At 56.5% G+C, this 49,547-nt stretch carries 38 protein-coding genes and 1 pseudogene; 28 read left to right on the forward strand and 11 right to left on the reverse strand.

Annotation, left to right across the window (positions count from 1 at the left end; genetic code table 11):
* The 7 genes and pseudogenes from AKL29_RS45720 to AKL29_RS41255 form a co-directional block, all read left to right on the forward strand.
* Positions 1–136, forward strand: a pseudogene (locus tag AKL29_RS45720) (P-type conjugative transfer protein TrbJ); the annotation flags it as partial.
* Positions 136–504 (forward strand): putative entry exclusion protein TrbK-alt, encoded by a 369-nt coding sequence (gene trbK-alt / locus AKL29_RS41250; RefSeq protein WP_082190744.1) that lies wholly within the window; start codon positions 136–138, stop codon positions 502–504. The pseudogene AKL29_RS45720 and the gene trbK-alt, both read left to right, overlap by 1 nt.
* Positions 501–1,730 (forward strand): P-type conjugative transfer protein TrbL, encoded by a 1,230-nt coding sequence (gene trbL, locus AKL29_RS28970; RefSeq protein WP_050386509.1) that lies wholly within the window; start codon positions 501–503, stop codon positions 1,728–1,730. The genes trbK-alt and trbL overlap by 4 nt, the downstream gene beginning before the upstream one ends.
* Before the next feature lie 100 nt (positions 1,731–1,830).
* Positions 1,831–2,514, forward strand: coding sequence for a conjugal transfer protein TrbF (gene trbF / locus AKL29_RS28975; RefSeq protein ID WP_050386510.1), 684 nt, complete (start codon positions 1,831–1,833; stop codon positions 2,512–2,514).
* Positions 2,511–3,542: a P-type conjugative transfer protein TrbG gene (gene trbG / locus AKL29_RS28980; protein WP_050386511.1), complete on the forward strand. Its 1,032-nt coding sequence runs from the start codon at positions 2,511–2,513 to the stop codon at positions 3,540–3,542. The genes trbF and trbG overlap by 4 nt, the downstream gene beginning before the upstream one ends.
* Positions 3,539–4,744, forward strand: coding sequence for a TraB/TrbI/VirB10 family type IV secretion system protein (locus AKL29_RS28985; RefSeq protein ID WP_050386512.1), 1,206 nt, complete (start codon positions 3,539–3,541; stop codon positions 4,742–4,744). The genes trbG and AKL29_RS28985 overlap by 4 nt, the downstream gene beginning before the upstream one ends.
* 7 nt (positions 4,745–4,751) lie before the next feature.
* Entirely contained in the window at positions 4,752–4,994 is a 243-nt protein-coding gene (locus AKL29_RS41255; protein ID WP_082190745.1) for a DUF2274 domain-containing protein, read from the forward strand.
* Here the strand turns inward: AKL29_RS41255 and AKL29_RS28990 are convergent.
* The 5 genes from AKL29_RS28990 to AKL29_RS39920 all read right to left on the reverse strand — a co-directional run bounded on the left by AKL29_RS28990 (position 4,961) and on the right by AKL29_RS39920 (position 10,999).
* Positions 4,961–5,917 carry a LysR family transcriptional regulator gene (locus AKL29_RS28990; protein ID WP_050386513.1) on the reverse strand — a complete coding sequence of 319 codons (957 nt, stop codon included), beginning with the start codon at positions 5,915–5,917 and terminating at the stop codon, positions 4,961–4,963. The genes AKL29_RS41255 and AKL29_RS28990 overlap by 34 nt on opposite strands.
* An 88-nt stretch (positions 5,918–6,005) precedes the next feature.
* Complete coding sequence (locus tag AKL29_RS28995; RefSeq protein ID WP_050386514.1) at positions 6,006–6,638, reverse strand: acyl-homoserine-lactone synthase; 633 nt, start codon at positions 6,636–6,638, stop codon at positions 6,006–6,008.
* An 84-nt stretch (positions 6,639–6,722) separates the two neighbouring features.
* Positions 6,723–7,451, reverse strand: a complete 729-nt coding sequence (locus tag AKL29_RS41260) for a LuxR family transcriptional regulator (protein ID WP_082190746.1) — start codon at positions 7,449–7,451, stop codon at positions 6,723–6,725.
* Between the two features lie 858 nt (positions 7,452–8,309).
* Positions 8,310–9,764, reverse strand: a complete 1,455-nt coding sequence (locus AKL29_RS29000) for an amidase family protein (protein ID WP_244482483.1) — start codon at positions 9,762–9,764, stop codon at positions 8,310–8,312.
* Positions 9,765–10,051: 287 nt separating this feature from the next.
* Positions 10,052–10,999, reverse strand: coding sequence for a helix-turn-helix domain-containing protein (locus tag AKL29_RS39920; protein ID WP_063779965.1), 948 nt, complete (start codon positions 10,997–10,999; stop codon positions 10,052–10,054).
* A 235-nt stretch (positions 11,000–11,234) separates the two neighbouring features.
* Between AKL29_RS39920 and AKL29_RS29010 the strand changes: the two genes are divergently transcribed.
* The 6 genes from AKL29_RS29010 to AKL29_RS29035 all read left to right on the forward strand — a co-directional run bounded on the left by AKL29_RS29010 (position 11,235) and on the right by AKL29_RS29035 (position 17,102).
* On the forward strand, positions 11,235–12,284 hold the full coding sequence (locus tag AKL29_RS29010) for a SphA family protein (RefSeq protein ID WP_082190747.1): 1,050 nt from the start codon (positions 11,235–11,237) through the stop codon (positions 12,282–12,284).
* A 246-nt stretch (positions 12,285–12,530) separates the two neighbouring features.
* Positions 12,531–13,388 (forward strand): branched-chain amino acid ABC transporter permease, encoded by an 858-nt coding sequence (locus AKL29_RS29015; RefSeq protein WP_050386518.1) that lies wholly within the window; start codon positions 12,531–12,533, stop codon positions 13,386–13,388.
* 5 nt (positions 13,389–13,393) lie between these two features.
* Positions 13,394–14,611, forward strand: a complete 1,218-nt coding sequence (locus tag AKL29_RS29020) for a substrate-binding protein (RefSeq protein ID WP_430648899.1) — start codon at positions 13,394–13,396, stop codon at positions 14,609–14,611.
* A gap of 95 nt (positions 14,612–14,706) precedes the next feature.
* Positions 14,707–15,687: a branched-chain amino acid ABC transporter permease gene (locus AKL29_RS29025; protein ID WP_082190748.1), complete on the forward strand. Its 981-nt coding sequence runs from the start codon at positions 14,707–14,709 to the stop codon at positions 15,685–15,687.
* Positions 15,674–16,408: an ABC transporter ATP-binding protein gene (locus AKL29_RS29030; RefSeq protein WP_050386533.1), complete on the forward strand. Its 735-nt coding sequence runs from the start codon at positions 15,674–15,676 to the stop codon at positions 16,406–16,408. The genes AKL29_RS29025 and AKL29_RS29030 overlap by 14 nt, the downstream gene beginning before the upstream one ends.
* Positions 16,409–16,451: 43 nt before the next feature.
* The gene (locus tag AKL29_RS29035) at positions 16,452–17,102 is read left to right on the forward strand and encodes an ABC transporter ATP-binding protein (protein WP_152977815.1); all 651 of its coding nucleotides are present in this window, start codon (positions 16,452–16,454) and stop codon (positions 17,100–17,102) included.
* Positions 17,103–17,620: 518 nt separating this feature from the next.
* Here the strand turns inward: AKL29_RS29035 and AKL29_RS29040 are convergent.
* From AKL29_RS29040 to AKL29_RS42340, 3 genes are all read right to left on the reverse strand, one after another.
* Positions 17,621–18,685, reverse strand: coding sequence for a phosphotransferase (locus tag AKL29_RS29040; protein WP_050386522.1), 1,065 nt, complete (start codon positions 18,683–18,685; stop codon positions 17,621–17,623).
* Positions 18,682–19,857: an acyl-CoA dehydrogenase family protein gene (locus AKL29_RS29045; RefSeq protein ID WP_050386534.1), complete on the reverse strand. Its 1,176-nt coding sequence runs from the start codon at positions 19,855–19,857 to the stop codon at positions 18,682–18,684. Before AKL29_RS29045 ends, AKL29_RS29040 begins: the two co-directional genes overlap by 4 nt.
* A gap of 251 nt (positions 19,858–20,108) precedes the next feature.
* Positions 20,109–20,246 (reverse strand): GMC oxidoreductase, encoded by a 138-nt coding sequence (locus tag AKL29_RS42340; protein WP_430648898.1) that lies wholly within the window; start codon positions 20,244–20,246, stop codon positions 20,109–20,111.
* A 172-nt stretch (positions 20,247–20,418) separates the two neighbouring features.
* On the opposite strand from AKL29_RS42340, the gene AKL29_RS29050 reads away from it, so the two are divergent.
* The 8 genes from AKL29_RS29050 (at position 20,419) to AKL29_RS29085 (ending at position 30,414) form a co-directional block, all read left to right on the forward strand.
* Positions 20,419–21,402, forward strand: a complete 984-nt coding sequence (locus AKL29_RS29050) for a fumarylacetoacetate hydrolase family protein (RefSeq protein WP_050386523.1) — start codon at positions 20,419–20,421, stop codon at positions 21,400–21,402.
* A gap of 95 nt (positions 21,403–21,497) precedes the next feature.
* The gene (locus tag AKL29_RS29055; RefSeq protein WP_050386535.1) at positions 21,498–22,292 is read left to right on the forward strand and encodes an enoyl-CoA hydratase/isomerase family protein; all 795 of its coding nucleotides are present in this window, start codon (positions 21,498–21,500) and stop codon (positions 22,290–22,292) included.
* Positions 22,293–22,294: 2 nt separating this feature from the next.
* Positions 22,295–23,560, forward strand: a complete 1,266-nt coding sequence (locus tag AKL29_RS29060) for a CaiB/BaiF CoA transferase family protein (protein ID WP_050386536.1) — start codon at positions 22,295–22,297, stop codon at positions 23,558–23,560.
* An 84-nt stretch (positions 23,561–23,644) separates the two neighbouring features.
* Positions 23,645–24,874, forward strand: coding sequence for an ABC transporter substrate-binding protein (locus AKL29_RS29065; protein ID WP_082190750.1), 1,230 nt, complete (start codon positions 23,645–23,647; stop codon positions 24,872–24,874).
* Between the two features lie 101 nt (positions 24,875–24,975).
* Complete coding sequence (locus AKL29_RS29070) at positions 24,976–25,611, forward strand: winged helix-turn-helix transcriptional regulator (protein WP_244482484.1); 636 nt, start codon at positions 24,976–24,978, stop codon at positions 25,609–25,611.
* 645 nt (positions 25,612–26,256) lie between these two features.
* Positions 26,257–27,816, forward strand: coding sequence for an amidase family protein (locus AKL29_RS29075; protein ID WP_244482485.1), 1,560 nt, complete (start codon positions 26,257–26,259; stop codon positions 27,814–27,816).
* A gap of 195 nt (positions 27,817–28,011) precedes the next feature.
* Complete coding sequence (locus AKL29_RS29080) at positions 28,012–29,175, forward strand: iron-containing alcohol dehydrogenase (protein ID WP_347336997.1); 1,164 nt, start codon at positions 28,012–28,014, stop codon at positions 29,173–29,175.
* Positions 29,176–29,211: 36 nt separating this feature from the next.
* The gene (locus AKL29_RS29085) at positions 29,212–30,414 is read left to right on the forward strand and encodes an ABC transporter substrate-binding protein (protein WP_050386524.1); all 1,203 of its coding nucleotides are present in this window, start codon (positions 29,212–29,214) and stop codon (positions 30,412–30,414) included.
* A 149-nt stretch (positions 30,415–30,563) separates the two neighbouring features.
* Here the strand turns inward: AKL29_RS29085 and AKL29_RS29090 are convergent, their stop codons facing one another.
* The 3 genes from AKL29_RS29090 to AKL29_RS29100 form a co-directional block, all read right to left on the reverse strand.
* Positions 30,564–32,018, reverse strand: a complete 1,455-nt coding sequence (locus AKL29_RS29090; RefSeq protein ID WP_050386525.1) for an amidase family protein — start codon at positions 32,016–32,018, stop codon at positions 30,564–30,566.
* 525 nt (positions 32,019–32,543) lie between these two features.
* Positions 32,544–33,341: an SDR family oxidoreductase gene (locus AKL29_RS29095; RefSeq protein WP_050386526.1), complete on the reverse strand. Its 798-nt coding sequence runs from the start codon at positions 33,339–33,341 to the stop codon at positions 32,544–32,546.
* A gap of 312 nt (positions 33,342–33,653) precedes the next feature.
* Entirely contained in the window at positions 33,654–35,114 is a 1,461-nt protein-coding gene (locus AKL29_RS29100; RefSeq protein WP_082190751.1) for an MATE family efflux transporter, read from the reverse strand.
* A 253-nt stretch (positions 35,115–35,367) separates the two neighbouring features.
* Between AKL29_RS29100 and AKL29_RS29105 the strand changes: the two genes are divergently transcribed.
* From AKL29_RS29105 to AKL29_RS29135, 7 genes are all read left to right on the forward strand, one after another.
* Positions 35,368–35,943, forward strand: a complete 576-nt coding sequence (locus AKL29_RS29105; RefSeq protein WP_050386527.1) for a TetR/AcrR family transcriptional regulator — start codon at positions 35,368–35,370, stop codon at positions 35,941–35,943.
* Between the two features lie 667 nt (positions 35,944–36,610).
* Positions 36,611–39,925, forward strand: coding sequence for a carboxyl transferase domain-containing protein (locus AKL29_RS29110; protein ID WP_050386528.1), 3,315 nt, complete (start codon positions 36,611–36,613; stop codon positions 39,923–39,925).
* A gap of 264 nt (positions 39,926–40,189) precedes the next feature.
* Positions 40,190–41,413, forward strand: coding sequence for an ABC transporter substrate-binding protein (locus AKL29_RS29115; protein WP_244482486.1), 1,224 nt, complete (start codon positions 40,190–40,192; stop codon positions 41,411–41,413).
* 237 nt (positions 41,414–41,650) lie between these two features.
* Entirely contained in the window at positions 41,651–43,507 is a 1,857-nt protein-coding gene (locus AKL29_RS29120) for an acyl-CoA synthetase (protein WP_050386529.1), read from the forward strand.
* 900 nt (positions 43,508–44,407) lie between these two features.
* On the forward strand, positions 44,408–46,492 hold the full coding sequence (locus AKL29_RS29125) for a 3-hydroxyacyl-CoA dehydrogenase NAD-binding domain-containing protein (RefSeq protein WP_050386530.1): 2,085 nt from the start codon (positions 44,408–44,410) through the stop codon (positions 46,490–46,492).
* A 211-nt stretch (positions 46,493–46,703) separates the two neighbouring features.
* Entirely contained in the window at positions 46,704–47,945 is a 1,242-nt protein-coding gene (locus tag AKL29_RS29130; protein WP_050386542.1) for an acyl-CoA dehydrogenase family protein, read from the forward strand.
* An 81-nt stretch (positions 47,946–48,026) separates the two neighbouring features.
* On the forward strand, positions 48,027–48,995 hold the full coding sequence (locus tag AKL29_RS29135; protein ID WP_050386531.1) for an NAD(P)H-binding protein: 969 nt from the start codon (positions 48,027–48,029) through the stop codon (positions 48,993–48,995).
* The last annotated feature ends 552 nt before the right edge of the window (positions 48,996–49,547 follow it).

Raw genomic sequence — 49,547 nt, forward strand, 5'->3', positions numbered from 1 at the left:
GGCGGCGCAGGGCAGGGCGCAGAGCCTCGAAGCGGCTCAGCGCGCCTCGGCTCAGGATCAGGGGCGAGAGCAGCTCAGGCGCTTCCTGACGCCAGGACAGGGCTATCAATCCTCCAATGTGCAGATGTTCCACTGATGACCGACGTAAAGAGATTCAAGGCGCTGTCGCTGCTTACGACAATCGGCCTAGTGGCCGTCGCCGCCTGTACGATTCAGCTGCGTGGCGGAGACGATTCTCCGCCGGCACCGAAGGCCGAGCAGACGCCCGATGCAACCAACTCCGACCTCGCACAGTGTCGTGATGTCACTCCCGAAGAAACAGCGGGTTACCGCCATTGCCAGCAAGTTTGGGCCGAAAGCCGGCGTCGCTTCTTCGGCAGGAAGGAGGGCGCCGCCTCTTCCGGTCATGATGACTCAGCCAGGTCGATACCTGTCCCAAAGGATCAAAGCCGGATCCCGCAAGGATATCCGCGACCGGCGATACCTAATGCGAGCAAGCCATGACTGGTACAGGGATCATCGACCAATTCCTGGAAACGTTCACGCGTTATATCGACACCGGATTCGGGCTGCTCGGTAGCGACGTCGGGTATCTCGCTGCGACCCTTGCCGCGATCGACATCACCCTTGCTGCGTTGTTTTGGAGTTGGGGGCCGGACGAAGACATCATCGCGCGCCTCGTCAAGAAGACGCTCTTTGTAGGCGTTTTTGCCTATCTCATCGGTAATTGGAACAGTCTGGCACGCATCGTCTTCGAGAGCTTTGCCGGCTTGGGACTGAAAGCATCAGGCGCAAGCCTCTCCGCGGCAGATTTCCTGCGACCGGGAAAGATCGCACAAGTAGGGCTGGACGCCGGCCGACCGCTGCTCGATTCGATCTCCAACCTGATGGGCTACATCAGTTTCTTCGAGAATTTCGTCCAGATCGTCATTCTCCTATTCGCCTGGGTCGTGGTGTTGCTCGCCTTTTTCATTCTGGCGATCCAGCTCTTTGTCACCCTGATCGAGTTCAAGCTCACGACATTGGCCGGCTTCGTGCTCATTCCCTTTGGCTTGTTTGGCAAGACGGCCTTCGCGGCAGAGCGCGTCCTGGGCAACGTCATATCCTCCGGCATCAAAGTCCTGGTCCTGGCCGTCATTGTCGGCATCGGCTCGACCCTGTTCTCGCAGTTTACCTCTGACCTTGCCGGCGGCCAGCCGACAATTGAAGACGCGATGACGCTGGTACTCGCGGCGCTCTCCTTGCTGGGCCTCGGCATCTTTGGTCCCGGAATCGCAAATGGCCTGGTGTCCGGCGGGCCGCAGCTCGGCGCTGGCGCCGCGATTGGCACAGGCCTTGCCGCTGGCGGGGTTGTTGCTGCCGGCGCAGGTATTGCCGCGGGTGGTGCTGGACTCGCTGGCGGAGCGTTGGCGGGCGCCGCGCGTGGGGGCGGCGCCGTCTTGAGCGGCGCATCCGCCGCCTATCGAAGCGGCGGCCTGGCCGGTGTGGCAGAGGCCGGCAGCTCGGCTGCCATGAGCCCGTTGCGCCGCGCTGCGGCCGTCCTCAGCGGTGGTGGGCAAGGGGCCGAGCAGGCCGCGAGCACTTCGACCGAAGGGCAGCCCGATTGGGCGCGGCGCATGAAACGTGCCGAGACCATTCGGCACGGTGCGTCGGCAGCCGGACAGGCGGTGCGCGCAGGCGATCACGGCGGCAGCGGCTCGTCCGTCGATTTGTCCGAAGGAGAGCGCTGATACGCCGCCAATGCGCGTTCGTCGCTCGCCGTGGGCGGCGCCTCAAATTCAGACGCCGCCCGACTTTACACCGATCACTTGATCTCAGGGGCAATCATAGATGTTCAAACGACCTTCCGTTCACTACGGGCGCATGCCCGAGCCCATCACGCCTTACCAAAAGGCAGCGCAGGTTTGGGACGAACGCATTGGATCTGCCCGCGTGCAGGCCAGGAACTGGCGCTTGATGGCGTTCGGCTGCTTGATGTTATCAGTTGGTCTCGCAGGTAGCCTTGTTTGGCAATCGAGCCAGGGCTCGATCACGCCCTGGGTGGTCGAAGTCGATCATCTCGGCCAGGCCCAAAGGGTTGCGCCGGCCAACATCGACTATCAACCCACTGATGCGCAGATCGCCTACCATCTGGCGCGCTTTATCGAGGATGTCAGAGGTCTGCCGGCCGACGGCATCGTTCTGCGCCAAAACTGGCTCCGCGCCTATGATTTTACAACCGATCGCGGCGCCGCTGCGCTCAACGACTACGCGCGCAACAATGATCCCTTTGCCAAACTTGGTAAGGCGCAAATCTCCGTCGACGTCTCAAGCGTCATTCGCGCGTCGTCGGAAAGCTTTCGCGTCGCTTGGACCCAGCGCGTCTACGACAATGGCTCGCTGAGCTCGACTGAGCGCTGGACTGCAATTCTCTCGATCGTGATCGAGACACCCCGCGATGCCGAACGCCTGCGCAAGAATCCCCTTGGCGTCTACGTCCGCGCCATCAACTGGTCAAAGGAGTTGAGTCAGTGACCAAGACGATGTCTGACGTTCATTCGAAACGCTCCCTCCAGCAAAGCGGGTCCAATTTGGCATGGTCCGGGCCCGTGGCCGCGAAGCTGGCATTTCTGTCAGCGCTTCTGCTTTCGTCCACGCTCGGCGGATGTGCGACCTACATTCCGCCGGAGATCAGCTATGACGCTCGAGTCCCTCCGCTGCCGGCGGTTCCGACGGCTCTGGACGACAGGTCGCGGCCGCTTCACGTTCCGCCGCCCTGGAAGCCAGCTCTCGGCGGCAAGTCGGGAGGAAAGGAAGAGCCTGAACCCGTGAGCCGGATCGAGACGGCAAACAGCGCAGCCCGGGTTGAACCGCGCAAGCGGGGGTATTTCAACGCATCTCAGATCTACGCCTACAGCCCGGGTGCCCTCTATCAGATTTATGCCGCACCTGGGCAGATCACGGATATCGCACTCGAGGAAGGAGAGCAGTTGACGGGATCGGGGCCGATCGCGGCCGGAGATACCGTACGATGGGTCGTGGGCGATACCGAGAGCGGGAGCGGGGACACCCGGCGCGTCCATATCCTGGTCAAGCCGACCCGCGCTTCGATCGAGACCAATCTTGTCGTCAATACTGACCGGCGCACGTACCTGATTGAGCTCCGCTCCCGCGAACGGCCATACATGCCATCCGTTGCTTGGTACTATCCTGAAGCGGTACGCGAACGGTCACGTTCAGCTGCTCTGAAACCCGTTCTTCCGGATCCGGCTCAGCGTATCTCCCGGTACGCCATCGAAGGAGACAGTCCTCCCTGGCGGCCGCTCGCCGCATATGACGATGGCCGCAAGGTCTATGTCGAATTCCCGCAAGGCATCGTGCAGGGCGAGATGCCTCCGCTCTTCGTCATCGGTCCGGACGGCAAGACTGAACTCGTCAACTATCGCACTTACGGCAACGTATTGATCGTCGATCGGCTGTTTGCTGCCGCCGAACTGCGGCTTGGCGGCGAGCACCAGCAGAAGGTCCGTATTGTCAGGACCGACGGGAGGCCGTCGACATGAACACCCGGAATGGAAACGATCAGGAACAGGCGGCTTCGCCTGAGACACAAGAGGATCAGTCCGGGAGCTTCCGCTTGAGAGCGGAGCACCCGCGCGTGACACGCTTGTCACGGAAAGTACTGGCAGGAGGGAGCGCGGTCGCTCTGCTTGTCATCAGCGGAGCCGTGTTGTGGTCGCTGCAGAAGACTCGCCCTCGAGACCAGGCGGCCGATGAGCTTTACAGTACCGACCATCACAATGTCGCCGACGGTATTACGGCGCTGCCGAAGGACTATGCTGGCGTTCCACGCCAGCCAATCCCCCAACTGGGTCCGCCGCTTCCTGGGGACCTCGGCCGGCCGATCCTTGCAGCCCAAGGCCAGTCGCCGACGATCGGCGCTGATCCGGAACAGCAACGCCGGGATCAAGAGACCGAAGCAGCCCGCATCAGCCATCTGTTTGCTTCGACCACTGGGAGAGAAGCGCGTGAGCCCACGGCTGCTGGGGGCGATCGCATCGCACAACAAAGCCCGACCGGTACCAATGACGACGGATTTGCACAGAACGGTCAGGACCGCAAGCTTGCCTTCGTGAATGCCTCTGTGGACCGTCGCACGGTCAGCCCTGATCGCGTCACTAGGCCTGCTTCACCATATGTCGTGCAGGCTGGGACGGTTATTCCGGGAGCCCTGATCACCGGAATCAGATCGGACCTGCCAGGCCAAATTACGGCGCAGGTGACCGAGAACATTTTTGACACGCCGACTGGCCGGTTTCTGCTTGTGCCCCAGGGGGCGCGTCTGATCGGTATCTACGATAGCCAGGTCACTTTCGGCCAGTCCCGCGTCCTGCTCGTCTGGACCCGGCTGATCATGCCGAACGGACGTTCTATCGTTCTCGAGCGGCAGCCTGGCGCTGACACTGCCGGGTATGCGGGCCTCGAAGATCAGGTCGACAATCACTGGGGTGAGTTATTCAAGGCCGCTGTGCTGTCGACGTTTCTAGCTATCGGGACAGAGCTGGGTGCTGGCTCGGACACTAGCAGCAACGACAGCGCAATTATCCAGGCATTGCGTCATGGCGCCTCGGACTCACTAAACCAGACCGGACAACAGGTAGTTCGTCGCAGTCTCAACATCCAGCCGACGCTGACAATCCGCCCGGGGTTCCCCGTTCGCGTCATCGTCAATCGTGATCTCGTTCTTGAGCCGTACAGAGGATGACTGCCAGATGGCAAAGCTGAAAATCGCAGCGCTTCAGGACGACAAACCCGTAAAGGTGAACACCGAGCTGCCCGCGGCGGTTCATAGAGATCTCGTCGCTTACGCTGAGGCGTTGGCACAACAGACAGGTCAAACCGTAGATCCTGGAAAGCTGATCGCGCCTATGCTCGCGCGATTCATGGCTACCGATAGAGGATTCACAAAATTCCGACGCAGTCATTTGCCGAAAGTCAATGAAGCCGATGGATAGCGCTCACCCAAGACCTTGAGAAAGCTCCCCAGTGCCGGATTTACGTTGTCTCGGCGCCACTGTGCAAGAAAGCTGATGCGACTGGGTCCAACTTCGTCCTGCAATTGGCGATCGACCAAGCCAGCAATGTTTGCTCCGATGTCAGATTCAAGTGTCAGCGACATGCCGAAGCCCATGCTCGTAAGAGCTTTCAAGATTCCTCCACTGACATCATGCTTTTGAATCGTCGGGCGGTCTTCAGGACGAAGTAGCTTGGACACGAGCAGATTTTCCACCTCAGGTCCGGGATCATGCTTGGTTAATAGAATTGTCTCCTTGCGCAGATCCGTCCAATACACCACCTCCTGCGCGGAGAATGCGTGATGCTCAGGAAACGAGATTAGAATGCGTTCATTCCACAGCGTGAGGTTATTGCAATCCGCAAGCTGAAGTCGCCCAGGGCTGATGGCGACGTCAATTGTTCCGTTTCGAACTGCGTTCGCTAGATGGATGCGCGAGCGCTCCACGATTCCCAAGTCGAGGAGTGGAAAGCGTTCCTTGAAATCCGCGAGAGTGGCGCGCAGGTTCCCCGCGGAGATTGACGTACAAAAACCTATCGAAAGACGACCGGCCTCGCCGCCACCAATTGACCGTCCAGTCTCGACAAGCGAATCAAGCTGCTCCAAGATCAGTCGTGCAATCCTAAGAACTCCTCGCCCCGCTAGCGTGGGCTTTACTCCCCCGCTTGAGCGTTCGAATAAGGTGGTTCCAACGAGATGTTCAAGCTGGCCGATCGAGCGACTAAGCGAGGAATGCCCAACCGAAAGCAATTCCGCTGCTCGGCGGAGGCTTCCGCAATCGGAAGCAACGACTGCAAATCGAAGATGCTGTAGATCAATCGCGAATGTTCGACGTTGGCTAGGCATATTATCAGGTTCACTCATCTCTATAGCTCGTCAGCGGCATACAGAATGCGTGGGCTCTGCCTCGGCCGAGCCCAGCTTCCACGCTTCCGGATAATGTTGGGACGTCTTAGGCGGCTGTAGACATCACCGGCGCCCACAGAACCGGTCCGTTCAGCCCGCCTGCAGTTCGCAGTCTGATAAGGACTTCAATCGAAGTCTCGAGGTAGCCGCAAACAGCCGAAGTTTTTCCAATATCGTGGACATTTCCAATGCGGCGCAAAGGCCAGCCCGCGCGCCTGAGAATCCTTTCCATACGAACGTCAGTCACCGTGACTATGTCCGTAAGCCGCCGAGAGAGTCCAAACTCCACCATTCCGGCAAATAGTTCGTATGTAGCGCGAGCAATTCCATGCTGTCCCTTTGGGGCGTCAGGTGGCACATCGGTGGCGAATCGACTGCTCTCCCAAATATGCGGACTTGACGGTGCCGGCTGGTTTGCAAGAAGCACCGGAAAGACCTCTCGCAACATCGTCGGACCAAGGGTTGGAAGTAGGCGCACAGTACCCTGTACGCCGCCCTCTTCAGAGATCTGCGTCAGATAAGCCGGATGTAGTGAATCGAACTCGTCGATTTCCAATTCGCCACTGATGTGAACGTCCCATTCCATCCGTGTCTTAAACACACGAAAGCGTAGCTGATGCATCTCAATCAGCAAGTTTGTAAAGTCGCCGTAACAAGGCTGCGTGATAAGCTGAATCATGAAGTCCCTCGATGGTTGTGGTGAGAACCAAATGGAGGGAAGTGGCGAGGACTGCATCACCTGTAGTTATGGGGGTAGCTTGTCCTAATTCTGCTGCTCTTTCTTTGCAGTCGCCAAGAGGATCGCCGCTTGCACAACCGTTCGAACACCCAGCTTTCTCTTCGCGCTATCCAAGTAGGAGGCGGCCGTATAGCGCGATATACCGAGAATTCGTCCGATCTCCCAGCTGCTCTTCCCTAGCGAAGCCCATTCCAGGCATTCGACTTCACGGGCTGATAGAGGCAATTTGCCGCCGCCTGGTTCCCTCGTCAGCTTGCGACGGGCATGAGCATGAAAGTACAGCGCCAATAGTTGGAGCACGCGTGCATTGGACGTAACATAGCTCTCGAACGGAGGACTTCGATGGTCGGACGCGAAGGTTAGGGCCGCGAGCGGACCGTGGCCATCATGAATAGGAACGGTAAAACCGAATCGGATGCCGAATCGCGAAGCTTCATCGAGCAGTTGGTGTTGCGCCGATGAGCGGGGTCGCACATCTAAGTCAGCCCCCCACCTAAATGGCTCAGGACTTTGGAGCGCTTCTACGATTACCGGATCGATCCGTTGATAGCGGTTCTGAAGATAATGAGAAGTCCACTCTAGGGGATATGTAGAAATCAAAGTAGGCTTGCTGGCTCCGTTCCGCGGAAGAGCAAGATATGCAAAACTAGAGAGGTCCAACGCCGCAGCGGCGGCGGTGATTGCCTCGCGAAGGTCTGCGGAGTCCTGAGCCGTCGAAAGTAGATCAATGAAATTTTGAAAGATTCGGTGCATAAGGTTCTCTCAGCACACTAAACACGGGGACTGAGGCGCAGCGAACTTTGGCGATGGCGAGGTAGAGTCCGGCCATGCAGGTGGCCGCGAGCTTCTCGTAGCGTGCGGCGATACGTCGTCATACAAGCGCGCGTAAGGAATGTGGCTTCGACGACCTTGGTGCGCCAGTCGTAGAGCGTCCGTAGAGCGTTCCCAGCGCCGGTCGTGCGGGCGACGTTGATGTCCTCCAACTAAGATGTCCATTGCGCAAGAGTCGCCCTTTGAAAATCGCTCTAACGAGCAATCAGTTGAAACGAGGGGGAAGGATACTTGCCGACTAGACAATTGTTGTTATTCACTAGTGACTAGCACTTGATTGAAACTTTGACTGCCCCCGAAGGATGATGCCATCGCGTCTCATTCGAACTCCGGTTCTTTGAGGCCGGTGCTGAGGGTCCCCCAATTCGGGAACGGGTGTATTGACTTGGGGTAGCGGTGGCGCAGATACCTTCAAGATCAACGACACGGCAGATCAGACATGCATGTGTGGAGGCGGCTAATAGTAGCGACCCTCCCCCTCCTTGGTCATCCAGGACATCAACACCGGCGGAGTGAACGACTTCGTTAACTTCGCGGGGACATAGCTGCATCCAGAAAACAAGAAGGCCGCCTTTGAGGCGACCTTCTTCCGCGTGTGATGTCAACGCGCGCCCGCGTCCCAGCATGCGTAGGACTAACGATGAGGAGGTGGCGACCGTGGCGCTAGGGGCGGTGCCTATCTCGGTTGGACTAATCGTTGGTCTGAGCCGTTTTGTGGCGTTCTAATAAGAATGCACGTTCCCAAAGGCGTGGAGTGCCGGGAGGCTGAGCAACCATCAGTCACCATCCCGGTGCCGGCAGCACGCCCGCGATGGCTTGCACACGGCGGGCCACGTCGAGAAGTGTCCTGTCGTTATTGGATGCGCTGTTAATCTCCAAGCCGATCGGCAGCCCTGCGCTTGAAAGGCCGATTGGGATGTTGATGCCCGGCAATCCGGCTCCGCTAGTCGGAACAGTATTTTTCGACAGCGTCAGATCGCTTGCCTCCTTGCCGGCAACCGTAAACTTGCTCTGCTCGGCAATCCGTGGCGCGGGGCACGGCGTCGTCGGGAAGATGTGCACGGCGGCATCTGTCTGAGCGAACGCGTCGGCGAAGCGGCGCTGCAACTCTGGACGGTCGACCGTCAATGCCTTCTTATAGTCTTCATCGGAAAGATAGCCTGCACCCGATGGTAGGACGAGATGACTCCACGCACCTTTAAGTTCCGGCTTGAGCCCTTCGTAGATGTCGTCGAACGATAAGGGCAATTGATGCTCAGCGAGAAAATCGGAAATGGCTTGCCGGGTTTCACGAAAGAAAATGGCCCACCTCAAATTTCCGGCGAGCGAAGAAAAATCGTCGCCGAAGTCGAATTCAACAACTTCCGCACCGGCGTGCCGCAAGTTTCTGACCGTCTCCTTGAACGTGACATCGGCCTCAGGGTCGACCCAGTCGAGGTATTGCCTGGGAGCATAGATGAATTTTACCCCCTTGAGGTCTGATCGCTCCGAAACACCCAGTGAAGAGGACTTAGTGACGATCTGATCGATCAACGCGCAATCATCGACCTTCCGGGCAAGGACGCCAGTGGTATCGAGGGTGTGCGAGATTGGAGCGACGCCGTTGCCGGACCATCTTCCCGTGGTTGGCTTGAATCCGACGACACCGCAAAGAGACGCTGGCACTCGTATCGACCCAACAGTATCGCCACCCAGTGAAGCCGGCACGATGCGGGATGCCACGGAAGCCGCAGAGCCGCTGGACGACCCGCCCGACACGTGATCCGGCGCGTAAGGGTTCTTTACCTGCTCAAAGTGGAAGTTGTGCCCCGCCAGTCCCCAAGACATCTCTACCAGGTTGTTCTTTCCGAATACGATGCCACCAGCGCCTTTAATCGCCCGAACCGTATCCGCGTCCTTTTGGGGCACGTGACCTTCTAGCTGCTGTATACCAAGGCTGGTGGGAAGGCCACTCGTCGCATAGCTATCTTTGACCCCAATCGGGACGCCGAGGAGGGGTGCTTTAGATACGGATCCTGCGGCGCGCGCCTTATCCGCTTCCCTTGCCGCGGAAAGAACCGATGCCTCGTCGATTGTGATGAAGGATTTGAGGTCGGCGCGTTTCTTCGCCTGTTTGAGCAGGGCTGAAGCGTACGTCTCGGATGTAATCTCGCCATTTCGGATAGCAGTCGCGGCCTCAGCGACGCCCAGTTCTGTCAATTCCACTTCCGTAGTTGAATTTCTGTTTTCTGACACATTGCTCTCCTGGAGGGGTGACCTGCCAACATCTTAAAGTACGATCATACTATAGAAGTATGATCATAATTCAAGAAGAGGACGGCATAAATCGGGCGCGGCTGGAACCGCTTTGCAAAATGTCGGCTGGATGCCAGAGACGGTGCGCCGGTGGTGGACCTATGAACCTGTGCGGACACAGATCACGCGGTTGTGGTCAGTATCGCGTTCGCACGAGGCCGCAGTCGGCATCGCCTACCGCTTACCGATGGCCGAGTAAAAAGAGAAGAAACGGTCAAAAGGGCGATCTATGTGCGTCTCATCGCGTGGGGAGATTTCCCAAAGGCTTTTTTGAAGGAGCGGCTGAAGTGTGACATGTCAGAAAAGCCGAATGTCATTGCAGCATCGGTAACTTGACAAACGTGTCCCTCAGCAAGCGCCGCATAGCTAGCATTGAGGCGTTGTTGCCAAAGCCAACGGATCGGCGTCGTGCCTTCGGAAGCAAACAGGCGGCAAAGCGTGCGCGCAGAGATGCTCTGGGATCTGGCAATTCTCTCGGCATCGAGTTTTGCCTCGTGAAGATGGGCCAACATGTATAATTTGATTTGCCGGAGCAGGCGATCTTGGCCGCGTTCGATCTCGGAAAAACCAGTAAGTTCGGCTTCCATAGTCGTCGCAATGACGTCCAACGCAGAGGTCGCCACGCGGTTAATCACGCTGTCATCCGCAGTTTTGCTAAACGAAACGATTTTCTGAATTATCGACCCCGTCAGGCCTCCAAGCTCGGTCGTTCCCGCAATGCACTGCGACGTCAATGTCCGCGCTTTTGGCAGTCGCGAGACCAGGAGCGCGCGTGGGATGTCTACGAGAATAACTCGGCGGTTACGAGCAGGACGGAATCTGAGCGAAAATGGTCGAGTTTGGTCATAGAGAACGAGATCGCCGGATCTGGCTTTAGTCTCGCGTTCGTCCTGCGTTACATCGACCTCACCACGCAAGACCAAAAGCAACATAAAATGATCCCGCGGATCTTTGCGAATTTCCGGCGGTCCACGGTCGAGTCGTATCTCGCCGCGCGATAACGATAAAGCTTCGCTGATCGCGATCGGTCCAAATGTTCGGCTGACGAGCCATTCGCGAAAGTCACTGTCGAAGTTCCATTTGCACTCCGAAAGCGAATATTCGCGGCAAGTAATCTGGTGCCATTGTTCGAAACTATCGATCGGTGTGGCGCCGTTGTTGTGCAACGCAAGCATCTGACTGTCCCCTCCGAATTGCAGTCGGTCACGATGCAAATGATGTGCCGCTCATTTTTTGGAAAGGTTAGCACGAGCCACGGATCTCTCAATGCCCAATCTGCTTTAGGGCATCCCCGGCGCGCAAATGTTGGCAGTTGTAGGCTAGCTGCCTGGCGGTCACGGACAAGCGCCCCCCCGAACCTCACGTTAGCGTGCCGTTCATGCTTACTAATGGGGGAGTAAGAATATTCTCATGTCAAATCTAGCAAGTCATTCTTCCGCGCGGCTCGCGACCATAAATGAAGCGACCGCTTCGGTTACAAATAAGGTTGCCGTGGCGATAGCCATGTTCGCGATTTCTGGCGTGCAGGCGGCCAACGCTTTTGAATTCGGCTCGCCCGGCTATCTGCAGAAGCCGGGAATCGTGTTGGGCGCCGCCGCCGCCGCGCCGCCGCCGGGGATCTACGGCTTTGATCAGGTCTTTACATATCAGTCAAAGCTTGTCGGTCCAGGCGCGCCATCGGTAGGAGGTGCGGCGACTGGTTTTAAGGTCGACATGGCCGCGCAGGGTTTCCTTTGGGTGCCAGGCTGGACGTTTCTAGGTGCATCTTATGATGCGGTACTGGTTCAACCCTTCATATCCGCGACTGTCGGCAATCCAGTGAACGTCGCGCCGGCTGGTTTGCACAACACATTTATCGCAAACGAGCTTAGTTGGAAGCTTGGCGACAGCGGCGTCTTCGTGAAGGCCGGGCTCGGCATATATGCTCCGACAGGAACTATCCAGGGAGCAAGCGGCCTGGCGAATATCGGTCAACCGTGGTGGACATTTCAGCCAAACATCGTCGTATCTTATCTCAAGGATGGATGGAATCTTACCGCAAATATCTTTGATGAGATCAATACCGCGAACGAGCGGACTGATTACCGCAGCGGGGACGTCTTGCACGCCGAATTCACTGCAACCAAGACGTTTGGCAACTGGACGCTTGGTCCGGTCGCTTATTACGTCGGACAAGTTACCGATGACAGGTCCAGCGCCTTCTACGGAGGGCTGGTGAACGTCAATCGCTACAACACGTGGGCAGCTGGCGGAATGGCGGCTTATAACTTCGGCCCCGCGAGCCTCAACGTGTGGGCGACTCAAGAGCTATCGGCAAGCGCATCGGGTGGTACTGCGGCTCCTCCCGGATTTGATAGTGCCGCTACGACAAAGGGGTTTTCGATCTTTGCGCAGCTGAACTATCGGCTATGGGCGCCGGACGCGCCAGCCGCACCGGTCGTTTCACGGTTTCACAAGTAGGCCGGAGAAGAGTCCGCTCAATCAAGCTCGAGCGCACCTTTCAATGGAGTTGTACCTACCGGCTAGGCGTACTCGGTCATCGTACAGGGGGGGGGGGCCTAGCTAAGGCGTGTACGCAGCGCCGCCACTATCCGGCGCTGCAATAAGCATCGTCTCAAGCCGTTGCAGCCAAGCGCCTGAAGTTCTTGTGAAATGGGAGCTCGTTTGGCAGCCGGAGCGACAGCGAACAAAAGATATGACTCGATAATGGACAGCCTGATAAACGCACTCTTTCAAATGTTGAGCTTTGGGTCGATCATGGTGTTGGTCGTTCTCGGTCTCGGCGTTATTGCCAGCATGATGGGAATTTTCAACTTTGCTCAAGGCGAGTTTGTTCTGCTTGGCGCTTACGTCACGTATTTCGTCCACAGTCTGGGTATCCCCGCTGCCATCGGCATGCTGGTCGCTCCGTTTGTCGTCGGTGGGTTTGGCTTTGTATTGGAGCGGACCGTGGTGCATCGCTTCTACAATGCGCCGGTCGCCGCCATGCTCGGTACGTATGCGCTAGGCGTGATCATACGAGAGATTGTTCGCGGCCTTATCGGGGGTCTCTATCTTTCAGTGCCAGAACCGATTGCAGGGTACGTCACCGTGGGGAAATTGCATTTCTCAAGCTGGCTATGCGTGACGATCATCGTCAATGCGCTCGTTATGATATGCAGTTACGTTCTTCTGGCTCACACATCGTTCGGGTTGCGGGTTCGAGCCTCGCTGGAGAATCCTGCGCTGGCTCGAGCGTCCGGCATCTCGACCGCGAAGATCTATAGCCTGACGTTTGCGCTTGGAGCCGCACTTTCGGGCCTTGCCGGTGCGCTGATCGTTCCGCTCTTCTCGTTGTTCGCCGATCTAGGGATACGGTTCCTCATACAGGGCTTTATTGCGGTTCTGGTGGGCGGTGTCGGATCGTTTGCGGGCCCGATAGCAGGGGCAGGCGCCATGGGCGCATTTAGCTCTGCGCTGCCTTGGCTGATATCGCCTGTCATCGCTGACGTCCTGGTGCTCGCAGCCGCCATCACTTTCATGAAATTCCGGCCGCAGGGTCTTATTTGGGGAAGAGGGATTTAGTTATGTTGAATGATCGCCAGCAGGCAAGTCGGCGCGGCTTTTTCAACCAATTCGCTCTCGCATCGGCCGCTATTGCGGTCGGTACTGGGGGTTGGGTTTTCCGGCCAAAGTGGGCCAACGCTGCCTTAGGACCCATCAAGATTGGCGTCGCGGCCGACCTCACCGGGCCTTTAGGCTTCGGTGGCGGCGCTCAGGCAAACGTGGCTCGGATGATTGTAAAGCAGATAAATGATAGTGGCGGCCTTCTAGGGCGTCCCGTCGAACTCTACGTCGAGGATACGGCGTCCAACGAGGCTGTTGGCGTCGCTAACGTCCGAAAGCTGATTCAGCGCGACAAAGTTGACATGGTGATCGGCGGAATTACGAGTTCGTTGCGAAACGCGCTCAAGGACGTAATCGTCTCAAAAGGAAAGACGATCTACATTTATCCAGAGTTTTACGAAGGAAAAGAATGCACGCCTTACCTGTATTGCTCAGGTCCGACGCCCTCTCAACAAACGGATAATCTCATCCCCTGGCTGATCAAGAACGGTGGGAAGCGGTTTGCGCTGACGGGTGCCAATTATATCTGGCCGCACACGTTGAATGCTCATGTGCGCAAGCTGATCGAGAAATGGGGCGGTGAGGTCGTCCAGGAAGAGTACTTCCCCTTAGACCAGGTTGACTTTTCCTCGACAGTAAATCGGGTGGTCTCCAACAAGGTCAACGTCGTCTTCAACACTGTTATTCCGCCTGGGACCGGTCCACTATTCAAACAACTGTACCAGGCGGGCTTTAACAAGGACGGTGGACGACTAGCTTGCGTCTTTTCCGACGAGCTCCAATTCGCTCTCAATCAGCCCGAAGAAATCGAGGGTCTCGCGACCAGTCTCGATTATTTCCAGGCTGTGGCGCAGGACGATCCCATCAGCAGAAAGATTCAGACCGAGTACGACAAGCAGTTTCCCAACAAGCAAATGTTCGCCGCCGGTGGTGGAGCAACGGGTGTTTATCGTGGTCTGAAGTTGTGGGAGGCTGCAGTTCGGGAGGCCGGGACGGTCGAGCGTGATCCTGTTGCGGCCGCTCTAGATCACGCCAAAATTGCGGAAGGGCCTGGCGGGCCTGCCGAAATGGTTCCCGGTAAGCGACACTGCAAAATGAACATGTACATTGCAGTGGCGAAGGGTGGAAAATTCGAGATCCTCGACCGTAGCGTTGGTCTCGTCGATCCGCGTGAGTGTTAGACGATCGGCCAAATGTTGTCCGGAAAGGTTTTCGTGTGACTGAAGCTTCACAAGTTGCGTCGTTCAGTGCAACTGAGGTGCCGCTGAATCGAAAAATGCTTCCGATTGTCGAGTTCGCGATGATCGGAATCGCTGTGGTCGCGCCAATCGTGATGCAGGATTTCATTACGGTCTATGCCACGCGGGTACTGATTCTCTGTCTCTTCGCGTTGTCGTTTGACCTGGTGTGGGGGTATGCGGGCATTATGAGCCTCGGTCAGTCTCTGTTCTTTGGGCTGGGCGGATACGGCATTGCACTCCTTTCACGTGATTGGAATGTTGCTTCCATCTTGGTGGTGCTTCCGGTTGGTGCACTGATTGGTCTTGTAGCCGCTTTGATGATCGGCGGGTTTTTGCTCGTTGGAAGACATCCGTCTAGCATGATCTTCGTATCGCTCGGCACCATGACGGGCGCATATGCGGCAGACCGTTTGGTGAGAGGGTGGTATTACGTCGGTGGTCAGAATGGAATTCCGTCGATCCAATCGATGAGAATCGGACCATATGAATTGGTCGAAGGACCGACGTTTTATTATCTCGTGCTGGCCATTCTCGTCGCGGTTTACCTCGTCTGCCGGTGGTTGGTTCGCTCCCAGTTTGGCCTGGTGCTTGCGGGTCTTCGTGAGAACGAGGAACGAATTGCCTACTTCGGCTACAACGTGGAGCACATCAAGCTGATTGTCTTCACTCTCGGCGGCGCGATCGCGGGTCTAGCCGGAAGCCTCTATGCGTTCCATGAAAGCTTTGTGTGGTCCGGCATGCTCGGTGTCGTGATGGCAACGCAAGTCGTCCTATACGTAATGCTCGGAGGATCGGGGACATTGATCGGCGCCTTAGCCGGCACCGTAGTGATCGAAGCGTTGAATTTTTGGCTGTCTAATACGTACCAGGAGATCTGGCCGATCATCCTGGGAGTAATGTTGCTGCTAATCGTGATGTTCCGCCCGGGCGGCCTCGTGAGTTTCATCCTCGATGGACATGAACGCGTTGGAAGCTTCGGGTATATGGGTCGCGGAGATGGGCGTGGCTCTACTTGAGGCCAGAGGGGTCGGTAAGAGCTTTGGCAGGCTAACCGCGTTGACGGGGGCCGCTCTTACGGTTGGCAATAATGAGTTTCACGGACTGATTGGACCAAACGGTTCGGGTAAAAGCACGTTCCTGAAATGCATCGCCGGAGCCACGGCGGCAACGAAAGGCCGCGTGATCTTCGACGGAGCCGACGTCACCAATACCTCGCCGGCGGCGCGAGCCCGCGCTGGGATGAGTCTCAAATTCCAAATGACGAGCGTTCTTACCGAACTCACGCTCTACGACAATATTTTGCTCGCCTTACAGCCGAAGGTGTCGCTAACCCGTCTTATGTTCTCCGGCAGCCGAAAGATATTACACGAACGCGTGATTGCGATGCTCGAGCAATTCCGGTTGGCTAACAGAGCGCACGACGCCGCATCGACGCTGTCTCACGGCCAACAACAGTGGCTGGAGATCGCCATGGCACTTGCTGCCGAGCCAATGCTTTTGCTTCTCGATGAACCCACAGGGGGTATGAGCATAGAAGAGCGGCGCGTTACGGGGGAATTGCTGCAACCAATCAAAACTCGTTGCTCGTTAGTAATCGTCGAGCACGATCTCGATTTCATCCGAGATATCTGCGATCGAATCACTGTTCTGGATCAAGGTAGCGTCATCTGCTCCGGAACCGTACCAGAGGTCCAAGCAAATTCTAAGGTTCAAGAGGTCTATCTGCGCCGTGCTTGATAATAAATTTCTCGATATCACTAATCTCGAGACGGGGTATGGTATGAGCCAGGTCCTGTTCAGTGTGAGTATGTATGCTCCATCGCGTGGTGGAGTGGCTGTGCTCGGCCGCAATGGTGCCGGCAAAACCACATTGCTGAAAGCTATTGTCGGCGAACTGCCCGTGAACCGTGGCGCCATAGGATTTGACCAGCGGCCGGCGGCGGGTCTTTCGACCGAGCAACGCATACGTCGTGGGATCGGATACGTACCCCAAGAACATGGTGTATTTGCACGCTTGTCGGTGCGCGACAACCTGGCTGTCGGGCTGCTGGCAGCGCAGGATCGCAACGCACTTGACCGCGTATTGGCCCTTTTCCCAAAGCTGGGCCGGCGACTTGACCAAGTAGCTGGAACGCTATCCGGTGGCGAGCGAAAGATGTTGGCCATTGCCCGCGCACTTTTGCCGGGTCCACGTTTACTGTTGCTCGACGAGCCGACCGAGGGTGTCTGGATCGGCGTGGTTGAAGAGATCACGGAGAGGTTGATCGACCTGGCGAAGGAGATAGCAGTACTCGTTGTCGAGCAGCATCTCGACCTCGCGCTGAGAGTCGCGAGCAGGGCTTATGTACTTGACCGAGGGCGAGTCGCCCTGTCGGGGCCGTCGCAGGATATTCGCAACGATCCGCGGCTTTTGGCGTACTTGGCGCCGTGAGCCCTACTGCGCTCGCGACAATGCGCAGGCGATTTCGCCGAAGCCGGGCTATTCGCGCACAAGCTGCCAGATTAATGCGCCTCGAGCAGCGTCGCAATCTCCCCAATTAACGCGCTTGCGTAGATCCATTCCTCCGAGAGTTGCGCAGTGGAGTGCCCGGAATCGAGAGCGCCGCCGCGACGCGCCTGCTCAACAGACCTACGCAGCGGCTTCTGCTTCAGCGGATCGCCGCCCTCATTGTGCGCACTAGCATAGGCAGTCCGTACCGTCGTCGAATAGACCCGGCGGCAGTCGTTCAGGAATGCGGGCCTCGACGGAGCACCGGTATGGCAGGGAGGCAGTCTGCATGCTCCCAGACCGACTCGCGGGACCGAAAGAGTCAACGCAGACCGGTCACGAGGCCCGGATAACTCAAGGATTCAAATAATTGGCCAACGGACCGTCGGGAGCAATTTCAGCTGCAGACAAAGCGAAGCGGGCCGATTCTACGCCGAAATCCGAATAGCCAATGATTTCTTCTATAGGCATGCTTCCATGCTCTGCCGAGCGAGTCGTGCCAGGACGGGAAAGCTTTTCGCCCGCTCCTTGGCGTGCTCGGAAGCGGCCGTTCCGCGGATCGCGCGCCCCTTGATCCCGTGGAAGATGGCCGCCATGCGGAAGAAATTGAACGCGATGTAGAAGTCGTAGGCTGGGATAGATGTCCGTCCTGTTCGACCGCAATAGGCTGCCACGTAGTCGGCCTCGCTCGGGATACCCAGGACTGTCAGGTCTGCGGCGGCCAATCCCGCGACGATGTCGGGCGGCATCCGAAACATCATCGCGTGATAGGCGAAGTCAGCCAACGGATGTCCGAGTGTCGACAGCTCCCAGTCGAGTACCGCAAGAACCCGCGGCTGTGTTGGATGAAAAATCATGTTGTCGCAGCGGAAGTCACCATGGACGATACTGCTTTCATCACCGTCAGGGATGTTGGCCGGCAACCATTCTACCAATCGATCCATGTCGAAATCACGTCCGGCGTCCTTGTCATCTTGGTACTGCTTGGTCCAGCGCGCGATCTGACGCGCGAAATAGTTGCCGGGCTTTCCGTAATCGCTGAGGCCGATTGTTTCGGGTGAAATGAGATGGAGCCGTGCGATGGTGTCGTTCATCGCATCGAAATAGGCAGCACGGTGTTGTCGGCTCACGTCTGGAAAGGTTGCGTCCCAGAAGATCCGTCCTTCGACCATCTCCATGATAAAGAACCAGGTGCCGACAATACCGTCGTCCGTGCACAAGGCGTATACTTTGGCGACAGGGTAGCCGGTCGTCGCCAGCGCCTGAAGCACACGTGCTTCGCGTTCGACCGCATGGGCGCCTTTCAAGATATGGCCCGGTGGTTTGCGCCGCATCACGTAGTTGCGCTTGGGTGTGACCAGCTTGTATGTCGGGTTCGACTGTCCACCCTTGAACTGTTCGACGAACAGCGGGCCACAGTAATCTTGGACATTCGCTTCCATCCATCGCGCTAGCGCGGCTTCATCGAAACGATGCGTTTCACGTACTGGTGTGGTACCGGCATTCAGATCAGCTGTGGCGCTCATGCGTGGGACTTCTTCCAATCGCGTTTAATTTTCTTAGCCAATGACCACTTATGAACTTCCGTCGGGCCATCATAGATACGAAATGCTCGTACTTCCCGGAAGACCTGTTCAACAATCGTGTCATCGGTGACGCCGGTGCCACCCATGATCTGAACGCAGCGGTCCGCGATTCGCATCAGGGCTTCTGAAACGGAGATCTTGGTCATCGAGCTCTCGACGGTGCCTCTTGCGCCTGTATCGAGGACCGAAGCACACCAGTCGATCATCAGCTCCGACTGCTTCAGTTCGATAATATTCTCGGCCAGCATGAAGCCGACGCCTTCATGGTCAATTAAAGGCTTTCCAAAAGCTTGACGTCGGTTAGCGTAGTCGCTTGCAATTTCATTTGCCCGTACACAGGCGCCGAACCACCGCATACAATGCGAAAGACGGGCCGGGGCCAGGCGGATCTGCGCGTACTCGAAGCCTTCTCCGCTTTTTCCAAGCATCTGATCAGCGGGAATGCGGAGTTGGTTGATAGTCACGACGGCATGGCCGCCTGGCATGGAGTTGTCGATAGTGTTCGGTACCCGCTCGATGCGGATCGCCGGATCAGGTAGATCGACGAGGAACATACAGGCCCCATCTGACGACTTGGCCATGACGATCCCTACCTTTGCCCCCTGCGCGCCAGTAATGAAGGCTTTCCGGCCGTTGACGACCCAGTGGTTGCCGTCGAGGACCGCGGTCGTTTGCATCATCGACGGATCGGAGCCTGCGCCGTTGTCAGTGGCTGGTTCGGTCATGAAGAACGCGGAACGTGCACGACCTTCCACTAGGGGAGCCAGAAATCGCTGTTTCAACTCCGGACTTCCGACCTTACCCAGCAGATACATGTTGCCTTCGTCTGGCGCTGCCGTGTTGACAGCGATCGGCCCGAGTGGCGACAGTCCCGATTTTTGCAGGACGATGGCTGTTTCGCGCTGGGAGAGGTGATTGCCGTTGGCAAGGATATGTGGGGTCAGGACGCCCGCCAGCCGCGCCTTATCTCGGAGTTCGTGAACGAGTTCATCGGTTGGGCATCCGTGATGGTCACGCCGAGAATCCGCTTCGTAAGGGATAACGACGTCGCGAACGAACGCTTCCACGCGGGTCGCAATTTCCGCGGTACGTTCTGCGCCAATATCAGTCATCTGCTGTCCTTTCATCCGTCATGTCGCGAGGCTTGTAGAGGGTTTGCAGTCAATTCGGGTCGTAGTTTCTCAATGCCCACAGTTCGGTAATGTCATGGTAGAGCTCGCGCTGAGGCAGCCCTGGGCTGCCAAATGGCCCAGTGCCGGACACGCGATGTTCGTCAGCGCGGTCGATGCGCAACACGTCCAATCGCCACGAGCCAACTGATACAGATGATGCAGTTCGGACGCTTGATCAGACAGTCAAATACTCAATATCGAAGTTCTCTGTTTGAGCAAGAGGTCTGCTGCCTTTCGGCTATCATCAGTACGGCAGCTTGCGTGTTAGCGAAGACGATTGTCGGCATTATTGAAACGTCGGCGATCCGTAGAAGTTCGATTCCGTGCACACAGGGATGACGCCCTGCCAGCGTCTTTGGTCGGTGGAAGTTGAACAACCCGAGGAAAGGCTGGATCGACGAGCGTCAGGTAACCCCGACCTGCGATATTTCATGACTTGCAAAATGCAAGCTATGGCTATATGGTCCTCTCAAGAGAACAAGTTTTCGGGGAGGGCGTCGCGTGAAGCTTGCGACTTATCGATCCGGCGGCCGTGAGCGGGTCGGTCTATTACATGGTCACGATAGCCGTCTGTTTGACGTGGCCGCCGCGGCGCATCGAGCGGGTGCCGCAAATTCCTGTTTCAGCTCTATGCTATCATTGATCGATGGGGGAGATGCGGCCTTGGATCAAGGCCGGGAGCTGCTGGAAAAGTACCACGGCGACCCAGACCTCTCGCTTCCCGTAACGTCAACGCAAGTGCTGGCCCCGTTACCAGAGCCTCGCCAAATGCGCGATGGCATGTCGTTTCCGGCGCACATCGTGCAGGGCCCACTCGGGCAATTCAAACTTAAGGCGCGACTTGCCGGTGACATGGCCGAGCTAGCGCGACTACAGGCCGTGCCGCTGCCCGAATTACCGGGGGTATATCGCAAGCAACCCATCTATTACATAACTAACCGCTTCAGCGTGCAGGGCACAAACACGACTGTCCGCTGGCCGCGCTACAGCAAAGTGATGGACTACGAGCTTGAGTTCGGAATCGTCACCAAGGGGAAGGGTGCCAATATCTCGGTAGCCAAAGCGCGTGATCATATCTTTGGCTTCACTATTTTCAACGATTTCTCTGCGCGCGATGCGCAGCGCATCGAGATGGAGGGGCGTCTCGGTCCGGCCAAGGGAAAAAGCTTCGACGGTGGAAACGTACTTGGTCCGTGGATCGTAACACCTGACGAAATTGGCGATCCCTACAAATTGAAGGTGGAGGCGCGTGTCAACGGCCAAAGTCGATCGGCCGGCACAACCGAGGGCATGTTGTTTTCGTTCGAAGAGATTATCGCCCACGTTACATTAGATGAAACGCTGATGCCGGGAGAGTTCATCGGCTCCGGAACGGTCGGCAACGGCTGTGGTCTCGAACTCGGTTGGTATCTCGAGCACGGTGACAGTATCGAGCTCGAAGTCGAGAAAATAGGGATTTTGAAGAACAGAGTAGAGCGCCAGTGAGGCCTGATCGAAGGAAGGTCGCGTGACGCGCGCCAAAGCCGGCTTCAATGGTGAGGTTTGATATGCCGCTTAAGGCGGCACAACGGGAGAGAATGATGTCAGACGAGCCAGTCACGCGCGAAGAGCGCGGCAGTATTTCGATTTTGACGATGCAGCATCGCCCTTACAACCTGCTTGGTCCGACGTTGCTCAACGCCATCGTGGAGAAGATCGAGGCGGCGCAAAAAGCATGTAGCCGCGCTATCGTCATCCGAAGCGGCTTGCGACATTTTTCCGCCGGCGCCGATCTCGATATTTTCGTCAAGCGGGTTTCCGACGGTAGCATCGATCAGCAGAAGGAGGGTCGACGACTTACTGGTGTCGAGTTCCTTAACTTCATGGAGACGTTGCCTATTCCCTTGATTGCCAGCCTTCATGGGGTCTGTCTTGGCGGCGGCCTCGAGTTGGCCTTGTGCTGCGACTATATCATCGCGGCGTCTTCGACGAAGATCGGGTCGATCGAAGCAACGCTCGGCCTCAACCCGCTACTCGGCGGCATTCAGCGACAAGTGCAGCGTATTGGTGCAATGCGTGCCAAGGAAATGTCGATGTTGGCGCGTCGTTATGATGCGCCGACCTTAGAGAAATGGGGCCTGATAAATCTGACCGTTCCGGAGGAGTCGCTAGAAAAGGCAACAATGTCGATCGCGGAAGAGTTCGCTCAGGGACCAACCGTGTCGTACGCCTCCACCAAGAGCATCGTGCGTGTCGCAATCAACGGCGGCACCCAGGCCGCCGATGATGCCATGGCCAAGCTGCAGGAGCCGATTTGGGCTTCCGAAGATCTAAAAGCCGGTCTGGCCTCGTTCCAGAAGAACGGGCCCGGACTTGCAAAATTTGCGGGGCGATGATCATGAGCGGACCTCTCAGCGGAATTCGTGTCGTTGATTTTGCGCGTGTCCTTGCGGGCCCCCTATGTGCCCGCACGCTTCAAGATCTTGGTGCCGAAGTCATCAAGATTGAGCCACCGAGCCCGGATGTGTCGCGCTTCGCTTTTCCATCGACCGATGGAATGTCTGGCTATTACGCTCAGCAGAACGCGGGCAAACGAAACGTGAGTATCAATCTCAATATTCCTGGTGCCTACGACCTAGCACTCAAGTTGTGCGACAGTGCCGATATTGTAGTAGAGAACTTCCGCGCGGGCACGCTCGGTTTCTTCGGACTTGACTACGAGACCTTATCAAAGCGAAACCCTCGGCTTATTTACGCTTCTATTACCGGCTACGGTCAAGGAGGGCCGTGGCGTAGTCGTATGGCTTATGCGCCAACCGTCCAGGCTGAAGCCGGATTCACCGAAAACAGCGTGCGTCATTATGGTGATGCTCTGACCGAACCGCGCACCGACGCCCTCTCTCATGCTGACGTTTATGCCGGCTTGCAGGCTGTCATCGCCATTCTGGCCGCGGTGAACAGCAGGCACAAAACTGGGCAGGGCCAATACATCGACGTGGCCATGGCTGCGACCCTCTTAGCGGTCAACGAGCGCGCACATATCGATTTGTCCGATGATGACATCGGTGCCGAACCTGCTGTCCTCGGTGCGACCGACTGTTCGTTCTTCGTCGGTCCGAATGGCGAGCAATTTACGGTGGCGATGAGTATTATTGGCAGCCGTACTTTTCCGGCTTGGATGCGCGCAATGCGACGGGTTGACCTTGCGGATGATCCTAGGTTCTCTAGCGCGGCCGCCCGGCGGCTGAATTACGGTGCGCTGCATGCTATCATTCAGTCGTGGATCTTGACGTTTCCGGACATGGCGCGGCTCGATGCCCAGCTCGACGAAGCGAAGATTGCGATGGGAGAAGTCAGGTCGATCAAGGAACTGACGAAGTCGGATTGGAGCGAATATTGGGGGGCGGTGCAGCTAGTTTCGGATCGCAGCGGCGGAGAATATCGATTGCCCGGACGCCCATGGAATTTTTCCAAGGAGGTCCTGACTCCGATCGGTTCGCCAGCCTTCCAGGGCGAGCATAACCGTGAGGTGTTCCGCGAACTGGGCGTTAGCGAGCCTGAGTTGCAACGGTTGGCGGACACGGGCGCCCTTGTAATGCACAAGAGAGCGCTTGAGCCCGAAATTGCGATGAAGCCGAAGGCGGATCCGGGCGAAGCCGCCTGAACCGACATTCACTGGCTGGTACCGATCAACCGACCACGAATATCTCGTGGCCGGAAGCGACAACTGATGTCGGGAGATTGTGCGATGCGAGCGATCGTTTTGCTGCAATTGGTGATTGTAGCCACGGTGAGCGGAATGTCCGTCGGCGGATTGGCATCTGCAGCCGAGAAGAAATACGATTCGGGCGCCACCGACGCCGAAATAAGGATCGGCAACACGATGCCCTATAGCGGCCAAGGATCCGCTTGGGGCCAAATGGGCAGGGCGGAAGCGGCCTATTTCGACAAGGTCAACGCTGAAGGTGGCATCAATGGGCGCAAGATCAAGTTCATCAGCTATGATGATGGCTATAGTCCGCCCAAGACCGTGGAGCAGGCGCGGAAACTCGTGGAAAGCGACGAGGTTCTGCTGCTGTTTGGTACCTTTGGAGTGCCTACCAACACAGCCATTCATAAGTACATGAATGCGAAGAAGATGCCGCAGCTGTTTGTCGGCGGTGGCGGTTCTAAATGGAACGACCCGAAGAATTTTCCGTGGACTACGGCGTGGCAGCCGTCGTTTTTGGATGAAGGCACCGTGTATGGCCGGTACGTCGCAGCCAACCATCCCGGCGGAAAAATAGCAGTCATCTACCAGAACGACGATTACGGAAAAGATATCTTGGAAGGCCTGAAGCGCGGACTCGGCGACAAGGTAGGGATGATCGTCGCCGCGATGAGCTATGAAGTGTCACAACCGACCATCGAATCGCAAGTCGTACAGCTCAAGGCGAGCGGAGCCGATATATTTATGAACTTTTGCGGGCCCAAATTCGCTGCTCAAGCGATCCGCAAGATTGCCGAACTCGGTTGGAAGCCCGTCCAGATCGTCAATATTCCGGCGTCATCGATTGGCAGCGTCATTAAGCCGGCTGGGTTCGATGTTTCGCAGGGCATCATTACCGGTGGCTTCATGAAGGACCCAACCGACCCCGCGATGGCGGACGATGCCGGGCTAAAGAGCTACCTCAAATTTATAGCAGAGTATTATCCTTCGGCCGACATCTCCAGTGGTTTGAATACCCAAGGATATCTGATGGCACAAACACTCGTGCATGTAATACGAATGGCGGGCGACGATCTCACGCGCGAGAACATCATGCGCCAGGCAGCGAATATCAAAGATCTAAAACTCGACATGCTGCAGTCCGGGATTACTATCACGACCGGTCCGGATGATTTCGCCCCGATCGAAGCGATGCAGTTGAGGCGTCTGGTCGGTGAGCGCTGGGAGGTGTTCGGGCCGATTGTCCATGTCGGAAATGAGGCCCGATAGCAGAGAGGAGTAATCCTCGAAAGCCGAGTCCGGTACAACTAGCCAAAATCCGGCAATGATTGTAAGCATATGTCAATCGCTTGGCTCCTTCTGGAGCAGCATTGAACATTTCGGGACTCGAGATGCCAAAAGAGAGAAGGGCGCGGATCGCCAATGAGGTTTGCTCGGTGGCGCGAGCGATGGATGCTATTGGCGATCGTTGGTCGATTCTACTGCTCAGGGAGGCCTACTACGGCGTCAAACGCTTCGACGATTTCGAGCGGTACGTTGGGTTGGCTTCCAATATTCTCAGCGCGAGGCTGAAGAAACTAACCGAGGCTGGGATAATGACGCGCGTCCGGTTGCCGGAACACGCGGGACGCTATGAATACGTGCTCACTGATAAAGGCCGCGACTTCTTCCCGGTTTATCTTGCGCTAAAAAAATGGGGTGACGATTGGCTGGCTGAGCCTGCAGGGCCGCAAGTTATCTTCAACGATCGCGAAAACGGCCAGGAAATAGTGTATCCGGATTTTCGGACTGCAGGGGGTAAATCGCTCAGATTGGAGGATATCGAAGTGGTGGCTGGTCCGGGTGCGGTGTCTTTTAATCGGCACAGATTTGGTTCCGGGTCCAAAGGCGCAGTGACTAAACCGGCGGCCAACCTCAACAGCAGCCCCGCTCGGCTTCGCAAAGACCGGCCGAGTGTCGAGAAGTCGTCGGCGCTTGCTCGACCCGCAAACATTCGTAAGCGGTGAAGGCGCATGAGCATTTCCGGAGCTCGCGTGGCAAGTCCAGGCTGGCGACTGGGCCGCTTAATCAAGACCTTGAGCGTTTGATCGCGATCTCGTCGAAAATTCCAACTTTCGGTGAGTGCGGCCGCGGTCCTTACATCAATCCATCGCCGGTGCGGTGAGTTCGAAGCTACCTTTGTCTCCAATAAGATTGTCGTGCTCGGTGGCAAACGAGCGGACAAGATCGCAAGGATTGCGATCGATTTCCCATGGCCAGGCGGTCTGGAAGCCTCTTCCATAGTTAGGTCGTGAGACTGCTTTTGGCGGTAGTGGTCCGGGGACACGTCTGCTCCAAGATCAACTAGTAATTTCGTTCGAGCGGCTTACCGGCCAGGCTAAGACGCGAGGCGTGCGCAGCGTTTTCTCGCCATCGCGCGGGAAGGTCGTCGGCTATGACAATCGCGAGCTTTCCGTGTTCCGTGGGAGGGGGGCCGGCCTTCGCTGAGCTCGAAACATAGCTCGGATGCCCTGATGTTCCGAAAGCTGATCGCCTTGCGGGTTACGTTATAGCTATTGAATGATGATCGGCATATGGTATTATGACCGATATTCTATGCCTCGATGCGCCGCGGCACGCGGCATGTTGCAAGCAAAAAGGGAGTTGTCTGCATGTCCACGGAAATCGAAAAGGCCGGACCCGATAAGGTTCACGCCAGCCAGGGCCAGTCGTCGATTGATAGACGAGTTCTCATGAAGGGCATTGCTGCGACGACGTTGGTCGGCGCAGGTCTGACCAACGGCAGGTCGGCACATGCAGGTAACGAGGCCCATGAATTGGGCGTTCGCGCTGCTGCTTTGGCAATCAAAAATGGTACGACTACCTCCGAGGAGCTTGCGACCAGGCTGCTGCGCCGCGCCCGTGAACATTCAGATCTGGACGCCTTCATCACCATCGACGAGGCAGTGGTACTGCGGGCCGCAAAGGCCGCGGATAACGACCGGGCCGCGGGTAAGTCCGCACCGCTCCTCGGTGTGCCTCTGTCTGTGAAAGACAGCTACATGACGCGGGATCTTCCGACGACTTTCGGAACCGCGGTCTTGAACAATTTCAGGCCCAGTCAGGATGCGCCCGTCGTACAATCCGTCAGAGATGCCGGAGGTCTTGTGTTCGGCAAGAACAATCTCGTGGAGATGTCGTACGGCTTGACGGGGGCCAATTCACATCACGGACAACCCCGAAATCCTTACAACAAGGCTCACGTGACCGGCGGATCGTCGAGCGGCGTGGCAGCTTCGGTGGCCGCCCGTCTGGTTCCGGCCGCGCTTGGCGGAGATACCGTTGGTTCAATCCGCGTTCCTGCATCACTCTGCGGAGTGGTGGGTTTTAAGCCGACGCAGGGCCGTTGGTCCGGCGATCTCGTTGCTCCAATCTCAGGTACGCTGGACACGACCGGCGTCCTGGCGCGGAGTGTCGGCGACTGCGCGTATATCGACGCGGTCGTTACCAAGGCGTCACTTGCCACACCGAAGGATCGGGTCGACCTAAAAGGCATCAAGCTCGGATATGCGCCGAAGGTTCACCTCGATGTGGCCGACGCTGACGTCGAGAAGCTGTTCCGGGAAACGCTCTCAAAGCTGAAAGATGCGGGTGCTGAAATTGTTGAAATAGACCTCGGGCAAGATTTCTCCGCGATTGCAGAACGATCAACTTGGGGGATCTTCTTTCACGAGACAAAGCCGGCGATCTCAGATTTCCTGAAGAAAAACAACGTGCCAGTTACGTTTGAGCAAATCTATGAGGATCTCACGCCGCAGATCAAAGACGGGTGGTCAACATTTGTCTTGCCAACGGGCGCACAATACTTCGGCGAAGAGGCCTATCAGAGTTTCATGAAGCAAGACCGACCAGAACTTAAGCGGCGCTATCGCGAGACGTTTGCACAAGTGGATGCGCTCGTGTTCCCCACAACGCCCTGTACAGCTCCGCGCATTGACACTCAATGGGAGTTTCCCGTCGCCGGTAAGAAGACGCTCTTCACCGTTCTTGCGAGAAATACGTTTGCGGCCAATTGCGCAGAACTGCCCGGCATTAGCATTCCCATGGGATTAGCCGCGAATAATCTGCCCGTCGGCCTGGAGTTAGACGCAGGAACCGGTCGCGATTCAAGCTTGCTTGAGATCGCGCAGCGCGTTGAGGCTGTCGTCGGCTCTATCTCTGGCCCGGCGTAATAGAACGCGGCTGTCGCCGATGTGCCAGGAGGGGAGGTGGCTATTATTGGCCGCCTCCACACATGCATGTCTTTGTCGATGCCGAGCGAACAGTTGCGTGATGTAGAGCCGCGGGTCGGATCGCGCAGTGTTCTATCCATCGCGGCAAGTAACGAACTGAATAAAGTTGACTCATCTTAGGAGACCTGGAGGCGAATGATGCGCAAGAGTGGAGCTCACAACTTTCCAACAATGGATCGTGTTGTTTATGGGAAGCCGGCGTCAGACGCCCTGAGTGACGAGGCCGAGCGGCTCAACGCCCAGCGTGTGTTTCTTATCGTTAGTCGGACGCTAAATACTCAAACCGACGAGATCGAGAGAATCCGTCTGAAATTGGGCGCGCGACATGCAACAACTATCGACGGTATTGCTCAACATACAACACGCAAAGAGGCAGCCAAAGTCGCTCTAGAGGCTAAGTCTGCCAAAGCAGATCTGATTGTCGCTGTTGGTGGAGGCTCCGCTGTCGACCTTGCCAAGATTGTCATCATGGCGATGGAGCACGACATCCGCGACGAAGCTGGCTTCGATCAATTTGCCATTGCTCCCGGAATGAGTTCCTCGCCATTCCGAGCACCTCGGGTCCGGCAGATCGCCATTCCGTCAACCCTGAACGGGGGCGAGTACAATGCTGCGGCTCTTGTGACCGATGAGCGCAATAAGCTGAAGCAGATCTTCATGCATCCTGAGATGATGCCGATTTCCATCATTTTGGATCCGTTCCTCACTCGTCACACACCGTCGAATCTTTGGATGGGGTCGGGGACCCGTGCCATGGATCACGGTATCGAGGCCCTGTGCTCTCCGGCCGGCGACCCCCTAGCTGATGAAGTCGTCCTGGCTGGCATTCGGATATTGCGAGAAGGAATGCTTCGGACGTTAGATAATCCCGGTGATATCGAGGCGCGCCGGCTATCTCAGTATGGCTCCTGGCTCTCGGCTTTTGGACTGCAAGCCCGTATCCCGATGGGGGCAAGTCACGGCATCGGTCACGTACTCGGCGGCACTTTTGATGTGCCTCACTATTACTGCACGCCCGTGATTATGCCGAGCGTTCTCCGCTACAACGCCCCGTTCACCGAAGACGCTCAGATGCGGTTGGCGACCGCTCTGGGTGCTCCGGGTGAGCCTGCAGGTGATGCATTTGCACAGTTTACGAGCAAGCTTGGGCTACCCAGTCGACTTTCCGATGTGGGTATCACCGAAGACAAGTTCGAGCAGATTAGCAAGATCGCGATCAAACACCGCTTTGTTCAAGCGAACCCGCGTCCTTTCAAGAATGAGGCAGAGATCGTCGATCTGTTGCGCATGGCGGCTTAGCCGAATGCCAAATGTAACGAGGGAAGGAACTATTTTATGAAAGCAACTCTTCAAGTAGCGCTCGCAGCAGCATTCGTGGTGGTGGCGACGCCTGTGCTTGCAGATGATCCCATCGGGGTCACTGCAACGGAGATCAAGGTTGGTGGCATCTTTCCATATGGCGGCCCGGCATCGTCCTTGGGGCTTATTGGGAGGGCCGTCACTGCATACGTCAAGCAAGTCAACGATGCGGGTGGTATCAATCACCGAAAGGTAAACTACATCTCGTACGATGATGCGTACAGTCCTCCGAAAGCTGTCGAGCACGCACGCAAGCTTATTGAGAACGATGAAGTCGCCTTCATGTTTAGCCAACTAGGTACGCCCGGGAATACTGCAACCGCAAAATATTTGACGGCGAAGAAAGTGCCGACGCTTGGAATCATCAGTGGGTCGGCCAAATTCACCAACGTGAAGGAGTTTCCCCTAACAACGACCAGTCTTGTAAGTTTTGATACGGAAGGAAAAATCTACGCGAAGTACCTTCTTAGTACGCTGCCGAATGGAAAGTACGGAATTCTGTACCAGAACGATGACCTTGGTAAGGACTACGTCAAGGCGTTCCAAAGCGTCTTGAAGGAAGACTTTGAAAAGAAGGTGACGGCGGTCGCTTATGAGATCACTAGTCCCACCATCGAGTCGCAAATTGTCGCGCTTCGCAGCGCAAATGTTGACGCGCTATTTGTGGCCGGTACCCCGAAGTTTGCTGCACAGGCTATCCGAAAGACAGCTGAACTGGGGTGGAAGCCAACGATCATGCTCAATTATCCATCGAGCTCCGTGGGCGGTACGCTTAAACCTGCCGGATTGGACGTGTCCGTTGGTGTTGTCGCTGGAACCGTCCTCAAAGATCCTACTGACTCGAGGTGGGACGATGATCAGGGGATAAAGGACTACAAGGAATTTCTTGCCAAATATATGCCTGGTGCTGACATCTCTGACACAAACTACCTTGTGGGATACACGCAGGGTATCCTGCTCGAAAAGATCATCGAACTGTGCGGGAATGATCTATCTCGCGAAAACATCATCAAGCAAGCCAAAAGTCTGAAAGCTCTGGTGCTGCCGACACTAATGCCAGGCATCACCGTTACTACCACTGAAGCCAGTAATATGAATTTCACACAGATGCAGTTGCAGCGTTGGACCGGATCTCGCTGGGAACAAGTTAGCGATGTTCTTCGCGCCGATTCGGAATGATCACGAGTGGGCCGCGATCAGCCGGATCGCGGCCCTTCCTTCTATTCACGTGAGCAGCCGAGCACGAGCTGCGTGGAATTCCAGCCTGCGGAGACATCGCTTGCGCGGCCCTGCTGATGCGAGATTCTCAGGACTGCGCAGAGCGTAGGTCATAGTGTCGGTGCTGGGAGCTCGCCCACGATAGCTTGCACGCGTCGGCCTATCTCAAGAAGTGTTCGGTCGTTACCGGAGGCACTGTCGATCTCCAGGCCAATTGGAAGGCCCGCGCTCGAGAGACCGATCGGGATGTTGATGCCCGGCAGTCCGGCTCCGCTAGTTGGGATAGTGTTTTTCGAAAGTGTCAGATCCGTCGCCTCCTTATCAGCAATCTTAAAGCTTGACTGCTCGTCAATCCGCGGTGCCGGGCAAGGCGTCGTAGGGAAGATGTGCGCGATGGAATCATTTTGAATAAGCGCATTAGCTAACCGCCGCTGCAGCTCCGGTCGATCGATCATTAGTAGTTTTCTGAAAGCCTCGTCAGAGATATAGCCAGCTCCCGTTGGTAAGACGAGATGGCTCCACGCTCCCTTAAGTTCCGGCTTGAGCGCGTCGTGGATATCCTCAAACGATACTGGAAGATGATTGTCAGTAAGAAACGTCGAAATCGCTTTATGAGTTTCGCGGAACATGATCGCCCACGTCAAATTTCCCGCGAGCTCAGAGAAGTCGTCGCCGAGATCGACCTCCAATACCGCGGCGCCGGCCTCCCTCAGCGCCCTTAGCGTTTCTCTGAACCGAGCTTCAACCTCCGGATCGATCCAGTCAAGGTACTGCCGGGGGGCGTAGATAAACCTTGTTCCTTTGAGATCAGATCGGTCGTAGGTCGGGAGTGCAGAAGAATTGGTAACGATCTGGTCAATCAGCGCGCAATCTTCTGCCTTGCGAGCAAGAACACCAGTCGTATCGAGGGTATCCGCGATCGGAGCGACCCGTGTGACTGGCCATCTTCCCGTAGTAGGCTTGAATCCGACTACGCCGCAGAGGGATGCAGGCACTCGGATCGAACCAATGGTATCGCCGCCGAGTGAGGCTGGAACGATGCGTGCGGCAACGGATGCTCCCGATCCGCTGGATGACCCACCGGAGACGTGCTCGAGGCCATACGGGTTCTTCACTTGCTCGAAGTGGAGGTTGTGCCCTACCAGACCGTATGACATTTCTACGAGGTTGTTTTTCCCAAAAACAATCCCGCCAGCATTCTTAATCGCCTGGACAGTTTCAGCATCGTCGCTGGGAACGTAATCCTTCAGTAGCTTTAACCCGAGTGATGTAGGGAGTCCGCGCGTTGCGTAACTGTCCTTAACTCCAATCGGGACGCCAAGAAGTGGAGCTCTAGAACTGAGCCCGGCGGCGCGCGCCTTGTCCGCGTCCCTGGCCGCGGACAGAACGGAAATTTCGTCGATCGTGATAAAGGAGTTGAGAGTGGCGTATTTCTTAGCCTGCTTCAGCAGCCCGGAAGTGTAGGCCTCGGATGTAGTCTCACCGTTTCGGATCGAAGCTGCGGCTTCCGCCAGACCAAGTTCTGTCAGCTCAGTGCTCGAAGCGGCGGTTGCGGTTGATGACACGTTTTTTCTCCAGCGTGACTAGCCATTGTGCTAATTAGATCATCTAACATAAAAGCATGATCATAATACAATAGTTAATTGGCGAAGATTGGCGTCGTGTTCGAACCTTTATTCACGAGTGCCCAGACGGTGTTCGTTCAAATCCCGCTTGCGGTTAGACACAGCCGGATGCCGCTCCAGGAGGAGCGTTGTATTAGACGTCCCCAATGACGGTTGCGCGACCGCGACGGCCTGGTAGCTGAGCGAGGAGCGAAAATGAGAAGGGACGGTGCTGCGCCCAAGGACGGGACCATGGCTTGTGTCGCAGTTGCCGCATTGAAGCGGTAAACGACAACGCCCAGCTCAGCAAACAAACACCGGCATACGCCTTTCGAAGAAGCCGATCAGGTAAGGATGGTCACCTGGTTGAGCATCGCGTGGTCTGACCACAGCAGAGGGCAAGCAGCACGCCAAAGCTCAGCAGGCACAACTGCCAATCTCATCTCTCGAATTACGAGGGCCATGCTTGCGTCCACATGACGTCTCTCAGTGCCGGCCGCCGGCTTCGCGCATCGCCGCTTGGATCTTGGCCATTCCGCCGATCCAGCGATCGTAATTCTCGGTCTTCTTGCGCATGTAACCGAGCACTTGCGGATGCGGTAGAATCAGGAATTTCTCCTGCTCGATGCCATTGAGAGCGTCCTGAGCCACCTGCTCCGGGCTCAAGTCACCATCGCCGGATTGGGGACCCTTGGGAATTGAATGAAGCATGTCGGTGTCGACGCCCTGAGGGCACAGGATCGAGACCTTTACGCCGTCAGCGCGATGCGAGATTGCGAGATTCTCCGCAAAGCCTACCGCGGCGTGCTTGGTTGTCGAATAGGCAGCGCTTCCGACCTGCGATAGGAGGCCCGCGGCTGAGATGGTATTGAGGAAATAGCCGCCGCCACGAGCCTTCATGAGCGGAATCAAATGCCGCGCGGCGTAGACATGTGCCATGACGTGGATTGCCCAGCTTTGCGCCCAAGGCTCGTCGGACGACCCGCCGGCGTTGACTGCGATCGGATCGAAGCCGCTACCGATACCGGCATTAGAGCAGAACAATGAGATGGGCCCGAATTGCTGTTCAGTCTGCTCGATGACGTGCTGGATGTCTGTCTCCCGCGCAACATCGCATTTGAAGGCGGCGCCGCCGATGGATGCGGCAACCGTTCTCGCGTTATCATGATTGATGTCGGCGACCACGACCTTGGCGGCGCCAGCACGATGAAACACTTCGCATAGCGACTTGCCAATGCCATTGCCGCCTCCGGTCACAACAACGACTTTGTCGCCAACCTGCATCACTGAACTCCTTCAATTCCGAGAAAAAATGACCTGTTCGAACTCTGCATGCCGAAGCCGAAGTTGGATGTTCGGGACGCGTTAGCGCAAGCCCGCGACGTAGTGGGAGACGCCCCATGGGACTATTGGTACCCGCCGACGGCGCGGATGACGAAAGCGGTGAATAGACCTGAGTGAGACACCAGGGGATCAATCGAAACATCGTCACAGGATGATCACCGGGTGAGCCGCCCGAGGCGTATCTCGTAAGCTGAAATCGGAAGCGCCTGGCCGATTTGTCGAGCAAAGTCCATTCAGTAAGCGGATCGTCGATCAGCGTGCTGGTGGACGCCAAATGGCGCGCGAAAGCATCAATGAGACGCATATCGCAGCACTAACTACAATCGATATGGCGACCATGGTCGCGAGGACCGTCATCCCCGCATTGAGATATGCAACCGCAATCCAGCTGCCACCTGCACCTATCCCCGTTTTAGCGATCGAGGCGACAAGCGGACGAATTGCCCGTCCTGTGCCTTGGGCAGCGAACGATATGACGAAGCCAAGTCCCAGGGCGCAGTAAGCGGGAGCGACGATCCGCAAATAGGTTGTGCCTTCACTAACTACGATCGGATCCGAACTAAACAAATTCAACCACATCGTAGGAAACGTGGCCACTGCCAAACCTATAGTCCCTGTAAGGAATGATCCCACAACTCCTCCGGTCCAACCGATCCTTCTTGCCCGAATAGTTTGGCCTGCTCCCATATTTATGCCGACCATCGTCAATGTGGCGGTGCTGATACCAAAAAGGAGAGGTATCATGATGTAATCTAGCCTGGCGGCAATTCCGTATCCTGCGAGGGCGTGGGTTCCGAACAGTCCGACCGCTCCCGTGATACAGATGACCGTGAGGTTAGCCAGCAACGCGTTCAAGGCAGTGGGAATCCCGACCTTCAGCATATCCAGGATTAGCCCGCCCCGTGGGCGGACTACTCGGAAAGACATGCCGGCACGCCCCGAGAGCATATAAGCAAGGAGGAATAGCGTTGCCGCGGCGTAATAGAGTCCAAAAGCGAGACCGGCGCCGGCAATCCCAAGCGGAGGAAGCGAAAACAACCCGAAAATAAAGACCGGTGAAAGTGGGATCGTAACGATTGCGCCGATGAGCGTTACGAGTGCAGGGACTTTGACGTTGCCTGCTGCTCGAAGTGCCGCCGACTGTAGATTGACAATCCAGACCGGGATAGAGGCGGCGAAAAGATAGTTCGAGTAAGTGACAGCAGCATCGAGCGCAGGTCCGCGGCCCCCCAACATTCGGTAGAGCGCCGGACCGCCCACAAACAGGGAGCCCGTGAACAGAGCGCCGACGAAAATGGCGAGCAAAACGGCATGAAAGAGTGCGTCGTCAGCGTCCTCCAAGCGCCCAGCGCCGATCGCGCGTGCGACCGTCGAAGCCACGCCGCTCCCGAGCCCCCCGTTTGACATCATGATCATTAGCATGAAGACAGGAAACACCAGCGCAGCTCCGGCAAGCGCGTCGGTCCCCAAAGAACCGACATAATATCCCTCTGCTATATTTACCGCGGTTTGAGCAACCAGCACCGTCACCGTGGGCAGAGCTAATCTGAGAAGCGTGACCAATACGGGCCCGTAAAGAACCGCGTCGCGGCTATCCTTTGCCCGGTTATGGCTCGACGAATTCAGCTTTGCTCCGGTGGAGGCTGGCAGCGCAGCATTACCGACCGGCACCTCTAGTAATGGAGCGTCGCGATCTAGCACATCGGTCGTCATATACTATTTACCTAAAAGTCGCTTGATGTTATAGAGTTGGATAATAATAAAATATTACGATCGTACTTCTACGCTCGAGATTGCATGACGTGACGCCGATACTGCATACCGGTCCTTGCATCGGCTGTTATGTGGAGCAACCTTGGCTGCCGTTTGCCCCACAACGACCTTCTGCTATTAGTCGTGTTCGGACAGCGGGCGGCACTCGGTTGCGCTGGCGACGTTGAGAGCGTGACCAGGTGGAGATCTGACTATGCGCTACGAAAAGGGTCACCGCGAGAGAACTCACAAGCATATCGTCGAAGTCGCTTCGCGGCGTTTCCGCGTTGACGGTATCGCTGCTGCTGGCCTCGCGGGCGTGATGAAGGAGGCGGGCTTAACTAATGGGGCATTCTATGCGCACTTTAAGTCCAAGAATGACTTGGTGCGCGAGACCCTGATTGCAGCTCTCGATCAGCGGCGTGACCATGTGCTTGAAGCTCTATCGGACGAGGCAGTTGTCGAAGACGTAATCCGCGACTATCTCAGTCCAAAACATCGTGATACCCCTTCGATCGGCTGTCCGACCTCCGCTTTGGTCAGCGAGATATCGCGTCAGCCGCGCAAGATCAGGACGGCATACACAGAGCGTCTCATCGAATTTGTTCAACTGATTGCTGACCACATCCCGAACGCGGACCCGATCAAGTGTCGCCAAAAGGCAATGGGCATCTTCTCGGTCTTAATTGGGGCAATGCAGCTTTCTCGCGCGGTCTCAGACAAGGGGCTCTCGGACCAAATCCTGCGGGACGGCATTGAGGCTGCTCTGCAAATCGTGGCTCGAGGATAGGGAAGGCGCTCCATTCGCCGGGGCGATTAACAGCGCTCGTTGCTCGCTGACCCCTAGGCGGTGTGGACACTTATCTGATCCATAGGACGATTGCAGCGAGAGAAGGTATCGCTGCGCGAATGAAGCACACGTCGCCGTAGGGTATCACTCCCTAGTTTACTGGCAGGGGCCCTCGATGTTCTCGCGAACCGAGTTAGTTCGGGCAGCGAGCGCTTCGAAGATAGCCTCGTATTGCTCCACGCCACTGCGTTCTGACCGAAGCTATTGCGCGGTAGGCATTTGCCCCAGCCTTGTCGGGGGGCATCGAGACAGATCCTGAGCGATCCGAATTCATATCTGAATAGGCTGTCATCAATAATGGCATTGCCCCTCGTTTTCGCGCGAGCCTACTTTGTCGCGGGAACGGTCGTTACGCAGGGCAAGGTCTCGCAATAAGTCATTTTGACCGTCGCAGAATTGGACGCGGTCCGATCGTTGCTTGTCGCTCAAATGGGGAAATCCCACTGAACCTCTCTCAACATCAATGTAATTCCTGGGGGACGCCCGCATTCTCGCTGGGTTACTGACGCCGGGTAGCCGTCGTTCACTCTCTCGTCGGCATGAATAGTAACGGTGGGAGCGCTTGGGGCGCAACCTTCGTAGACTGAAGGACTGGATAGGCCGCTCGATGCATAAGAGATCGTTCAAGAAGCTGCTAGTCGCCAATCGTGGCGAGATTGCCATCCGCATTGCGCGAGCTGCTGCTGGGCTTGGCATTAGGTCAGCGGCCATCTATTCCATTGAAGACGAGCAATGTTTGCATGTGCGCAAAGCCGACGAAGCCCACGCGATCGGGCGTGCAGGAGCCGCGGCGTATCTCGATATCGAACGCGTCGTCGCTATCGCAAAGCAAGCGGGATGTGATGCGATACATCCGGGCTATGGCTTCCTAAGCGAAAATGGAAGCTTTGCGCGTCGTGCCATTGAAGAAGGCATTACGTTCGTGGGACCGTCACCGGAGGCGCTGGATCTGTTTGGCGACAAGGGCGTGGCGCGCAAATTAGCGGCGAAGATCGGCGTGCCCGTAGTCGAGGGAACGGTGGGCGCAACGAGTCTCGATGAGGCGAAGAGGTTCTTTGGTAAGCTCGGCCGCCCCATGATGATCAAGGCGGTCTCCGGCGGTGGAGGCCGCGGTATGCGCGCCGTCCGCAACGCCGAGGAGATCGAAGATGCCTATATCCGTTGCCGCTCGGAGGCCAGGGCGGCCTTCGGAGATGATGCGGTTTACGTGGAGCGTCTGATTGAGGATGCCCGTCACATCGAAGTGCAAATCGTTGGCGATCGAGTTAACGCCGTCCGGCATTTTGGTGAGCGTGAATGCACGATCCAAAGGCGCAACCAGAAGCTGATCGAGATCGCGCCAAGCCCCTCCCTTTCTGAAGGTTTGCGGGCGAGAATCCTCGATGCGGCCATCGAGTTGGCTGTTGCAGCAAAGTACGACAATCTAGGAACATTCGAGTTCCTTGTCGATGCCAGCGACTCCAGCGACAGAGCCTACTTCGCCTTTATAGAAGCCAATCCGCGCCTGCAGGTCGAACACACCGTGACGGAGGAGGTGATGGGCATCGATCTCGTCGCGACTCAAATCAAGGTTGCGGCCGGCTGCACGCTTGAGGATCTCGGCCTATGGCGTACACCAGCGGTGGCGCGAGGCTATGCCGTTCAGCTTCGGGTGAATATGGAAACCATGGATGTGAAAGGTGATGCGCTGCCGAGCAGCGGCACGTTGACGGCCTTCGAGATGCCGTCCGGCCCTGGCGTCCGCGTCGATACGTTCGGCTACGTCGGATATCGGACGAGCACGTCGTTCGATTCATTGCTAGCGAAGCTAATCGTGCACTCGCCATCACCCAACTTCATCGATGCCGTCGCGAAATCGTATCGAGTTGCTTGCGAGATGCGAATTCACGGTGTTGCAACCAATATATCGTTCCTTCAGGCGCTGCTCAGTAACGCAGAATTTGCCGCCAATAGAGTCAATACGCGTTTTATAGAGAACAACATCCGGCCTCTCCATGCGGAAGCCTCCGCGACCCATCCGCAGCTATTCTTCGAAGCGGCGGCAGCAACAGAACAGTTAGTGGCGACCTCCTCCGCGCAGAAGGGGGGGCCGCCTGGTACTGTCTCCGTCACGGTACCACTGCAGAGCACGGTGGTTGCAATTGATGTCGCGGAGGGCCATCAGGTCCGGGCTGGCCAACAGGTTGCTGTCGTCGAAGCAATGAAGATGGAACATCTTATCATTGCGCCGCAAAGTGGAGTGGTTCGTAGAATCTCGACCGAAATTGGTGAGACGCTCTATAAGGACAACCCGATCCTTTTCATCGAACCGGCCGAGATTGCAAGCACTCTAGAGGTCGCCAGCGAAGCGCCGGATCTTGATGCTATTCGCCCAGATCTCGCCGAGATGATTGCGCGGCAAGCGTTTACACTCGACGCCAACCGCCCGGATGCGGTTGCGCGGCGACGCAAGTCCAATCAGCGCACGGTGCGCGAAAACGTAGCAGCGTTGGTCGACGATGGAAGTTTCATTGAATACGGCTCCCTTGCAGTTGCCGCGCAGCGGGCTCGTCGTACCCACGAAGATCTCATCCGCAACACGCCGGGGGACGGCATCGTCACCGGCCTCGGCACGGTAAATGGAAGCAACTTCACTCACGATCGATCTCGCACGATGGTCGTCGCTTATGACTACACTGTGCTCGCCGGCACTCAAGGCCAGCGCAATCACCAGAAACAGGACCGGATGTTTAGGCTCGCTGAGGAGCTGAAAATCCCACTTGTATTGTTGGCGGAAGGCGGCGGCGGCCGACCTGGAGAGACGGAAGGGCTCGGTATTACCGGCCTCGACGTGAAGACATTTGGCGCCTTTGCTCGATTGAGTGGACTGATCCCGCTCGTAGGTGTCGTGTCGGGCCGTTGCTTTGCTGGCAACGCGGCGCTGCTCGGTTGCTGTGACGTTATCATTGCCACACGCGATACAAATCTGGGCATGGGCGGTCCTGCGATGATCGAGGGCGGGGGACTTGGTGTTTACAAGCCGGAGGAAGTCGGGCCGGCCAATGTGATGGCGCCAAACGGCGTAATTGATATTCTGGTGCAAGATGAAGCTGAGGCTATCGAAACAGCCAAGAAGTATCTTTCGTATTTCCAAGGATCGTTGAAGACTTGGAGTGAGCCAGACCAGCGGCTGCTACGACGCGCAATCCCTGAAAATCGCTTGCGCGTTTATGACATTCGCGATGTCATCAATACGCTTGCGGATCTCGGCTCGGTTCTGGAACTGCGTTCTCAGTTTGGCGTGGGTATCATTACCGCCTTCATTCGAATTGACGGGCAACCCTTCGGGTTGCTGGCTAACAATCCAAAGCACCTTGGCGGTGCCATCGATGCCGATGCCAGTGACAAAGCCGCACGCTTTGTGGCGCTGTGTGATGCCTTCGATATTCCTCTGGTATCTTTGTGTGATACTCCGGGCTTTATGGTCGGTCCGGAGGCAGAGAAGTCCGCACTGGTGCGACATGTTTCACGGATGTTCGTGACCGCGGCGAGCATCAGCGTACCATATTTCACTGTGGTGCTACGAAAGGGTTACGGCCTTGGCGCACAAGCAATGGCGGGGGGCGGCTTCCACGCGCAGAAATTCACAATCTCATGGCCCACCGGTGAGTTTGGAGGCATGGGATTCGACGGTGCCGTGCGCCTGGGCTTCCGTAGGGAAATGGACGCGATTTCCGATCCGGCGGAGCGTGAGGCGTTCTTCAAGACGAAGGTTGCTGAATTGTACGAGACCGGTAAGGCGATCAGCATTGCGTCTGTACTTGAAATAGACCAGGTGATCGACCCAATCGAGACGCGACATTGGATAATGAGTGGCCTTCGGTCTACGCCGAAGCCTGAGCAGCGAAGAAGCCGGAAGCGACCGTGTGTAGACACATGGTGATAGCGACCCATCCCGAGTGATACCTGCGCCTTGATGCTGGGCAGGCGGGTCCGTTCAGGAGTGATAGCGAGATCGCCGACGAGAAAAGGGCGTTGGTCGGCAGATGATCGATCGCGTCCCGCGAAGAGGTAGGTAGCGAGGTGGGTGTTGCAATGCATCCGCATCCTATCAGACGGGTTCGTGCTGGCTGGTATCCCCGGCGCGGATCGTGACGTGCCATTCCATGGGTGAAATGACGTCGATCAGTTATTGGGGGAGACGAACGTGAAGCAGAATACGACTGTGTGGGCTGGCATGGTTGCTGGCGTGCTGATGTTGTTGAGCATGAGCAGAGCCGAGGCCCAGAAGGCATACGGTCCGGGAGTGACGGACATCGAGATCAAAATTGGCAGTACGATACCACTCAGCGGTCCCGCTTCCGCAGCGAGCATACTGGGCAAGGTCGAAGAAGCTTACTTTAGGAAGATCAACGAAGAGGGCGGCATCAACGGCCGCAAGATCAAGCTGATCACGTACGACGACGGCTACAGTCCACCGAAAACCGTTGAACAGACGAGACGGCTAGTTGAGAGCGACGAAGTATTACTCGTCTTTGGCTCTGTCGGTACTGCAACGAACGCGGCGGTGCAAAAGTATCTGAACTCGAAGGGCGTGCCGCAACTGTTTCTTGGTTCACGTGCGGGCAAGTGGAACAATCCAAGGCAATTTCCTTGGACCGTCGGTTTGGGCCCTAGCTATTTCGCGGAAGGTGAAGCGTTCGGGAAGTACCTCCTTGCGCAATATCCGGCCGGAAAAATCGGCATAATCTATCAAAACGACGATTTCGGAAAGGAGCTCCTGAGCGGGCTGAAGAAAGGCCTGAGCGACAGCGCTTCCGCAATGCTTGTTGCCGAGGTAAATTATGAGGTGAGTGAACCAACTGTCGACGCACGGGTTGTCAGCATCAAGTCATCCGGAGCGAACATCCTCATCGATGTCACGACCCCAAAGCACGCCGCACAGGTGATCAAGAAGGTTCACGAGCTCGCGTGGAGCCCGGTTCATATCATCAGCAGTGTCGTCGCATCGATCGAGACCGTCATAAAGCCGGCGGGACTGGACGCATCTCAAGATATCATCACTGCGACCTACGTTAAGGACGGCGCTGACCCGCAGTGGTCAAACGATCGTGGGGTGGAGAACTTCAACGAGTTTCTCACGAAGTACTATCCTGAAGGGGGGCGATCCGATGTTCTTGTAGCTTCCGGATACATATCGGTGCAACTGTTGGTGCACGTCTTCAGGCAGTGTGGTGATGATTTGACGAGGGAGAACGTGCTGAAGCAAGTCACTGCGCTTAGGGGTTATGAAGCCGACATGCTTCTTCCTGGCATGAAGATCGTCGTCACGCCGGTCGACTATACGGGCCTCCATCAACTGCAAATGATGAAGCTAGTCGGCGATCGCTGGAAACTCTTCGGCGGAGTAATCAACGTAGGCGAGAACTGAGGTCAGTTATCACCACAATAGCTAAGGTTGGCGGCGAGGCCAGACCAGGTCGAGAAGATGAAAAATCGATGACCAAAGTGACGGTCGCAGGCTGGTAAAAGCTGCGCGACCGAGAAATGCTGTGCGCTAACTGAGGGCAACAATTCTGTTGGCGTATGTTGAAATGTCCTCGCGGGTTGTCGCGGTATCATGCGCCGAGTGTTGATGTCGATAAAAGGAAAAGCAAGGAGAGGAAAGATGTTGTCGGAAGTGAGCTATCCGCTCCGTACTCTGGCTGATATCGAGAAGTTCGAGACCGAAAAGACCTTTGAAGAACGCTGTAGCTTTCAAAGTGTTTACGATGTTTTCGTAAACGCGGAAAAGAGATTTTCTCGGAAGCCAGCTCTCACCTTTCTCACGACCGGTGAAGATGACGAAGCGCCGCGGGATATATCTTACAGAGAGTTGCTAAGAGGAGTTACGCGGGCAGCTAACTTCTTTTACGATCTCGCGGGCCCGCGGCCCGGAGTTGCTATCATGCTGCCGCACCTGGTCGACACCCACTTTGCGCTGTGGGGGGCCGAAGCTGCGGGCTATGCGCTTCCGATAAACTATCTTCTTCAAACCGATCATATAGCTGAGTTGGTGCGGGCATCCGGCGCATCGATTCTCGTTGCTCTCGGGCCTAGTCCAAACTCCGACATCTGGGAGAAGGCTCTCGCAGTATTAAATCTAGTGCCGGGGTTAAAGCTCGTTCAGGTATCCCCAGCAGACGCCCCGGTGCACCAGAGTGCTATCGCATGGTCGGCGTCGCAAGGAGAGCGTGATTCAGATGTGCTGAGATTTGAGAGGCCTGGCAAACTGGACGAAGTGGCTGCATACTTTCATACTGGCGGCACAACAGGCGCTCCGAAGCTGGTTGCGCACACTCATCGCAACCAGATCGTTGCAGCCTATGGTGGAACGGTCTTGCTGGAGATCTCCGAGAAAGACGTTGTTCCGCACGGTTTGCCGCTCTTTCACGTAGCCGGGTCAATCCTGTGCGGGCTTTCTATGCTTATGGCTGGAAGCCGTCTTGTGATCTTGTCAGCGAGCGGCTTTCGTAACACGCAGATCGTGCAGAACATGTGGAAGATATGTCAGCGATTCGGTGTCACAATGACTGGTGGCATTCCAACGGTGGTGGGCCAACTTCTGCAAGTGCCGCTGAACGGAGCCGACATCTCAAGCCTTCGGACAGCAATTTCGGGAGCTGCGCCAGCACCTAGGTCAGTGATCGATCAGTTCGAAAGAATGACGGGCGTCACTGTCCACGAGCTCTATGGAATGACCGAGAGCGGGGGCCTTGCAACAATTGTACCGACGGCGGCGGAACCCGTTGCGGGCTCTGTGGGATTTAGACTGCCTTATACACGTACAACGGTGAGGCAGCTGGGGGAGGACGGTTCGCTGGGCCAGGAATGCGCTCCATATGAAGTGGGAGTGCTCTTCCTCTCTGGGCCGAATGTGACGCCTGGTTATCGCAGTCGCGAGCACGATCAAGATGTCATTCGCGACGGCGTGCTCAACACGGGAGATCTCGCCTACAAGGACGAAGACGGCCGCATTTACATTGCTGGTCGCGCTAAAGATCTGATCATCCGAAGCGGCCACAACATCGATCCTCAAATGATCGAAGATGCGATCCAACGTCACCCGGCAGTGTCGCTTGTCGCTGCGGTAGGAGAGCCAGATCGGTATGCAGGGGAACTACCGATCTGCTACGTAACTCTTAAACCTGGCGCGGAGGTTAGCGTCGACGAACTCCGAAGTTTCGCCGAGCCACTGATCGCCGAACGACCAGCTTGGCCGAAGCACTACTACATGGTCGATAGCATTCCGTTGACTGCGATTGGCAAAATATTCAAGCCACAATTGCGCATCGATGCCGTTCGTCGACTGATATCGCGGGAAGTCATCGATACGATAGGGGTTAAGCCGACCGAGATCAAGATAACGACCGATCGAAGGACCGGGATGAAAGTTGATGTTACGCTTATAGACGTCGATTCGTCGCTGCGGTCTGATGTTGAGCGTGCATTCGAAGGGTACAGTTTCGAGGTTGCCGTGAGCTGATCAGAGATAGTCGATAGAGCTGTCAAGGCCTGCAACCGAGCTATTGCGAGCCAACATTGTCGCGTCGCATCGGATGAAGATGCATCCCGACAATGAGCAACATGTCGAACGCTGCTACTGTATCGGAGCACAGGGTCACGAACGGATGGTCAACGGAACATGAGCTCGTTTGTGCCTGGCGGCCGCTCCATCTCGAACATTCGGTCTTGCATAACCTCGAAATAGTGTCTCGGTATACAATTACATCGGCGTTTCGCCGATGGATTGGCACAGTTCAGGGGCGTTCCTCTAAACCTTCTCAGAGCCGCGCCAACGCGGCCATCTAGATTGCGTCAGCGTGCATTGGATTGTCAACAAAGCGGCGGCTTCGGTGGCCGATTCATAAAGAGGTGTCGCCCCGATTACATTTTGCTAGCGTTCGACTTTATGCCGCTCGTGTGAGAGGAGAGACCTGCGCGTGGCGGAGCTTTAAGGCGTCACAAAGGAATTCTTCTGTCGTGGCGCGTGGTAGGCCTACGCCGACCCCAGCAGCGGCTAATCCGGTGCCACGGCCCGATCCTGCTAATGAATACCGGAATCTCTCGCAGAGCCTTTGCGAAGTTATATTACGACGCAAATGTGGCAGCATGATCGATGCTCAATGGCATCGAAGATTTAAAGGTGCGGGTGTCACAAAGCGCGCAGCCCCGCGAAATGGCGGTCTGGGTCTCACGAGAAGCAAAGAGCCCAAAGGTCGAGAGGTCCGAGAACAACCATCAGCTAATCACGGGTGAATAATTCTGAACCAATTTTGAGCCTTACCAACACATGAACCTTCTGCGATTGATTCCCAGAATCACATTACGTCGATGACGAGCGAAGCCGACGGTATGGGATGTCTGTCCCGTAGAAGGTGGAATTATGACTAGTCCAGTTACGATTCAGAGTCATGGCGATGTTGCGGTCGTTCTTGTCGACAATCCGCCGGTCAATGCGCTCAATGCAGCGGTTCGGCTGGGATTGTGCGATCAAATGGCCCAGGTGCTGGCAGACCCGGCATACAAGGCCGTCGTCTTGGCATGCGCCGGCCGCACTTTCATCGGCGGAGCGGACATCAGGGAATTCGATCTGCCGAACGGCGGCGGCGGGCCAGGTTTCGTCGAAATCAATGGATTCTTTGAAAATCGCATCAAACCGGTGGTGGCGGCAATTCATGGGGTGGCCCTCGGTGGGGGTCTTGAGATCGCTATGGCGTGCCATTTCAGGATCGCCACGCGCGACGCGACCTTTGGTCAGCCAGAAGTAAAGCTGGGTTTTGTGCCTGGCGGCGGCGCTACACAGCGGCTGCCGCGCGCTATTGGGATCACCAAAGCGGTGGAAATGATCATCGGCGGAGAGCCCATCGGCGTCAACGAAGCGCTCGGACTCGGGCTAATCGATGATCTATTTGAGGGCGAGCCGATTGCGGCCGGCATTGCCTACGCGCGAAAGATCATTTCCGAAGGGCGCCCGTTTAGTGCCCTCCGCGACGATGATTCGAAACTTGCTGCAGCACGAGACAACCGAGCGTTGTTCACGGATTCGGTTGCCGCGGCTGTCAAACGGACGCCATATAAAGAGACCGCGTTAGCGTGCGCGGAGGCCCTAGGGTGGTGCCTCGACATGCCCTTCGATGAAGGCATCGACCGAGCTTGGGATTGCTTCCTGACCATGAAGGACAGCGAGCAATCCAAGGCTCTCAGGCATGTATTCTTTGCGGAACGCAGCATCAACAAGATCGCTGGAGTTGCACGCGATACCAAGCGGAGAGAGATCAAGTCTGTCGCTGTCGTTGGTGCAGGTACCATGGGGGGCGGCATTGCGATGTCGTTCGCGAATGCCGGCGTGTCCGTAAAGCTAATCGAGGTTGGAAAAGAAGCTCTTGAGCGGGGTCTCGCTACGATTCGCAAGAATTATGAGTCGACAGCTGCCCGTGGCGGTATGTCGAAAGTAGACGCCAACAAGCGCATCTCTCTGATCCAGGGCGATGTAGGACTAGAACACGTCGCCGACGCGGACCTCATTATCGAGGCGGTGTTCGAGACCATGCAGATCAAGAAGGATGTGTTCGTTGAGATCGACAAGTATGCCAAGCCAGGCGCTATTCTTGCGACAAACACATCATTTCTCGACGTGAACGCAATCGCCGCCGTCACCAGACGACCCGAGGACGTCGTCGGTATGCATTTCTTCAGCCCGGCAAATATTATGAAGTTGTGCGAGATCGTTCGAGGAAAAGTGACGGCGCCGGACGTGCTGGCGACCGTATCGGCTCTCGCGCGCCATATTGGAAAAGTGCCGGTCGTCGTCGGCGTTTCGTTTGGCTTCGTCGGAAATCGCATGCTTCTTCCTCGGATTTCTCAGACAGGGAAAATGCTGCTCGAAGGGGCTTTTCCTCAGCAGATCGACGGAGTTGCAAGGAAGTTCGGCATGATGGGCCCGCTTGCCATGGGTGATCTGGCGGGTCTCGATATCGGTTGGCGCTCGCGAAAAGACAGCGGGGAAGTCTCTCCGATCGACGATGCGCTGTGTGAGGCGGGGCGGTTCGGGCAAAAGACCGGAGCAGGCTACTATCGATACGAACCCGGATCGCGCACACCTATTCCGGATCCGGACGTTGAAAAGCTGATCGTGGATACCAGTCGCAAGTTGAACGTCACTCGACGGGCGTTCAGTGATGAAGAGATTCATGAGCGCCTGATCTATCCCATGATCAATGAGGGTGTACGAATTCTCGAGGAGGGGATTGCCGAGCGTGCTAGTGACATCGATCTTGTATGGATCCATGGGTTCGCATGGCCAATTCAGACCGGTGGACCAATGCACCTTGCCGAACGAGTTGGACTGACGCGTGTTGCCGAGCGCTTAGAGCACTTGGCTGCATTGGACAATGACAATTCCTTGCGTCCGGTGCCATTGCTCAAGCGGCTCGCCGACGCCGGTAAGGCATTCGTATCATTCAAGTAGATGCCGAAGGATTCATCGCGCGACCAGCCGCTCCGAAATACGTTGGCCTCCTGTGTCATCCTGATTGTCACCGCTGCGTAGGAGCCCGTAGCTATTGGACTGTCTCGGCCACCAGACGAGCACAGTTCGAAACGCGTTAACATTCAGTCTTGGGTCCGATGGTGGAGAAGAGCTTGCGATTCTTGAAAAGACGAAGAGTGAGGATCAGTCTATGAATTTCGATCTGTCCGAACGTCAGCGTCAGTGGCGGGATCGCGTCGTCGCTTTCACAGACAAGCATATCGAGCCGGCCATCGTAACTTACGATAAGCAGCAAAAGGAGGGCGAGAGATGGAAAGTCTTGCCCATTATAGAGGATCTCAAAGCCAAGGCGAAAGCGGAGGGGCTTTGGAATTTGTTCATGCCTCCGAATCAGCACGAGGATGACGAATTCCACGGCGCTGGTCTGACCAATCTGGAGTATGCGTTATGCGCCGAACATATGGGTCGCACGATGTTCGCGTCGGAAGTGTTCAATTGTTCCGCCCCGGATACGGGCAATATGGAAGTACTTTTGCGTCACGCAAATAAGGAGCAGAAGCGCAAATGGTTGCGGCCGCTGTTGGATGGCGAAATACGGTCTGCATTTTTGATGACCGAGCCGGCCGTCGCATCGTCTGACGCTACCAACATCGAGACGCGGATTGAGCGTAAGGGCGACCACTACGTCATCAATGGCAGAAAGTGGTTTTCGTCGGGTCTTGGTGATCCGCGTTGTAAGATCACGATTTTGATGGGCAAGACCAATCCAGATAACCCCCTACATCAGCAGCAATCCCAGATCTTGGTTCCTCTCGATACACCAGGCATTACCATCGAGCGTTTGCTTCCGCTCTTTGGATATGACGATGCGCCGCATGGTCACGGACAAGTGTTGCTCCAAGACGTGAAGGTGCCCGTCGAGAATCTCCTGCTAGGGGAAGGCCGAGGATTCGAGATCGCGCAGGAGCGCCTTGGACCAGGCCGCATCCATCACTGTATGCGTACCATAGGCGCTGCTGAGGCAGCTCTTGAGCTTATGGTGAAACGGCTTAATCAGCGTGAGGCGTTTGGCAAGCGCTTGATTGAACACTCTGTGTGGGAGCAACGTATTGGCGAAGCCCGCACAGACATTGAGCGTACTCGTCTTCTGGTTCTTAAAGCGGCCGACATGATGGATAAGGTCGGCAATAAGGCTGCGAAGCTGGAGATTGCGATGATCAAGGTTGCGGCACCGGTCATGGCGCTCAAAGTAATCGACAATGCAATTCAAGCGTGGGGCGGCGCCGGCGTTACTAACGATGTCAGTCTCGCCCATAGCTACGCCTTCATCCGTGGCCTGCGCGTCGCGGATGGTCCGGATGAGGTACACAATCGTACTATCGCGCGTCTGGAAATCCGTCGTCAGAGCAATGTCGTATCGTTCTCGGCGTGAGCCGAGATAGTGCTTACGGCTGAGGTCGCCACGGCGGCTCTTTACAGCTTATATGTGTAGAAACCAAACCTAGGGCATCAAATGTCGAAGAATGATCCAATCCTCATCACCGGCGCTGGCGGAGCGGTCGGCTCGGTCAGCAAGAAGATGATCGAGATGTTGCTCAAGGACGGCCATCGTGTTCGCGGCTTCGTGCGAACGGATGACGAGCGAGCTCAAGCGCTGCGGACCATGGGTGTAGAAGTCTTCGTTGGCGATCTTCTCAATCCGGAAGATCTCGCAAAAGCGATCAAGGGCTGTCGCCGTGTCTACTTCAGCATGAGCTTGAACCCCTACTATACTGACGCGACAATTCTGCTTGCGGCGGTGGCGCGAGCCCAGGGGAATATCGAGGTGTTCGTGAACATCTCGGAGTACGAGCAGTCGCGGATGACGTATGATCTGATGACATCGTCCCGGGAGGTGCGGGCCAAGGAGTTTGGCGGCCTTATCGCGGACTGGTCTCCTCAGCAGCGCGCACATTGGTCATCCGAGCAAGCGCTGAAGTGGTCCGGCCTTCCTGTCGTAAATATCCAAGCCACGATTTTCTACGAGAATCCCATCGTTTCGAGGTTTGTTCTCAAGCCAATGTTGGAGTCCGGCGAGTTGCATTTGCCTTTCGGTCGGCAAAAGCTGTCGCCCATCGCGGCGTACGACGTGGCCGAACTGTGCGCAAAGATACTCGCTGAGCCGAAGGGGCACCTTAACAAAGATTACGTATTGACCGGACCGGAGCTGATCGGCGCGCAGGATCTTGCCGAGAGCTACTCGACCGTGATTGGACGCAAGATCACCTACGTGCCGCACGATCCCGACGAGTGGAGCAAGGCGTTTATTGACAAAGCTCTTGCACACAACCCGCATGTCGCGGCACACCTCAAGACGCTTGTTAAATTCGTCGCTGGAGGCTTCTACAACCGTGTGACAGGGCAGCTTGAAGAACTGCTGGGCCGTGCCCCGAAGGAGACCTTATGGGCGCTCACCCAACTGCCTGGATTGAAGAAGGCCTAGCATCCTTTGTATCAAAGGAGAACGTATAGATCGGGCCCCAAGTAGCTCAGGTGAGCCGTGCGAGGGCCCGATCGACGTGGCTCATTGTCGACATCAAATTGTTGCCTCCGCTCCACGGGAGCGGAGGCAAGATCGCCCCGGATTGATCGGCCATGGGGATAGACCAAGCGGGGCCCTGACGGGCGGCAGACGAATAGCGTCGGTAAAGCGATGGTTGCCCGTACGGGGTTGACGGACAGAGGGACCGGGACGGCCGCAAACTAGAATTTGACCCACCGTGGCCGATCGCATTTCAAGCTTACGCCCGACCGGCCATCATCATCTTCTCTGCCAAGCTGGTAGGTCGTCATGCCGCGATGGTTAGGAAGGTAACCAGGCCCTTGTTTCAGCGATCGCTGGGGCGTCTGTCTACGGCCCATGCCGCGCTCGCACGGATAGGCTCCCCGGGGCGGAGCGCGGGCCAGCCGGCTATCAGCTCGATCGAGGCGCCAGAGCGTTCTACCGCAAATCCCAATCCCCTACCGTACGCATCCGGTCAGCACCCCGGGCAGG

Source organism: Bradyrhizobium pachyrhizi, from assembly GCF_001189245.1.
GTDB lineage: Bacteria > Pseudomonadota > Alphaproteobacteria > Rhizobiales > Xanthobacteraceae > Bradyrhizobium > Bradyrhizobium pachyrhizi.

What these genes read in the sequence shown, in the direction of transcription:
- AKL29_RS29040 (WP_050386522.1), bottom strand. Translation starts at nt 18,685, where the DNA reads ATGAGCGCCACAGCTGATCTGAATGCCGGTACCACACCAGTACGTGAA.
- AKL29_RS29035 (WP_152977815.1), top strand. Translation starts at nt 16,452, where the DNA reads ATGAGCCAGGTCCTGTTCAGTGTGAGTATGTATGCTCCATCGCGTGGT.
- AKL29_RS29095 (WP_050386526.1), bottom strand. Translation starts at nt 33,341, where the DNA reads ATGCAGGTTGGCGACAAAGTCGTTGTTGTGACCGGAGGCGGCAATGGC.
- AKL29_RS29105 (WP_050386527.1), top strand. Translation starts at nt 35,368, where the DNA reads ATGCGCTACGAAAAGGGTCACCGCGAGAGAACTCACAAGCATATCGTC.
- AKL29_RS28990 (WP_050386513.1), bottom strand. Translation starts at nt 5,917, where the DNA reads ATGAGTGAACCTGATAATATGCCTAGCCAACGTCGAACATTCGCGATT.
- AKL29_RS29080 (WP_347336997.1), top strand. Translation starts at nt 28,012, where the DNA reads ATGATGCGCAAGAGTGGAGCTCACAACTTTCCAACAATGGATCGTGTT.
- AKL29_RS29045 (WP_050386534.1), bottom strand. Translation starts at nt 19,857, where the DNA reads ATGACTGATATTGGCGCAGAACGTACCGCGGAAATTGCGACCCGCGTG.
- AKL29_RS29015 (WP_050386518.1), top strand. Translation starts at nt 12,531, where the DNA reads ATGGACAGCCTGATAAACGCACTCTTTCAAATGTTGAGCTTTGGGTCG.
- AKL29_RS29065 (WP_082190750.1), top strand. Translation starts at nt 23,645, where the DNA reads ATGCGAGCGATCGTTTTGCTGCAATTGGTGATTGTAGCCACGGTGAGC.
- AKL29_RS29130 (WP_050386542.1), top strand. Translation starts at nt 46,704, where the DNA reads ATGAATTTCGATCTGTCCGAACGTCAGCGTCAGTGGCGGGATCGCGTC.
- AKL29_RS29025 (WP_082190748.1), top strand. Translation starts at nt 14,707, where the DNA reads ATGCTTCCGATTGTCGAGTTCGCGATGATCGGAATCGCTGTGGTCGCG.
- AKL29_RS29110 (WP_050386528.1), top strand. Translation starts at nt 36,611, where the DNA reads ATGCATAAGAGATCGTTCAAGAAGCTGCTAGTCGCCAATCGTGGCGAG.
- trbL (WP_050386509.1), top strand. Translation starts at nt 501, where the DNA reads ATGACTGGTACAGGGATCATCGACCAATTCCTGGAAACGTTCACGCGT.
- AKL29_RS41260 (WP_082190746.1), bottom strand. Translation starts at nt 7,451, where the DNA reads ATGCACCGAATCTTTCAAAATTTCATTGATCTACTTTCGACGGCTCAG.
- AKL29_RS28995 (WP_050386514.1), bottom strand. Translation starts at nt 6,638, where the DNA reads ATGATTCAGCTTATCACGCAGCCTTGTTACGGCGACTTTACAAACTTG.
- trbF (WP_050386510.1), top strand. Translation starts at nt 1,831, where the DNA reads ATGTTCAAACGACCTTCCGTTCACTACGGGCGCATGCCCGAGCCCATC.
- AKL29_RS28985 (WP_050386512.1), top strand. Translation starts at nt 3,539, where the DNA reads ATGAACACCCGGAATGGAAACGATCAGGAACAGGCGGCTTCGCCTGAG.
- AKL29_RS29055 (WP_050386535.1), top strand. Translation starts at nt 21,498, where the DNA reads ATGTCAGACGAGCCAGTCACGCGCGAAGAGCGCGGCAGTATTTCGATT.
- AKL29_RS29135 (WP_050386531.1), top strand. Translation starts at nt 48,027, where the DNA reads ATGTCGAAGAATGATCCAATCCTCATCACCGGCGCTGGCGGAGCGGTC.
- AKL29_RS29085 (WP_050386524.1), top strand. Translation starts at nt 29,212, where the DNA reads ATGAAAGCAACTCTTCAAGTAGCGCTCGCAGCAGCATTCGTGGTGGTG.
- AKL29_RS41255 (WP_082190745.1), top strand. Translation starts at nt 4,752, where the DNA reads ATGGCAAAGCTGAAAATCGCAGCGCTTCAGGACGACAAACCCGTAAAG.
- AKL29_RS29100 (WP_082190751.1), bottom strand. Translation starts at nt 35,114, where the DNA reads ATGACGACCGATGTGCTAGATCGCGACGCTCCATTACTAGAGGTGCCG.
- trbK-alt (WP_082190744.1), top strand. Translation starts at nt 136, where the DNA reads ATGACCGACGTAAAGAGATTCAAGGCGCTGTCGCTGCTTACGACAATC.
- AKL29_RS29010 (WP_082190747.1), top strand. Translation starts at nt 11,235, where the DNA reads ATGTCAAATCTAGCAAGTCATTCTTCCGCGCGGCTCGCGACCATAAAT.
- AKL29_RS29120 (WP_050386529.1), top strand. Translation starts at nt 41,651, where the DNA reads ATGTTGTCGGAAGTGAGCTATCCGCTCCGTACTCTGGCTGATATCGAG.
- AKL29_RS39920 (WP_063779965.1), bottom strand. Translation starts at nt 10,999, where the DNA reads ATGCTTGCGTTGCACAACAACGGCGCCACACCGATCGATAGTTTCGAA.
- AKL29_RS29125 (WP_050386530.1), top strand. Translation starts at nt 44,408, where the DNA reads ATGACTAGTCCAGTTACGATTCAGAGTCATGGCGATGTTGCGGTCGTT.
- AKL29_RS29060 (WP_050386536.1), top strand. Translation starts at nt 22,295, where the DNA reads ATGAGCGGACCTCTCAGCGGAATTCGTGTCGTTGATTTTGCGCGTGTC.
- AKL29_RS29075 (WP_244482485.1), top strand. Translation starts at nt 26,257, where the DNA reads ATGTCCACGGAAATCGAAAAGGCCGGACCCGATAAGGTTCACGCCAGC.